Origin of the sequence: Dokdonella fugitiva (assembly GCF_014138265.1) — a bacterium.
GTDB lineage: Bacteria > Pseudomonadota > Gammaproteobacteria > Xanthomonadales > Rhodanobacteraceae > Dokdonella_A > Dokdonella_A fugitiva_A.
The window spans coordinates 278,971-335,837 of the sequence record NZ_JACGXL010000006.1 but is presented as its reverse complement, the minus strand read 5'-3'; the positions used below and the strand labels follow the sequence as shown (position 1 = coordinate 335,837).

Sequence of the window (56,867 nt, the reverse complement as noted above, 5' to 3'; positions counted from 1 at the left end):
CGCATTGCGCTGCAAAATCAACGGGATCCACGGCCCGGGCGGCGGTCGGTGTGCGCGAAGCAGGCGAACCATGCTGGGCGGACCCACACCACGTCGCGATGAATCCGCCGCTTTGCGGGTGATCGCGCGGCGGCCCCCTGCGGCGGCACGCGCCGTGCGCGTACCGCCCTACGCCCTCGCCGCGTAGAACGCCGCGACGAAATCGTCGAGCCGCCCGGCGGCGATCGCCGCGCGCAGGCCGGCCATGAGTTCCTGGTAGTAGTGCAGGTTGTGGATCGTCGCGAGTTGCGGGCCGAGCATCTCGCCGCAGCGGTCGAGATGGCGCAGGTAGGCGCGGCTGAACCCGGAGCGGCAGGTGTAGCACGCGCACGCCTCGTCGAGCGGACGCGCGTCGCGCTCGTACTTCGCGTTGCGGATGCGCAACGTGCCGTGGCGCGTGAACAGGTGCGCGTTGCGCGCGTTGCGCGTCGGCATCACGCAATCGAACATGTCGACGCCGCGCCGCACCGCCTCGACGATGTCCTCGGGCCGGCCCACGCCCATGAGGTAACGCGGCCGGTCGCGCGGCAGCAGCGGCTCGACGCGCTCGAGCGTCGCGTTGCGTTCGTGTTCCGGCTCGCCGACCGCGAGGCCGCCGATCGCATAGCCGTCGAAGCCGATGCCGATCAACGCCTCGGCCGAGCGCCGCCGCAGGTCGGGATAGACACCGCCCTGAACGATGCCGAACAGCGAATTCGGATTGCCGCGATCGTCGAACGCGCGGCGCGAGCGCTCGGCCCAGCGCAGGCTGAGTTCCATCGAATCGCGCGCCTGCTTCTCGGTCGCCGGGTACGGCGTGCACTCGTCGAAGATCATCGCGATGTCGGAATCGAGCGCGTGCTGGATGCGCATCGACTCCTCCGGCGAGAGGAATACCTTCGCACCGTCGACCGGCGAGGCGAACGTGACGCCCTGCTCGGTGATCTTGCGCTTGTGCGCGAGGCTGAATACCTGGAAGCCGCCCGAATCGGTGAGGATCGGCCTGTCCCAGCCGATGAAGCGGTGCAGTCCGCCGAACTCGCCGACGACGTCGAGGCCCGGGCGCAGGAACAGGTGGAACGTGTTGCCGAGGATGATCTCGGCGCCGATGTCGACGAGGTTCTGCGGCGTCATCGCCTTGACCGAACCGTAGGTGCCGACCGGCATGAATGCGGGCGTCTCGATCGTGCCGCGCGGGAACGCGAGGCGACCGCGCCGCGCCGCGCCGTCGCTGCCGAGGAGTTCGAAGCGCATCGCGCTCACGTGGGCGCGCCCGGCGGCAGGATCAGCATCGCGTCACCGTAGGAGAAGAAGCGGTAGCGCCCGGCGACCGCGTGGCGGTACGCGTCGAGCATGAACTCGCGCCCGGCGAACGCCGACACGAGCATGAGCAACGTCGATTCGGGCAGGTGGAAGTTCGTCACGAGCGCATCGATGCTCGTGATGCGGTATCCGGGCACGATGAAGATCTGCGTCTCGCCCGCGAACGGCGCGACCTCGCCGTCCCGGATCGACGATTCGAGCGCACGCACGACGGTCGTGCCGACCGCGACGACGCGGCCGCCGCGTTCGCGCGCGCGGCGGATCTTCTCGACGAGTTCGGCACCGACGTTGAGCCACTCGCGGTGCATCACGTGGTCCTCGAGCCGCTCGCTGCGCACCGGCTGGAAGGTGCCCGCGCCGACGTGCAGGGTCACGTAACCGGACTCGACGCCGCGCGCCTCGAGGCGGCGCAGCAGGTCGGCGTCGAAATGCAGTCCCGCGGTCGGCGCGGCGACCGCGCCGCTGTGGCGCGCGAACACGGTCTGGTAGCGCTCGTCGTCGGCGCTGCCGGCGTCGCGCTCGATGTACGGCGGCAGCGGCATGCGGCCGAGCCGCGACAACACCTTCTCGATCGGCTCGACGGTGTCGAAACGGAGGAGGAAGAACTCGCCGTCGCGTCCGAGCACGCTGATCTCGCTGCCGTCGGCGAGCACGATGCGCCCGCCCGCCTTCGGCTTCTTGCTCACGCCGAGCTGCGCGCGCGCCTCGTGCGTGCCGGTCACGCGCTCCACGAGGATCTCGACGAGGCCACCGCTCGGCTTGCGCCCGAACAGGCGCGCGGGCAGCACGCGCGTGTCGTTGAACACGAGCAGGTCGCCCGGCTGCAACAGCTCGACGAGGTCGGTGAAGGAGCGGTCGGCGAGCGCGTGTGTGCGCGCGTCGGCGACGAGCAGGCGGCTCGCCGAACGTTCGGGCAGCGGCGCCTGCGCGATCAGCTCGGGCGGCAGGTCGAAATGGAAGTCGCTCTTCTTCAAGGGCCAGCGGCGATACGTCGGTGAAGCCGCGTATTGTCGCACGCGCGCGCCGCGGCGCGCCCGATCAAAGCCAACCCTTCTGGCGCGCCAAGCGATACGCCTCGATGCGATTGCCGACGCCGAGCTTGCCGATCGCCTCGGACAGGTAGTTGCGCACGGTGCCCTGCGACAGGTTGAGCCGGTCGGCGATGTCGCCCGCGGACAGTCCCTCGCCGGCGAGGCGCAGCACCTGGCGCTCGCGGTCGTTGAGCGGGTCGGCGTCCGACCACGCCTCCACCGCGAGCTGGGGATCGATCGCGCGGCCACCGCGATGCACCTTGCGCAGCGCTTCGGCAAGCTGTTCGGCGGGTGCGTCCTTGAGCAGGTAGCCGCCGACGCCGGCCTCGAGCGCACGGCGCAGGAAGCCCGGGCGCGCGAAAGTCGTGACGATGACCACCTTGCAAGGCAGCTCGTGCCGTTGCACGCGCTGCGCGAGTTCGAGGCCGGTGAGACCGGGCATCTCGATGTCGGTGACGAGCACGTCGGGCTTGTGCTGCTGCAGCGCGCGCCACGCTTCCTCGCCGTCCGCGGCGCTGCCGACGACGTCGATGTCGGACTCGAGCCGGAGCAGCGCGGACAGCGCGCCGCGCACGAGTGCCTGGTCTTCGGCGAGGAGGACGCGGATCACGGTCGAACGGGTTCCCGATGGGCGCTGCGGACACGGCGCCCGCGGCGGTGCACTCTAGCAGGATGCCGGCGCCGGACCGCCGCGCGTTCCGGCCACGACGCGCGCCTCCGCCTCAGGTCGCCATCGCGGTCGTGGCCGCGCCACGCGGCGCCGGCGGCAACGGCACGATCGCCGCGAGGCGCGTGCCGCGGCCGCGCACCGACTGGATCTCGAGGCGACCGTCGAGCAGCGCGAGGCGTTCGCGCATGCCGCTGAGCCCGTTGCCCGGCAGGATCGTCGCGCCGATGCCGTCGTCGCTGATCGCGAGGCGCGCCTCGCCGCCCTCGACGCCGACCTCGACGCGCGCGCGCGTCGCCTGCGCATGGCGCTGGATGTTCGTGACCGCCTCGCGCACGGTCAGTGCGAGCACCGTCTCGATTTCCGGCGGCAGCAGCGCATCGACGAGTTCGTATTCGAGGCGCACGTCGCTCGACTCGAGCAGCAATCGCGCGGAAGCGAGTTCGGCGGACAGGCCCGCGGTGCGGATGCCGGTCACCGCGCGCCGCACCTGCCCGAGCGCGTCGCGCGCGACGCGCTCGACGTCGGCGATCTCGCGCCGCGCCGCATGCGGGTCGCGTTCGAACAGCTTCACCGCGAGTTCTGACTTCAGCGTGATCAGCGAAAGCGTGTGGCCGAGCAGGTCGTGCAGATCGCGGCCGATGCGCTCGCGCTCGGCAAGCGCGGCGAGGCGGCGCACTTCGTCGTGGCTGAGCTTGAGCTCGGCCTGGCGCAGGCGCTTCTCGTGATGGAAGTGATTCGCCGCGCTGATCGCGAGGCCGACCATCGCGGTGATCGTCACCGACAGCGCGATGTACTGGCCGGGCCAGCCGAGCAGCCACAGTTCCAGCGAATAGACGACGAGCGCGCCGGCGATGATCTCGAACAGCCGGCGCAGGCCGATGCCCGCGGCGCCCGCGCACGCGCCGGCATAGATGAGATAGGTGTTGGCGCCCGTGTTGATCGCGATGAGCGCGTAGCCGATCAGCGCGATCGCGGCGCCGTAGTACAGCCGCCGCCGTCCGCACACCTGCAGCGCGCGGTAGTACAGCGGCAGGAACACGCACACGCTGAGCGCGGTCGGCGGCAGCCAGGTCGAGGCCGGCCGGCCGTTGTAGTTGATGAACAGGAAGCCGAGGTAGAGCAGGCTCCACAGCGGTGCCCAGCCCTGGTCGGCCAGGTCCGGCGGCATGCGCACGCGAATCCGCTCGAACCATGTCCCGCCCTGCGCCATCGTCTTCCCCGCCCATCGCCGGTCGTAGGAAATCATACGCTCCGCCTCAGACATGCGCGCCGAGCACGTCGGCGACGACCAGCAGTGCGTAGAGCACCGTCGTCACGAACAGCCGGGTATAGATCGTGCGCATCGGATCCTCCTCAGCCGCGCGCGAGGCGCCGGCGCGCCAGCGCGACGAACACCAGCGTGAACGCGGCGAGCGCGGCGACGTGCGGCGCGATCGCCTCGCCCGGCGCCTGGCCGACCGCGGCGAGCGCGAGGCGACCGAGGTGCCAGGCCGGCCACAGCGGCGCGATCTTCGCGATGAACGCGGGCATCACGCTGAGCGGCATCCACAGGCCGGACAGGAACGACATCGGCAGGTAGATGAGGTTCGCGATCGCCGGCGCGGCCTGCCCGCTGACGAGGCTGCCGAGCCACAGGCCGAGCGCGCAGAACGGCAGCACGCCGAACAGGTCGGCCGCGTACAGCGAGAGCCATGCCCCGGCAGGCAGGCGCACGCCGCCCAGCGTGGTCGCGAGCAGCGCGAGGATGACGAAGATGATCGTCGCGAACAACGCCGCCATCACCAGCTTGGACGCGAGGTAGGCCCCCGGCGGCATCGGTAACGCGCGCTTGAGCGCGAGCCAGCCGCGTTCGCGGTCGAGCGCGACGGTGACACCGAAGCCGAACAGGCCTGGGCTCATGACGCCGAACACGCCGTAGGTCGCGAGCAGGTACACGTTCGCCTGGAAGCTGCCGCCGCGATTGTTGAACAGCACCGCGAACAGCAGGTAGAACATCGGCGGGAACAGCAGCGTCGGCAGCGCGAACGACGGCGCGCGCAGCAGACGCAGGAACTCGTTGCGCGCCTCGAGCGCGTAGCAGCGCAGCAGCGACACACGCGGCGCGGGCAAGGTGGCGGCGTTCATCAGGCGGCCTCGCGGGTGATTTCGACGAATGCGTCGGCGAGGCCGGCGCGCTGCACTTCGAGCTGGCTGAGCCCGCTGTCCTCGAACAGCAGCTGGCGCACGACCGTTTCGGCGTAGTCGGTCACGATCTCGATGCGCTCGCCGTCGCGGCAGACGCTGCGTACTTCGGGCCAGGCACCGACGCGCGCCGCGTCGAGCGCGCTGACGCAGCGGATGCGCCGCTGCGAGACGCGCGCGCGGATCTGCTGCACGCTGCCGCAGGCGACGATGCGCCCGCCGGCGAGCACGGCGACGCGATCGGCGAGCGCTTCGGCCTCTTCGAGGTAATGCGTGGTCAGCACGACCGCGCAGCCCTCGCCGACCATGCGGCGGATCGTCGCCCACAGCATCGTGCGCGCGTCCAGGTCGAGGCCGGTCGTCGGTTCGTCGAGGAACAGCAGGCGCGGTGCGCCGCAGATCGCGAGCGCGAACTGCACGCGGCGCTGCTGGCCACCCGACAATCGTCCGTAGCGGCGATCCATGAGCCCGTCGAGGCCGGCCATGCCGACGCAGTCGTCGAGCCCGCGCGGCGCAGCGTAGTAGCTGCGCGTGAGCTCGAGCAGCTCGCGCACCTTCAGCGAATCCGGCAGCCCCGCCGACTGCAGCATGACGCCGCAGCCGCGGCGCGCCTCGAGCTCGGCGGGTGCGCGGCCGAACAGCATTACCTCGCCAGCATCGGCGCGCAGCAACCCGAGCGCGAGCGCGATCGCCGTGCTCTTGCCAGCGCCGTTCGGGCCGAGCAGCGCTAGCAGCTCGCCGCCGCGCACCTCGAGATCGATGCCGTCGAGCGCGACGATGCCGCCGTAGCGCTTGCTCGCGCCGCGCCATGCCACCGCCGTACCGGATCGCGCCTGCTGCATGGAACCACTCCCTTGCCCGATGTCCGGAGCCACTTTAGGCCGGGCGCGAAAAACCCCACAGAATCAGGCGTCAGGCGCTGCGGATGACGCTTGTCACGCGGTGTGTCCGGTGGGCCCACGGGGTACCGCGGCCCGGCCCCCTGTGATACAGTGGTTGCTTGGCGTTTTTTCCATTCCAATCAAAGATTAAAGGCGTCGTGCCCGTTTCCCGCGAGGGGCGGGCACGTGTCGTTTTCCGGGAGGGTGCAATGAATCCGATGCTGGCCAAGCTCAAGGAAATGCGCGAATTCGACGGGGCGGTGCGTACCACCGGCCTGCCGGACGCGGTCATCGAGCGCTTCCTGGATGCCGACCCGGAACTGGTCCAGGCGATCGACGAGGCGTATGCCGCGCACCTCGCGCTGCGTTCGTGCATGCCCGACTTCCTGCACCTCGACGAGAACGAGCAGATCCGCCAGGCGCAGGCCGATTTCGTCAACTTCTACCCCGAGGACGGCATCAATCCGTACGTCGCCCTCGCCGCACACGGCGCCTGGCTGGTCACGCTCAAGGGCGCGGTCATCTACGACGCGGGCGGCTACGGCATGCTCGGCTTCGGCCACGCGCCGAAGAACATCCTCAGCGTGCTCGCGCGCCCGCAGGTGATGGCGAACGTGATGACGCCGAACCTGTCGCAACTGAAGTTCGGCAAGGCGCTGCGCAAGGAAATCGGCCAGACGCGCGGCGCCTGCCCGTACGTGAAGTTCATGTGCCTCAACTCGGGCTCCGAGTCGGTGTCGCTCGCGGGTCGCATCGTCGACGTCAACGCGAAACTGATGACCGACCCGGGTGCGCGCCATGCCGGCCGCACGATCAAGCGCGTCGCGGTCAAGGGTGCGTTCCACGGCCGTACCGAACGACCCGCGGTGTACTCCGATTCGTCGCGCAAGGCCTACGAGCAGAACCTCGCGAGCTTCCGCAACGAGAACAGCCTGCTCGCGGTCGAGCCGTACAGCGTCGAGCACCTCAAGCAGCTGTTCGCCGACGCCGACAGGAACGGCTGGTTCATCGAGGCCGTGTTCATCGAGCCCGTGATGGGCGAAGGCGACCCCGGCCGCGGCCTCACGCCGGAGTTCTACAACGCCGCGCGCGAGCTGACCAAGGCGCACGGCAGCCTGTTGCTGATCGACTCGATCCAGGCCGGCCTGCGCGCGCACGGCGTGCTCTCGATCGTCGACTACCCCGGCTTCGAGCAGGTCGAGGCGCCGGATCTCGAGACCTATTCGAAGGCGCTCAACGCTGGCCAGTACCCGCTGTCGGTGCTCGCCACCAACGAGCGCGCCGCCGAGCTCTACAAGAAGGGCATCTACGGCAACACGATGACCGCGAACCCGCGCGCGCTCGACGTCGCCTGCGCGGTGCTGAAGGCGCTCACGCCGGAGCTGCGCGAGAACATCCGCGTGCGCGGCAAGGAGTTCGTCGCCAAGCTCGCCAAGCTCAAGGCCGAGCTGCCGGGCTACATCACCAAGGTGCAGGGCACGGGCCTGCTGTTCTCGTGCGAGCTGGCACCGGAGTTCAAGTGCTACGGCGCGGGCAGCACCGAGGAGTGGATGCGCGAGCGCGGCTACGGCGTGATCCACGGCGGTGCGAATTCGCTGCGCTTCACCCCGCGCTTCGACATCACCGCCGCGGAAGCGGATCTGCTCGTCGAGGGCGTCCGTCGCGCCCTGCTCGAAGGACCGCGCAAGCCGGACACCGCGCGCGCCGCCGCCTGAGCGGGCCCCTGCCGGCGCGACCGATCGAGATCGCGCCGATTTCCTACGCCGTGCCCGCGAGCTTCCACGCCTGAATCGCGGGCAACGCGTTCGTGAAGTTTTTTGGATTGCCTCTTCCGGCGTTCGGCGCCGGGCGTAGACTGCGCCGCACCGTTGCCAGACGGCGGCGGCCCCACTACGGAGAGAGGAGTTCCATCATGCAGCTGAAGACGACGTCATCGCTGGTCCTGGCGCTTGCGCTGGCAATCGGTTCCGGCGCGGCGTTTGCGCAGGATGCGTCGAAGTCCGGCAAGACGCTGACCCCGCAGCAGGAACGCATGGCCCAGTGCAACAAGGACGCGACCGGCAAGACGGGTGACGAACGCAAGACGTTCATGAGCGCCTGCCTCAAGGGCGAATCGGTCGCAGCCGCGCCGAGCGCGAAGGCGACCCAGCAGGAAAAGATGAAGACCTGCAGCGCCGACGCGAAGGCCAAGTCGCTCAAGGGCGACGCGCGCAAGAGCTACATGAGCACCTGCCTCAAGGGCGACGGCGCGACTGCCGCCGCGGCTCCGGCGGCCGCTCCGGCCGCGGCTCCCGCCGCGTCGACCGCGAAGGCGACGCAGCAGGAGAAGATGAAGACCTGCAGCGCCGACGCGAAGGCGAAGTCGCTCAAGGGCGACGCGCGCAAGAGCTACATGAGCACGTGCCTCAAGGGCGACGCGGCCGCGGCGCACTGAGTGCCCGATCGATCGTTTGCCGAACGGGCCCGCCGATGCGGGCCCGTTTCTTTTGGACGAAGCTCCGGTGGTCGCGCCCAATGCCGGCCTCGCCGTCCGCACCGCGGGATCACCGGCAGCAGCCGCGCTCCTGTTGCACGGGCGGGCACGGCGTATCGCCATACGAGCAGAACACGCAGCAGTCGCCGGCCTTCGGTCGCAGCAGGGCACCACAGGCGCCGCATTCGTGGAAATAGATGCAGGCGTCCAATGGCATCGTCTCGCGCGACGTTTCAGCGCAGTTCGGGCAGGTCAGGATGCTCGTCGTTCGCACGTCGGCCATGCCTTCTCCGGAACAATCGTCGCAGCGGCCTGCTCAGCGGAAGCGGTCGGTGGCTTCGACGAGTTCGTGCACGATGCCGGGCTCGAGCGCCGAATGCCCGGCGTCCGAGACGATGCGCAGGCCCGCCTCCGGCCACGCTCGGTGCAGGTCCCAGGCGCTGCGCGCGGGACAGACGACGTCGTAGCGCCCCTGCACGATCACGGCTGGGATCTGGCGCAGGCGATGCGCGTCGCGCAGCAGCTGGTCGTCGGCGTCGAAGAAACCGCCGTTGACGAAGTAGTGGTTCTCGATGCGGGCGAACGCGAGCGCGAACTCGTCCTCGCCGCTCGACGCGATGTGCGCCGCATCCTGGAACAGGAAGCTCGTCGCCCCCTCCCACACCGACCATGCGCGCGCGGCTTCGAGTCGCACCGCCGGATCGGCGCTGGTCAGGCGGCGGTGGTACGCGCTCATGAGGTCGCCGCGCTCGGCCGGCGGGATCGGCGCGAGGTAGTGCTCCCAGACGTCCGGGAAGAGCGCGTCGCAGCCCTTCTGATAGAACCACTCGAGCTCCCACCGACGCAGCATGAAGATGCCGCGCAGCACGAGTTCCGTCACGCGTCGCGCGTGCGTCTGCGCGTACGCGAGTGCGAGTGTCGAACCCCAGGAGCCGCCGAACACCTGCCAGCGCTCGATGCCGAGGTGCTCGCGCAGGCGCTCGATGTCGGCGACGAGATGCCAGGTCGTGTTGTCCACGAGTTCCGCATGCGGCGTCGAGCGCCCGCAGCCGCGCTGGTCGAACAGCACGATCCTGTAGCGCGCCGGGTCGAAGAAGCGCCGCGACTTCGCGTTGCAACCCGCGCCGGGACCACCGTGCAGGAACACGACCGGCTTGCCCGCACGATTGCCGCACTGCTCGTAATAGAGCCGATGCAGCGGCGACACCTGCAGGAAACCGTTGTCGTACGGCTCGATCTCGGGATACAGCGTGCGACGCGTCGCGGGCATGTCGTCCTCGGATTTTCCGCGAGAGCGGCCCCCTGGCGCGGGCTGTTCGTGAAAGGTGCGGCCATGGATGGCCGCCCTGGACTCCACGAACACGCGGGCGGGGTCGCTTGCGTCACCCTGTGGGTGCAGTTCGCACGGACGCGAACAAGATTAATGGTCGGGGCGGCCGGATTCGAACCGACGACCACCAGTCCCCCAGACTGGTGCGCTACCAGGCTGCGCTACGCCCCGACGATGACTCTTGCGGAAAGCCAGCCGCATCACGGCGGCCCCGCTTGGGAGCCGGAGATTCTAGCAGATGCTTCCCGTGCTCAGCGACGCAGGATCTGCAGCACTTCTTCCAGTTCCATGCGCACCTGGCGCACGATCTGGTTGGAAATACTCGACTCGACCCGCGCCTGCGACCCTTCCAGGCGCTGGCGCGCACCAGTGATCGTGAAACCCTGGTCGTACAGCAACGACCGGATCTGCCGGATCATCAGCACGTCGTGTCGCTGGTAGTAACGGCGATTTCCACGCCGTTTGACGGGCTTGAGGTTGGGAAACTCCTGTTCCCAATAGCGCAGCACGTGCGGCTTGACCGCACAGAGCTCGCTGACCTCCCCGATGGTGAAATAGCGTTTTGCCGGGATGACCGGAAGTTCGCTATTGCTGCCCTGATCCAGCATAGGCTTCGACCCGGACCTTCAGTTTCTGTCCCGGACGGAACGTCACCACCCGCCGCGCGGAAATCGGAATTTCCACGCCGGTCTTTGGGTTACGCCCTGGACGCTGATTCTTGAAACGCAGATCGAAGTTGCCGAAACCGGACAGCTTCACCTGCTCCCCTTTTTCAAGCGCATCGCGTACGACTTCGAAGAACGCGTCGACGAATTCCTTGGCTTCGCGTTTGTTGAGACCGACGTCCAGAAACAGACGCTCGGCCATCTCCGCCTTCGTCAACGCCATCCTACCCTCGCAACTTTGCTTTGCAAACTGATTCCAGTGCGGAAACCGCGAGAGCCGTGCAGCGGTCAGCGTCCTGATCCGTAAGGGTGCGGTAACGGTCCTGCAAAATCAAGCCAATAGCGAGACTTTTGACACCGCTGCCGAGGTTTGGACCCGCGTAACGATCGAACAGGACCACCCGCGCCAGCGTTTCGCCAACCGCGTCACGAATCGCAGCCTCGACGGCCCCATACGGCACCGCCTCGGGCAGCTCGAAGGACAGGTCGCGGCGCACCGACGGGTAGCGCGAAACGGCCTCCGCGCGCGGCAGGTCGCGCCGCGAAACCGCCGCCACGTCGAACTCGAACACGAATACGTCGTCGTCGAGGTCGAGTTTCGCGAGCAGGTCCGGGTGCAACGCCCCGATCCAGCCGACCGCGACGCCGTCGCGGCGCACTTCGGCCGCCTGCCCCGGGTGCAGCCAGGCCGGACCGCCGGGCGTGAAACTGAATGCGTCCGCCGCGTTGGTCAGCGCGAACAGCGATTCCGCGTCGCCCCGGACGTCGAAGAAGTCGAGCGCCCGCGCCTCGCTCGCCCAATTCTCGGCGACCGCGCGGCCGCAAGCGACGCCCGCGATCCGCTCGGACTCGACCGGCGACGGATCGACCGGCGTACCGCCCGAGAACACCCGGCCGACTTCGAACAGGCGCACGCGCGCTTGCTGGCGACGGCGATTCGCCGCGAGCGCGGCGACGAGTCCGGGCAGCAGCGAAGGCCGCATTACGGCAAGGTCGGCCGACAACGGATTGCTGAGCATGACGGTGTTGTCGAAGAGCTGCCATTTCAGCAGCAGATCCGTGGACAGGAACGCGTAGCACACCGCCTCGGCGTAGTCGCGCGCGACGAGCTGTGCGCGCAGCCGCGAAATCTCCAGGCGCGCCTCCGGCAGCACCGGTCCGAGCAGTTCGCCGCGCGGCGCGCGCGTCGGCACGCGTTCGTAACCGTGCACGCGCACGACTTCCTCGATGAGGTCTTCCTCGATCTGGATGTCGAAGCGATGGCTCGGCGGCGTCGCGCGCCAGCCGTCCGCGCTCGCCTCGACCTGCATGCCGAGCGCGCGCAGGATGCGCTCGACCTCGGCGTCGGCGACATCGATGCCGAGCAGGCGCGCGAGGCGTGTGCGGCGCAGCGCGACCGGCGCGCGCAGCGGCAGGTCCGCGGCGAGCACGCTCTCGGTGAGCGGCCCCGGCGTGCCGCCGGCGATCGCGAGGATCAGCGCGGTCGCGCGTTCGATCGCGCGGCGCGGCATCTCGGGGTCGACACCGCGCTCGAAACGGTGCGAGGCGTCGGTGTGCAGGCCGAGCTTGCGCGCGCGGCCCATGATCGCGCCCGGCGCGAAGTGCGCGGCTTCGAGGAATACCGTCTTCGTCGCGTCGGTCACGCGCGAATCGTGGCCGCCCATGATGCCGGCGAGGCCGTGCAGGCCCTTGCGGTCGGCGATGACGAGGAATCCGTCATCGAGGATATGTTCGCTGCCGTCGAGCAGTTTCACGACCTCGCGCGCACGCGCGCGGCGCACCGAGATCGGACCGTCGAGCATCGCGTCGTCGTAGGCGTGCATCGGCTGGCCGAGCTCGAGCATCACGTACTGGGTCACGTCGACGAGCGCGCTGACCGGCCGCACGCCGCTGCGACGCAGCCGTTCGGCCATCCACAACGGCGTCTTCGCGCTCGCATCGATACCTTCGATGATGCGCCCGCAATAGCGCGGGCAGTCGGCTCCGGCATCGAGCGTCGCCGCGCGCGTCGCGCCTGCGGCAGCCGCTACGGGCGCGCCGGGCGGATCGTGCAGCGCGGTGCCGAACAGCGCGGACGCGTCGCGCGCGAGACCGAGCACGCTGAGGCAGTCGGGGCGGTTCGGCGTGAGCTTGATCTCGACGCTCGCGTCGGGCAGGCCGAGGTATTGCGCGAGCGACGTGCCGACCGGTGCGTCCGCCGGCAATTCCATCAGGCCCGAGGCGTCGGCGTCGATGCCGAGCTCCTTCGCCGAGCAGAGCATGCCGTTCGACTCGACCCCGCGCAGCGCGGCGCGCTTGATCTCGATCCCGTTCGGCATCGTCGTGCCGATCGTCGCGAGCGGCGCCTTGAGCCCGGTGCGCGCGTTCGGCGCACCGCAGACGATCACGAGCGGCACGGCGGCGCCCGCGGCGACCTCGCACACGCGCAGCTTGTCCGCGTTCGGGTGCGGCGCGCAGGCGACGATCTCGCCGACGACGACGCCCGCGAGCGCGGCGCCGAGTGCTTCGACGCCCTCGACCTCGAGCCCCGCCATCGTCAGGCGGTGCATGAGGGCGTCGCGGTCGACCGGGATGTCGACGAGTTCGCGCAGCCAGTTTTCGCTGAATTTCATGCGTTGCTCACTTCGTTCGTAACGGGGCTGAGGGCTGAGGGCCGAGGGTTGGAATACGACACGGCATGTCGAGCACCGCTCCGCGGCCCTCGGCCCTCAGCCCTTCCTTCTCAGGCAAATTGCCTGAGGAACCTGAGGTCGTTCTCGAAGAACTGGCGCAGGTCGTTGACGCCGTAGCGCAGCATCGCGAAGCGCTCGCCGCCCATGCCGAAGGCGAAGCCGGTGTAGCGCTCCGGATCGATGCCGCAGTTGCGCAACACGTTCGGATGAACCATGCCGCAGCCGAGCACCTCGAGCCACGACTGCGTGCCGTCCTCGCGGTCCCAGCGGATGTCCACTTCCGCGCCCGGTTCGACGAACGGGAAGTAGCTCGGCCGGAAGCGCATTTCGAAATCGCGTTCGAAGAACGCGCGCACGAATTCGGCGAGCGTGCCCTTGAGGTCGGCGAAGCTGACGTCCTCGCCGACGAGCAGGCCTTCGACCTGGTGGAACATCGGCGAGTGGGTCTGGTCCGAATCGCTGCGGTAGACCTTGCCGACCGAGATCACGCGGATCGGCGGCGTGCGCCCCATCGCCGCGCGGATCTGCACCGGCGAGGTGTGCGTGCGCAACAGGCGACCGTCGGGGAACCAGAACGTGTCGTGCATCGTCCGCGCCGGATGATCCGGCGGGAAGTTGAGCGCCTCGAAGTTGTACCAGTCGGTCTCGATCTCGGGGCCGTCGGCGAGTTCGTAGCCGAGCCGCGCGAAGATCTCGACGATGCGGTCGAGCGTGCGCGTGATCGGGTGCAGGCCGCCGCGCGTGCCGCGCCGGCCCGGCAGGGTCACGTCGACGCGCTCGGAAGCGAGCCGGCGCCCGAGCTCGGCCTGTTCGAGGCTCGCCTTGCGCGCGGCGATCGCGTCGGTGATGCGCTCCTTGGCGCGATTCACCTCGGCGCCGCGCGTCTTCTTCTCGTCCGGCGGCAGCGAACCGAGCGCCTTCAGCGCGGCGGTGACCGCGCCGTTCTTGCCGAGCAGCGCGACGCGCTGCGCGTCGAGCGCCTCGAGCGTGTCGGCGGTCGCGATCTGGTCGAGCGATCGCTGGATGTCCTGCAATACGTCCATCGAAATTCCGCAGTGGACCGACAATGTGAACGATGCAGCCAAGATGGCTGCGCATGGATCATCCGAAGCCGCAGCTTCCGCGCCTCGACGACCATTCTGGTCGCCACGATCCTGGATGGATCGCACCGGACAACGAATACGCCGATCGGGATGACTTCGAGGGCGATCCGGGATCGCCCCCAAAAACGCAAACGGGGAGGAGGCCCAGGCCTCCTCCCCGCGTGTGCTTCGACGCTCGTTCCGATCCGCGCGGACTGCTCATGAAGGAAGCGGTCAGGGACCGCTCTTCGCTGCCGCGATCACGGACGATCGCAAAAACTACGCCGCCAGGCTGGCCTTGGCCTTCTCCGCCAACGCACCGAACGCCTTGATGTCGTGCGCGGCGATGTCCGCGAGCACCTTGCGATCGATCGTGATGCCGGCCTTCTTGAGGCCGTTCATCAGGCGGCTGTAGGACAGGCCGAACTGGCGCCCGCCCGCGTTGATGCGGACGATCCACAGCGCACGGAAATTGCGCTTCTTCTGCTTGCGGCCGATGTAGGCGTACTGGTGCGCCTTGGTGACGGCCTGCTTGGCGACGCGGAAAACCTTGCGGCGCGCGTTGTAGTAACCCTTGGCCTTGCCGAGGATCTTCTTGTGACGGCGATGGGCGATTACGCCACGCTTGACTCGTGCCATGGTCGATCCTCCTTATGCGTACGGCAGCATGCGGGAGACGCGACCGGCGTCTTCCTTGCGCACGTGGTTGGTCGCACGAAGGCCGCGCTTGCGCTTGGTGGCCTTCTTCGTGAGGATGTGGCTCTTGAACGCGTGGCCGCACTTGAACTTGCCGGACGCGGTCTTGCGGAACCGCTTCGCAGCGGCCCGATTGGTCTTCATCTTGGGCATGACCCAGCTCCTTCGGTGATTTTCGTTACTGGCGCGAGCGGTGGCATCGCCACGCTTTCCGTCCTGCTCGTTCCGGTTTGTCTGATCCGGATCCCCGGATCGTCTCCTGCACTGCTGCGCCCATCCCGGGCCTGGAACATCGCGGCCGTCCGTGCCGCGCTGAAAATCAGATCTTCTTCTTCGGCGCGACCATCATGACCATGAGGCGCCCTTCCATCCTCGGGTACTGCTCGATCACCGCGTCCTCGGCGATCTCGGCGGCGATCTTCTTGACCATCGCCTCGCCGAGTTCCTGGTGGGTCATCTCGCGGCCGCGGAAGCGGATCGTGATCTTGACCTTGTCACCTTCCTCGAGGAAGCGCCGCAGGTTGCGCATCTTGATCTGGTAGTCGCCGACGTCGGTGACGGGGCGGAACTTCAGTTCCTTGATCTCGACCTGCTTCTGCTTCTTCTTGGCCGCGTGCGCCTTCTTCTGCGCCTCGAACTTGAACTTGCCGAAATCCATGATGCGGCACACCGGCGGATCGCCGTTCGGCTGGATCTCGACCAGATCAAGGCCCGCGTCCTGCGCCATGGCGAGCGCTTCGTCGCGGGACAGGATGCCGACCTGCTCCCCTTCGGGACCAATCACGCGGACTCGCGGAACACGGATTTCGTGGTTCCTGCGGTTCGGCTTGCTTTCGGTGGCGATACGTCAATCCTCCAAGGGAAATCGTTCCCGGGCGCTCCCGTTCAGGGTCGGGCGCACTCGGCCTCAAGACGTTCGACGAAGGCGGAAAGCGGCATGGAACCGAGATCCTCGCCCGTGCGCGTCCGCACGGCGACGGCCCCCGCCTCCCTTTCCCGGTCGCCCGCGACGAGGAGGTAGGGCACCTTGTCCAACGTGTGTTCGCGGATTTTATAGCCGATCTTCTCGTTTCGCAAATCGGCCTCGACCCGGAAACCTTTCGCCACAAGGGCTTGCGCCACTTCGCTGACGTAGGGGCCCTGGGCATCGGTGATGTTCATGACGACCGCCTGGACCGGCGCGAGCCACGGCGGGAACGCGCCGGCATGATTTTCGATGAGAATGCCGATGAAACGCTCCATCGAGCCGACGATCGCGCGGTGCAGCATGACCGGGTGGCGTCGCTGGCTGTGCTCGTCGACGTACTCGGCGCCGAGGCGACCGGGCATCATGAAATCGACCTGCATCGTGCCGAGCTGCCAGGTGCGACCGATCGCGTCCTTGAGGTGGTACTCGATCTTCGGGCCGTAGAAGGCCCCCTCGCCAGGCAGCTCCTGCCACTCGACCCCGGCCGCGCGCAGCGCCGAGCGGAGCGCGTTCTCGGCCTTGTCCCAGGTCGCGTCGTCGCCGAGGCGCGGCTCCGGGCGCAGCGCGATCTTCAGCTGGACGTCGCTGAAATCGAACTCCTCGTAGACCCGCATCGCCTGGCGATGGAACGCGGTCACCTCGGCCTCGATCTGGTCCTCGGTGCAGAAGATGTGGCCGTCGTCCTGGGTGAAGCCGCGCACGCGCAGGATGCCGTGCAGCGCGCCGGACGGCTCGTTGCGGTGGCAGGCGCCGAATTCGCCGTAGCGGATCGGCAGGTCGCGATAGCTGTGCAGGGTCGAGTTGAACACCTGCACGTGGCCCGGACAGTTCATCGGCTTCACCGCGTAGGTCCGCTTCTCGGACTCGGTGAAGAACATGTTGTCCTTGTAGTTGTCCCAGTGGCCGGAGCGCTTCCACAGGGAAACGTCGAGGATCTGCGGGCAGCGCACTTCCTGGTAGCCGCTCTCGCGGTAGACCTTGCGCATGCGCTGTTCGACGACCTGCCAGATCTGCCAGCCCTTCGGGTGCCAGAACACGAGGCCGGGCGCCTCTTCCTGCAGGTGGAACAGGTCGAGCTGCTTGGCGATCTTGCGATGGTCGCGCTTCTCCGCCTCCTCGAGCTGGTGCAGGTAGGCGGCGAGGTCCTTGTCGTTGAGCCAGGCGGTGCCGTAGATGCGCGAGAGCATCTCGTTGTTGGAGTCGCCGCGCCAGTACGCGCCGGCGACCTTCATGAGCTTGAAGCTCTTGAGCCGGCTGGTGTTCGGCACGTGCGGGCCGCGGCACAGGTCGGTGAACTCGCCCTGCGCGTAGAGCGACAGCGGCTCGTTCGCCGGAATGCCCTCGATGATCTGCGCCTTGTACTCCTCGCCCTTGGCGCGGAAGAACGCCACCGCCTCGTCGCGCGGCATCAGCGAGCGCGACACGGGCAACGCTTCCGCGGCGATCTTCTTCATCTCCGCTTCGATCGCGGCGAGGTCGTCGGGCGTGAACTGCCGTTCGAACGCGAAATCGTAGTAGAAGCCGTTGTCGATGACCGGACCGATCGTGACCTGCGCCTTCGGGAACAGGCGCTGCACCGCTTGCGCGAGCAGGTGGGCGGTCGAGTGGCGGATGATCTCGAGCGCTTCCGGGCTCTTCTCGGTGACGATCTCGAGACGCGCGTCGTGATCGACGACGCGGCTCGAATCGACGAGCTGGCCGTCGATCTTGCCGGCGAGCGCGGCCTTGGCGAGGCCGGCGCCGATCGACGCGGCGACGTCCTGCACGCTGGGCGGGTTCTCGAACTGCTTCTGGCTGCCGTCCGGGAGCGTGATGCTGATCATGGGTGTTCTTCCGAATTGCGGGACCGCCGTCGCGGTTCCGGCCATGAAAAAAGGGCGCCAAGGGCGCCCTTCGTTCATTCCAGGGGACCTTGCGCGGATTTCAGTCGAGGATGTCGAAGATTCGCGTCATGGTGATCGTGTTCTTTCGAACTACGGCTCCCGGATATCCCGGCCCGAAAGCCGGCTCGTGCTTCAGTTGAAAAGTCCGGCCATGGATGGCCGGTCCTTCTTCCAGCTTCTGCCATCCGGACGATGGCACAAGTATCTGGTGGGCGGTACAGGGATCGAACCTGTGACCCCTACCATGTCAAGGTAGTGCTCTACCGCTGAGCTAACCGCCCGAATCGCAAGCCGTGACCTGCGAGGGGCGCGCAAGTTAGCACAGCCCCCGCGGCAGGACAACCGGTTTTTCCGCTTCACGCGATGCGCAACATCGCCGCCTCGCGCAGGCGCCGCCATGCCTGCAACAGGCGGCCGGTCGTCGTCGCGACGGGCTCGTGGCGCGGCGCGTCGACCGCGTGCCGCTGCAGCAGGTCCGACTGCGTGCGCAGGTGCGCGTGCCGTTCCAGCGCCGCCGCGAGGCCGCGTCGCAGCAGCTCGCGCGGTGCCGGCTGCAGCAGGAACCGGAACACCTGCCCTTCGTTGATGAGGCCGATCAGCAGGCGGCTGTCGCGCAGCGACGACACGACGATCGCGAGCGTCGCCGGGCGCAGCCGCTTGAGCTGCTTGAGCGCGTCGGCGACGTCGCCGTCCGCGCTCGAGAGGCGCGCGATGACGACCGCGACGTCGTGGTCGGCGAGCAGTTCCAGCGTGCCTTCGAGGTCGGGCGCGTGTTCGACGCGAACCGCCGCCGGCAGCAGCTCGCGCACCTGCGCGGCGAGCGCGCCTTCGTCGTCGAGCACGGCGACGCGCGCGGCGACCGCGGTGTCCACGGGCGATGCCGCGGACGCGGCCGGTCGCGCCGCAGCGAGCGCGAAATCGTGCCGCGCGACGCGTGCGGCCTGCTCGACCGTGTCGACGAGGTACTGCGCCACCCACGGTTTCTCGATGAAGCGATAGATCTCGCCGTCGTTGACCGACGCGGTGACCGCGTCCATGTCGGCGTAGCCGGTCAGCAGGATGCGCATCGTCGCCGGCGAATGCGCCGCGACTTCGCGCAGCACCTCGACGCCGGTCATGCCGGGCATGCGCTGGTCGCTGACGACGACGTGCACGGGCCGCCGGCGCACCCACTCGACCGCCTCGCGGCCGGACGTCGTCGTGAGGATCTCGCAGCGGCCGCGGAACAGCATGCGCAGCGAACGCAGGATGCGCTCCTCGTCGTCGACGAACAGCACGCTCGGCAGCGGCGCGCTCACGGCGCCGCCCCGGCCGCACCGGACACGGGCAGCACGACGAGGAAGCGCGTGCCCGTGCCCGGTTTCGAACTCACGCGGATCGCGCCGCCGTGCTGCTCGACGATCTGGTGCGAGATCGCGAGCCCCATGCCCGTGCCCTGCCCGACCGGCTTGGTCGTGAAGAACGGGTCGAACACGCGCGACAGGTGCTCGGCCTCGATGCCCTTGCCATTGTCCTCGACCACGACGAGCACGCGCCGGTCGAGCGCCTGCGTCGCGACGACGATGCGCCCGCGCTCGTGCTCGATCGCCTGCGCCGCGTTGCTGAGCAGGTTGAGCAGCACCTGGTTGATCTGCGCAGGGGCGCAATCGAGCGGCGGGATCTCGCCGAGCTTGAGCACGACCTCGATGTCGCGCTTGCGCAGCACGTGGGCGACGATGCGCAGCGCGCTCTCGACGAGGCGGTTGATGTCGGCCTTCTGCAGGCCGGCCTGGTCGAGGCGGCTGAAGTCCTTGAGGTTGAGCACGAGCTCGCCGATCTGGCCGACGCCGTGCACGGTGTCGTCGAGCAGCCCGCACAAGTCGTCGAGCGCAGCGGCGTCGACGCGCGTGCGCAGGTGGCCGACCTCGGCGAAGCGCGTGTCGAGGTCGTCGTCGGGCTCCGCCTCGCCGGTGAGCGCGTCGATGACCGCCTGCTGCGCCGACACCAGCCGCGCGGCGTCGCCGAGCGCGGCACGCGTCATCTCGACGTTGTTGCGCACGTAGCCGAGCGGCGTGTTGATCTCGTGCACGAGGCCCGCGACCATCTGGCCGAGCGAGGCCATCTTCTCCGACTGCACGAGCTGCGACTGCGACGCCTTCAGACGCGCGTAGGCGCGCTCGAGTTCGCGCGAGCGCTCGGCGAGGCGGTGCTCGACCGCGTGCAGCACGTCGAGCACGAGGCCGGTGCCGGCGTAGCCGGCGTCGTCGACGAGGACGAAGTCGTCGGTGATCGGGCTCCTCACGTGCGCGGCGATCGTGCGCGCGGCCTCGTCGATCGAGGTCGACAGCGGCAGCACGAGCGGCGCACGGTCCATCAGCGCGGTGATCGGCCGCCGCCCGTACAGCTCGCGGCCGTACGGCTGCAGGAACACGCGCATGAGTTCGTAGCGGCTGATCATGCCGACCGGCCGGCCACCGACCGCGACGACCGGCAGGCTCAAGAGGCCCGCGTGGCGCGAATCGAGGAACTGCTGCGCGACGTCGAGCACGCTCGTCTCCGGGCGCACCGGCTCGGTCGGAAGCAGCAGGCCGGCGAGGCCGGACAACGGCGCGCGATCGCGCGCATCGGCATCGTTGGTCGCGTCGCGCGACGCGACGTCGGAGGCGATCGGAGCAGTCGGGAACGCCTGCAAGGCGGCAGTCATCGCGGCAAGGGATCTTCGGCGGGCGCGCGCTGCGCGCGGTGGCCCGGAACCGGCGCAGCCTAGGTCAGGCGCGCGACAGCCATGTGACGGAGTTCACGCCGCGCGCGGCACTCAGCCGATCAGGCCTTGCTCGCGGATGCGATGAATCTCGTCGCGCAGGCGCGCCGCGTCCTCGAACTCGAGGTCCTGCGCGTGCTTGTACATCTGCGCTTCGAGCTGGCGGATCTTCGCGGCGATCTGTTCCGGCGTCAGCAGGCGGTAGTCCGGCGCGGCATCGGCGACCTTGCGCTGGCCGCCACGGCCGCGACCGCGGCCCTGCTCGGCCTCGCCCTCGGCACGCGCGCCTTCCATGACGTCGGTGACCTTGCGCACGACCGACTTCGGCGTGATGCCGTGCAGCTCGTTGTATTCGACCTGCCGCGCGCGGCGGCGGTCGGTCTCGTCGATCGCGGCCCGCATCGAGCGGGTCACGTTGTCGGCGTAGAGGATCGCCGTGCCGCGCAGGTTGCGCGCGGCGCGGCCGATGGTCTGGATCAGCGATCCGGTCGAACGCAAGAAGCCTTCCTTGTCGGCGTCGAGGATCGCGACCAGCGACACCTCGGGCATGTCGAGGCCTTCTCGCAACAGGTTGATGCCGACCAGCACGTCGAACTTGCCCAGGCGCAGGTCGCGGATGATCTCGACGCGCTCGACCGTCTCGATGTCCGAATGCAGGTAGCGCACGCGGATGCCGTGGTCGCCGAGGTACTCGGTGAGATTTTCGGCCATGCGCTTGGTCAGCGTCGTCACGAGCACGCGGTCGCCGAGCACGATGCGTTCGTGGATCTCCGAGAGCAGGTCGTCGACCTGCGTGCGCGCCGGGCGGATCTCCACGCGCGGATCGACCAATCCGGTCGGTCGCACGACGAGCTCGACCACGTTGCCCTGCGACTTGTCGATCTCGTACGGGCCCGGCGTCGCCGAGACGAACACCGTGCGCGGTTGGCGCTCCTCCCACTCGGCGAACTTGAGCGGCCGGTTGTCGAGCGCGGACGGCAGGCGGAAGCCGAACTCGACCAGCGTCTCCTTGCGCGAGCGGTCGCCCTTGTACATCGCGCCGATCTGCGGGACCGTCACGTGCGATTCGTCCACGACGAGCAGCGCGTCCGGCGGCAGGTAGTCGAACAGCGTCGGCGGCGGTTCGCCCGGCTGGCGCCGCGTGAGGTGGCGCGAGTAGTTCTCGATGCCGTTGCAGTAGCCGACCTCGGCCATCATCTCGACGTCGAAGCGCGTGCGCTGCTCGAGCCGCTGCGCCTCGACCAGCTTGTTCGCCGAGTACAGGTAGGCGAGGCGGTCCTTCAGTTCCGCCTTGATCGTCTCGATCGCGTTGAGCACGCTCTCGCGCGTCGTCGCGTAGTGCGTCTTCGGGTAGACGACGTAGCGCGGCACCTTGCGCAGCAGCGCGCCCGTGAGCGGGTCGAACAGCGACAGGTTCTCGATCTCGCCGTCGAACAGCTCGATGCGCAGCGCCTCGGTCTCCGATTCGGCCGGGAACACGTCGATGACCTCGCCGCGCACGCGGTAGCTGCCGCGGCGCAGCTCCATGTCGCCGCGCGTGTACTGCAGCTCGGTCAGGTGGCGGATCAGCTTGCGCTGGTCGACGTGCTCGCCGCGCGCGAGGATCAGGCGCATCTGCAGGTAGTCCTCGGGATCGCCGAGGCCGTAGATCGCCGACACCGTCGCGACGATGAGCGCGTCCGGGCGCGATAGCAGCGCCTTGGTCGCGGCGAGGCGCATCTGCTCGATGTGCTCGTTGATCGACGCGTCCTTCTCGATGTAGGTGTCGCTCGAGGGGACGTACGCTTCCGGCTGGTAGTAGTCGTAGTAGCTCACGAAGTACTCGACCGCGTTGTGCGGGAAGAACTCCTTGAACTCGCCGTACAGCTGCGCCGCGAGCGTCTTGTTCGGCGCCATCACCAGCGTCGGCTTCTGGATGCGCTCGACCAGGTTGGCGATCGTGAACGTCTTGCCCGAGCCCGTCACGCCGAGCAGCGTCTGTTGCGCGAGGCCGGCCTCGAAGCCCTCGGTGAGGCGCGCGATCGCGTTCGGCTGGTCGCCCGACGGCTTGAACGGGGACACGAGCTGGAAACGTTCGATCATCGCGACCTCCACGCAGGCACGAAAGTATAGGGGGCGCAGGCATCGCGACAATCGCGCCGGGCGGCACGCGGATTTCCTACGGTCGCTACATGAGGGCGGCGATCGTCGAAGCAAGCGCGCGTTCCTAGCATCGCCGGGCCCTTTCGCCATGGAGGCTCGCGATGCAGCACGCCCACCGCCGCCAGCGCGGTTTCACCCTCGTCGAACTCGTCGTCACGCTCGCGATCGTCGCCGTGCTCGCGACGATCGCGCTGCCTGCGTTCGGCAAGCTGATCGGCCGCACGCGCGCCCAGGTCGCGCGCAGCGACCTCGAGTACTCGCTGAACCACGCGCGCCTCGCCGCGGTCAGCCGCGGCCTGCACGTGGTCGCGTGCCCGAGCAGCGATTTCGACGACTGCGCCGCGACCACCCGCTGGCACTCGGGCTGGCTGCTGTTCGCCGATATCGACCACGACGGCCATCGAGGCGCCGACGAACCGGTGATCGCGACCAACCAGGCGCGCGACGCCGGTGTCGGCATCCTCGCGACGGTCGGCCGCCTGCGCATCGACTACCGGCCGGACGGCAGCGCGTCCGGCACGAACGTCACGCTGACCGTCTGCGACCGCGCCGCCGGCGCGACGGACGCATCGACGATCGTGGTCGGCCCGAGCGGGCGCGTGCGCCACGGCCAAGCGACGCCGGAGGCGACGGCGACCTGCATGGCCGCGGCGCAGTGACGTGCGCGAAGGCGTACCGGACGGCGCCGACACGACACGGAGGAGCGGCACCCGGAAAAAAGAAAGGCCTGCATCGCTGCAGGCCTTCGCGTGACTGGCGCCCGAAGTTGGACTCGAACCAACGACCCCCTGATTAACAGTCAAGTGCTCTAACCAGCTGAGCTATTCGGGCGAGCCGCGTATTCTGGGTTCTCCCTCCGCGATCGTCAAGCCTCCGGGTCGCGCGGACGCGCATCCGGGCGGTCGTCGCGCGGCGCGTCGCCGGCCGGCGCGACCGGCAGCCGCCAGCCGCGGCGGATCGCCGCCATGCGCAGGCCGAAGCACAGCAGGGCTCCGCCGCACATCGTCGCCGTGGTCGGCCAGGCGAGCCATTCGCCGGTCACGACGACCAGCGCGCCGGCGAGCGCCGCGACCGCGTACAGCTCCGCGCGCAGCACCAGCGGCACTTCGCGCAGGAGGACGTCGCGGACGATGCCGCCGCCAATGCCCGACAGCATGCCGAGCAACGCGGCCATCGGCGGTTCGAGGCCGTGCTCGAGCGCCTTGTTCGCGCCGACCACGGCGAACATCGCGAGGCCGGCTGCGTCGAACAGGCGCACGGGATTCTTCAGGCGCTCGATCGACGGCGCCCAGCGGAACGTGACGAGGCCGGCGAGCACCGACACGCCGAGGTAGCGCCAGTCGCGGATCGACGCCGGCGGCACCGCGCCGATGAGCACGTCGCGCAGGATGCCGCCCGAGTTCGCCGCGACGAACGCCAGCACGAGCACGCCGAACAGGTCGAGGCGCCGGCGCACCGCGGCGGTCGCGCCGCTCAGCGCGAACACGAACGTGCCGGCGAGATCGAGCAGCAGCACGAGCAGTTTCAGGGTCACGCGGATGCCTCGTGGGGCGACGAACGCACGCACTCTAGCGCGCGGCCGCGCATCGGTGCGCGGCGCGACGCCGCGGCTGCGACGAAGCGACCGCCCGAAAAAGCGTGATGCACGACAGCGGTGTCGTTACAATGCGGCTGTTTTGCCTGCCGGAATCACCCATGCCCGCCGATATCAAGTACAAGCGCATCCTCCTCAAGCTGTCCGGCGAAGCACTGATGGGCGAAGCCGACTACGGCATCGACCCGAAGGTGCTGCAGCGGCTCGCGCGCGAGATCATCGAGGTGCAGCGCGCCGGCGTGCAGGTCGGCGTGGTCATCGGCGGCGGCAACATCTTCCGCGGCGCCGGCCTCGCCGCGAGCGGCATGGACCGCGTCACCGGCGACCACATGGGCATGCTCGCGACCGTGATGAACGCACTCGCGATGCAGGACGCGATCGAGAAGGCGGGCGGCTACGCGCGCACGATGTCGGCGATCAAGATCAACGAAGTCTGCGAGGACTTCATCCGCCGACGCGCGATCCGCCACCTCGAGAAGGGCCGCATCGCGATCTTCGCGGCCGGCACCGGCAACCCGTTCTTCACCACCGACTCCGCCGCCGCGCTGCGCGCGATCGAGATCGGCGCCGACCTGCTGCTGAAGGCGACCAAGGTCGACGGCGTGTACAGCGCCGACCCGGCCAAGGACCCGACCGCGACGCGCTACGAACGCCTTTCCTACGAGGAAGTGATCCAGCGCAACCTGCAGGTGATGGACACCAGTGCGATCGCGCTCTGCCGCGACCACCGCATCCCGCTGCGCATCTACGACATGTCGCGCGAAGGCGACCTCATGCGCATCATGCGCGGCGAGCCGATCGGCACGCTGGTCGGCGGGCGCTGACCCGCGACCGCGGCGCGCGACGCCGATTCGGCTCGGCGCCCGTTTGCGTCGCCGCGGCGCAAAACCAACGTCCGGCACGCAACCTCCCGGCCCTCCCGCCGCATCTTGAAGATGAAGGCGCACGTCGCCTTCGCCGCCCGAACGGACCCGGACATCCCTGTTCCACGGGCCAGCCACGGACCGGCCTGCCTGCGGCAAGCTTTGAGGAGCAAGCCATGAAGACCCTGCATGCCATCGTCGTCGCGACGATCGCCGCGGGCGCGTGCGATAGCGCCCTCGCCGGCAATTCCCAGCGCCAGCTCGAAGCGGTCACCGTGCAGTCGCAACAGGTCGACTGCACGCCGCCCTCGTCGTCCGCGCTGTGTTCCGCCCTGCATGCGCAGATCCGCCTGCATTTCAGCCCTCGCGAGATCGGCATGCTGTTCGGCGCGCGCACGTCGTACCCGGAGACATCGACCACCTACGATCGCGTGAACCTGCGCTACGCCTCGCTGGTGCGCGAGGTCGCGGCGAACTTCCGCGGCGCCGACGCGATTGCCGCCCGCTGAGCATCGCCGGCCCCGTCCCGCGGCGCGGGACGGGGCCGCGCGCGACGACGCAGCTCGAACCACGCGCATCCCGCGTGACGTGCCGATGGTGCACTGCCGCGCGCGGTTCCTGTGCGCGCGCCGCGGCCGCGCGCCGCCCGCTGCTATACTCGCCGGCCACTCGCAACGGAAACGGTGGCCGCGCCATGCTCGACAACATCAAGAAGGACGCGCAGACGCGCATGCAGAAGAGCGTGGACGCGCTCAAGCACGAGCTGCAGCGCCTGCGTACCGGGCGTGCCAGCACCGCGCTCATCGAGCCGCTGAAGGTTTCCTACTACGGTACGGACACGCCGATCACCCAGGTCGCCAACGTCGCGATCGCTGACGCGCGCTCGATCACCATCACGCCGTTCGAGAAGAACATGGTCGGCGCGGTCGAGAAGGCGATCCTCGCCTCCGACCTCGGCCTCACCCCGACCACGGTCGGCCAGGTCATCCGCATCAACCTGCCGCCGCTCACCGAGGAACGCCGCAAGGAACTGTCCAAGCACGTCGCGCACGAGGGCGAGAACGCGAAGGTCGCCGTGCGCAACGTGCGCCGCGACGCGCTGCACCAGGCGAAGGAACTGCTCAAGGACAAGAAGATCAGCGAGGACGACGAGCGCCGCGCCGAGGAAGAGATCCAGAAGTACACGGACAAGTACGTCAAGGACGTCGACGGCGTGGTCAAGGCGAAGGAAGAGGAATTGATGGCCATGTAAGTCGACGTCGTCGCGCTGCGCGCGACGATCGCTCCCCGGGGAGTGGTGGGGCACGGTGCCGCGAAACGCCGCATCGGTGCCGCACGCGACGCGCGGTCACGCACTGCAGCAGCCCGCGGCACGCGCCGCGCCTACAATGTGACGCATGGATTCCGATTCCCGACCGCGCCTGCCGCGCCACATCGCGATCGTCATGGACGGCAACGGCCGCTGGGCCGAGCGCCGCCACCGGCCCCGCAGCTTCGGCCACCGCGAGGGCCAGAAGGCGGTGCGCGCCGCGATCGAGTACTGCCGCCGCAAGGGCGTCGAGGCGCTCACGCTGTTCGCGTTCTCGAGCGAGAACTGGAAGCGTCCCGACGAGGAAGTCGGCGCGCTCATGCAGCTGTTCCTCGACGCGCTCGATCGCGAAGTGGACGAGCTGCACCGCAACGGCGTGCACATAACGTTCGTCGGCGACCTCGGCGCGTTCGCGCCCGAGCTCGCCGCGCGCATGCAGGACGCGATGCGGCGCACCGCGGCGAACACCGCGCTCAGCCTCAACGTCGCGGTCAACTACGGCGGCCGCTGGGACATCGTGCAGGCGGCGCGCACGCTCGCGCAGTCCGCCGCGCGCGGCGAACTCGAGCCGGCCGCGATCGACGAGACGCTGTTCGGGCGGCACGTCTGCCTCGACGGCCAGCCGCCGGTCGATCTGTTCATCCGCACCGGCGGCGAAGTGCGCGTGAGCAACTTCCTGCTCTGGCAGATCGCCTACGCCGAACTGTATTTCACCGAAGCGCTGTGGCCCGACGTCGACGCGGACGTGCTCGACGCGGCACTCGCCGAGTTCGCGCGGCGCGAGCGCCGCTACGGCCTCACCTCCGCGCAGATGCGCGCGGTGAGCTGAGGACGCGCATGCTCAAGCAACGCACGCTGACCGCCCTCGTCCTCGCACCGCTCGCGATCGCGATGATCCTGTTGCTGCCGACCGCGGGCTTCGCGCTCGTGATCGCGGCGATCTCGCTGCAGGCGCTGTGGGAATGGACACGCCTCGCCGGCGTGACCTCGATCGCCGTGCGCGCCGCGGTCATCGCCGCGAACACCGCGTTGCTCGGCCTGCTTTGGCTCCTGCGCGCGACACCGTTCGCGTGGTACGCGATCGGTGCAGGCGTCGCCTGGTGGCTGCTGTCGCTGCTCTGGTTGCGCCATTTCTCCTACGCGGCCGCGCCGACGCGCGAGAACGCGCTGTTGAAGCTGCTCGCGGCGGAACTCGCCGTGCTGCCGGCATGGCTCGGGTTCGTCCAGCTCCACGGCAGCGCCGACCACGGGCGCTACTGGGCGCTGCTCGTCATCATCCTGGTCTGGTCCGCGGACACCGGCGCCTATTTCGCCGGCAAGCGCTGGGGCACGACCAAGCTCGCGCCGCGGATCAGCCCGAACAAGACGCGCGCGGGCGCCTACGGCGCGCTCGTCCTCGCCGGCCTCGTCGCGCTGGCGGGCGGCTGGATGCTCGGCGAACGCGATGCGATGCTGCTCGCCCTGCTCGCGCTCGCGCTGCTGACCGTGCTCGCCTCGATCCTCGGCGACCTCATCGAGAGCCTGCTCAAGCGCCAGGCCAACGTGAAGGATTCGGGCACCCTGTTCCCCGGCCACGGCGGCCTGCTCGACCGCGTCGACAGCGTGTTCTCGGCGGTACCGGTGTTCGTCGCCGGCAAGGCCGTGCTCGACCTCCTGCTCGCCCCATGAAAACGCTCGCGGTGCTCGGCGCGACCGGCTCGATCGGTGCGAGCGCGCTCGACGTCGTCGCGCGCCATCCGGACAAGTACCGCGTCGGCGTGCTCGCAGCGCATCGCAGCGTCGACGCGCTGGCCGATCTCTGCGCGCGCTTCCACCCCGCCCTCGCGGTGATCGCCGATCCCGCCTGCGAGCGCGACCTGCGCGAGCGCCTGCGCGAGCGCGGCGTCGCCAGCCGCGTCGAAGCGGGCGCGCAGGCGCTCGTCGAGGCCGCGGCCGGCGCGCATTGCGACACCGTGGTCGCGGCGATCGTCGGCGCCGCCGGGCTCGAATCGACGCTCGCCGCGGCGCGCGCGGGCAAGCGCCTGCTGCTCGCGAACAAGGAAGCGGTCGTGATGGCCGGCGGCCTGCTGGCGACCGCGTTGCGCGACGGCGGCGGCAGCCTGCTGCCGCTCGACTCCGAGCACAACGCGGTGTTCCAGTGCCTGCCGCGCGAAGACGCCGACCTCGACGCGGTCGGCGTGAAGCGCATCCTGCTGACCGCGTCGGGCGGTCCGTTCCGCGGGCGCAGCGCGGCCGAGCTCGCGGCGATCACGCCGGAGCAGGCCTGCGCGCATCCGAACTGGCGCATGGGACGCAAGATCTCGGTCGATTCGGCCACGCTCATGAACAAGGGCCTCGAGGTGATCGAGGCGCACCACCTGTTCCGCGCGCCGGCCGAGCGCATCGACGTCGTCGTCCATCCGCAGAGCATCGTCCACTCGCTGGTCGAATATGCCGACGGCTCCGTGCTCGCCCAGCTCGGCAATCCCGACATGCGCACCGCGATCGCCTACGCGCTCGCATGGCCGGAGCGCATCGACGCCGGGGTCGGCGCGCTCGACCTCGTGAAGATCGCCCGGCTCGATTTCGAGGCGCCCGACCTCGCCACGTTCCGCTGCCTCGCGCTCGCCTACCGCGCGCTCGCGGCCGGCGGCGCGGCGACGATCGTGCTGAACGCGGCGAACGAGGAGGCGGTCGCCGCGTTCCTCGACGGCCGCCTGCCGTTCCTCGCAATCGCCGAAACGATCGAACGCTGTCTCGCCGACGCCCCCGGCGGGACGCCGGGTGACCTGGCGGCGATCCTTGACGCCGATTTAACTGCGCGTCGGCATGCCCAACGTATGATCGCGGCCCTGTCCGCCTAACCCGCAGAACGTATCCCCATGAGTCATGTCCTCGGTCCGGTGTGGTGGCTGATCGTCACCCTCGGCCTGCTGATCACCTTCCACGAATACGGCCACTTCATCGTCGCGCGCCGCCTTGGCGTGAAGGTGCTGAAGTTCTCGGTCGGCTTCGGCCCGGCGCTGTGGTCGCGCTTCGACCGCCACGGCACCCAGTTCGTGATCGCGGCGATCCCGCTCGGCGGCTACGTGAAGATGCTCGATACGCGCGAGGTCGAGGGCGCCGTCGGCCCGACCGGCCTCGCCGGCGCGTTCGACCGCAAATCGGTCGGCGCGCGCATGGCGATCACGGCGGCAGGGCCGGTGTTCAATCTCGTCTTCACGATCGCCGCGTTCTGGCTCATGTTCGTGATCGGCAAGCCGGACTTCCAGCCGCTGATCGGCACGGTCGACCACGTCGCGGCCGCTTCGGGCTTCCAGGTCGGCGACCGCATGACCGCGATCGGCGAGCGCACGATCGACACCTGGACGGACGCATCGATCGAACTGCTCAAGGCCGGCATCGACCGCCGCGACGTCGCGGTCGACGTCGTCGACGCATCCGGCGCGGCACGCCGGCGCACGCTCGCGTTGTCGAAGCTGCCCGCCGGCGCGGATGAGCGCCAGTTGTCCACCGAGATCGGCCTCGCGCCGCCGACGCAGCCGATCCCGCCGGTGATCGGCGAAGTACCCGCCGACGGCGCGGCCGCCAAGGCCGGCCTTGCTGCCGGCGACCGCATCGTTTCGATCGCCGGCGAGCCGATCAAGGACTGGCGTGACGTGCCGGATGCGATCCAGAAGCATGCGGCGTCCGACCACCAGCTCGACGTCTCGGTCGAGCGCGACGGCCACGCCCGGTCGTTCGCGGTCACGCCGAAGCAGGGCGATCCCGACCCGACAGCCGCCGACGCCAAACCGCGCTGGCTGATCGGTATCGGCGTGCAGCCGGTCGAACCGCATTACGATGCGACCCTGCGCTACGGCCCGCTGGCGGCACTCGGCAAGTCGTTCTCGGAAACCTGGCACCAGACCCGCGACACCCTCGGCCTGCTCGGCCGCATGGTGACCGGTCAGGCGTCGGTCAAGAACCTGGGCGGGGTCATTTCGATCGCCCAGGCGGCCGACAGCTCAGCCAGGGGCGGCCTCGGCTGGTTCCTGAATTTCCTTGCGATCATCTCGCTCAGCCTGGCCATCCTGAACCTCCTGCCGATCCCGATCTTGGACGGCGGCGGCCTGCTGTATTACCTTATCGAATCAATAAAGGGCAGCCCGCTCAGTGACCGCGTGCAGATCGCCGGCCAGTATGTCGGGCTGGTCCTGCTCGTCGGCCTGATGGGTCTGGCGCTGTACAACGATATCCTGCGGAACGTGTCCTGACCCGCGGGCCTGCCCCATAACGAAACCAAGGCCCGCGACTGCGCCCGTCGCGGGCTCGACGACGCCCTGACGGAAGTGACGATGAAGCGTACAGCCGCCCTGCTCCTGCTTGCCTTTTTCGCCGCGAATGCGTCGGCAGCCGACACCTTCACGATCTCCGACATCCGCATCGACGGCCTGTCGCGCATCGCCCCGGGTACGGTGTTCACCTACCTGCCGGTCGAGAAGGGCGACGCGCTGACGCCCGAGCGCGCGAACCAGGCGATCCGCGCGCTGTACAAGACCGGCTTCTTCAACGACGTGCAGCTGTCGCGCCAGGGCGACATCCTCGTCGTCACCGTGAAGGAGCGCCCGCAGATCACCAAGATCGTGATCCGCGGCAACAAGGACATCCAGGAAGCCGACCTGCTCAAGGGCCTGAAGGGCATCGGCCTCGCCGAAGGCGAGGCGTTCGACCCGCTCAAGCTCGCCGAGGTGCAGGACGAGCTGACCCGCCAGTACTACAACCGCGGCAAGTACAACGTCTCGGTCAAGACCTCCAAGGTCAACCTCGACCGCAACCGCGTCGAAGTCGCGATCAACGTCGCCGAAGGCAAGGCAGCCAAGATCAAGCACCTCAACGTGGTCGGCAACACCGTCTTCACCGACAAGCAGATCGAGGACGATTTCGAGTCGAACACGTCCAACTGGACGTCCTGGTACACCAAGGACGACCAGTATTCGCGCGAGAAGCTGTCGGGCGACCTCGAGAAGCTGCAGTCCTACTACATGGACCGCGGCTACGCCGACTTCAGCGTCGAGTCGACCCAGGTCAGCATCAGTCCCGACAAGCGCAAGATGTACGTCACCGCCAACATCAAGGAAGGCGAGGTGTACACGGTCAACGACATCAAGCTGACCGGCGCGCTGATCCTCAAGGAGGAAGACCTGCGCAGGATGCTGCAGATCAAGACCGGCGAAGTGTTCTCGCGCGCGAAGGTCGAACGCTCGGTCGACGCGATCACGTCGGCGCTGTCGAACATCGGCTACGCGTTCGCCGACGTGCAGCCGATCCCGAACATCGACAAGGACAAGCGCGAGGTCGGCCTCAACTTCTTCGTCAACCCGGGCAAGCGCGTCTACGTGCGCCAGGTGGTGTTCAAGGGCAACCAGCACACCGAGGACGAGGTGCTGCGCCGCGAGATGCGCCAGCTCGAAGGCTCGTGGTACTCGCAGGCGGCGATCGACCGCTCGAAGATCCGCCTGCAACGCCTCGGCTTCTTCAGCAAGGTCGAGATCGACACGCCGAAGGTGCCCGGCACCGACGACCAGGTCGACGTCACCGTGACGGTCGAGGAGCAGAACTCCGGCCAGTTCACCTTCGGCCTCGGCTACTCGCAGGTGCAGGGCCTGATCGCCAGCGTCGGCGTCACCCAGAACAACTTCTTCGGCACCGGCGACCGCGTCTCGGTCAACGCGCAGAAGAGCAGCTTCATCGAGCGCTACCAGCTGTCCTACTTCGAGCCGTACCTCACCGACGAGGGCATCGGCATCGGCTACGACATCCAGCACACCAAGCTGGACGCGAGCGAGAACAACCTCGCGAGCTACCTGACCAGCACCGACGCGTTCGACATCTACCTCGGCATTCCGATCAGCGAATCCGACACGATCAACGCGCAGATGGGCCTGAGCAAGACCGGCGTCGACACGCTGACGTTCTACACGCCGCAGGCGATCATCGACTACATCGACAACCTCGGCCACCGCACGTTCCACACCTGGAACATGCAGTGGTCGTGGGCGCACGACACTCGCAACCGCTTCTGGAACCCGACCCGCGGTTCGCTGCAGTCGGTGTCGCTGGAACTGACCCTGCCCGGCTCGACCGTGCAGTACTACAAGTTCAACTACCGCTTCGCGCAGTACCTGCGCATGACCGACAGCCTGACCTTCTTCGGCCATTTCGGCGTGGGCTACGGCGACACGTACAAGGACCCGCAGAGCGTGCTGTCGCCGGACCATCCGCGCTACCGCGCCGACATCTCGGGCTTGCCGTTCTTCGAGAATTTCTACGCCGGCGGCGTCACCGACGTGCGTGGTTTCCGCGACAACACGCTCGGCCCGTTCGCCGTGCTGAGCCCGACGACCTGCCCGCCGACCGACAAGAACTGCCGCCTGCCGCTCGGTGGCGCGCTCAAGTTCGTCGCCTCGGCCGAAATCATCTTCCCGACGCCGTTCGTGAAGGAGAACAGCGACGCGACGCGACTGTCCGCGTTCGTCGACGTCGGCAACGTGTTCCAGAACAAGCTGTGCGCATTGCCGGAATGCCGCGTCTACAAGAGCTGGAGCGCGGACCAGTTGCGCGCTTCGGCCGGCCTGTCGTTCACCTGGCGCGCGCCGGTCGGTCCGATCGTCATCAACATCGCCCGCCCGATCCGCAAGAAGCCCGGCGACGACACCGAGACGATCCAGTTCACCTTCGGCAACACGTTCTGAGATCGCACGGACGGCGTCGACAGCGAGGAGACGCGCGTGAGGCAGCCAGCACAACCAGCGAGACGGATGCTCGCGCTGCTGCTCGTGCCGGTGCTCGCGTTCGCGGGCGCCGCCTCGGCGCAAGCGCCCGTCCCGACCCGCATCGGTTACGTCGACATGAAGCGACTGCTCGACAACGCACCCCAGGTCGTCGCCGGCCGGCGCAAGCTCGAGCGTGAATTCGCCACGCGCGACACCGCGCTCAAGGCGGACGAACAGCGCCTCGCCGAACTGCACCGGAAGCAGGCGACGCTGGCCAAGGACGAGGCGGACGCGTTGCAGCGCGAGATCGACGCGCTCGACCGCTCGATCAAGCGCAATCGCGAAGCGCTGCGTGCCGAGCTGAAGACGCGCAGCGACCAGGAACTCGACCAGAGCTGGCGCGAGATCAACGAAGCCGTGGTCGAGTTCGCGCGCGATCAGGGCTACGACCTCATCGTGCCGAGCCCGGTCGTCTACGCCAGCCCGCGCGTCGACATCACCGACCGCATCCTCGAGCGCCTGCGCCGCGACGGCGGCAAGAGCGCGACGCCGTGACGCGCGCGTTGCACACGCTCGGCGCGATCGCCGAGCGCTTCGGCCTCGAGTTGCGCGGCGATCCCGCGCTCGACGTCGACGGCGTCGACACGCTCGCCCAGGCCGGCCCGACGCGGATCGCCTTCCTCGCCAACCCGCGTTATCGCGCCCAGCTCGCCGGCGCCGGCGCGGCCGCGGTCGTGTTGCGCGCGGCCGACGCGGACGCCTGCCCGCGGGCATGCCTGGTCGCGCCCGACCCGTACGTCGCGTTCGCGAAGATCGCGGCGCTGTTCGAGCGCGGACCGGCGGCGGATCCCGGCGTGCACCCGAGCGCGATCGTCGCATCGACCGCACGCGTCGAGGTCGGCGCGTCGATCGGCCCGTGCTGCGTCGTCGAGGACGGTGCCGTCGTCGAGGCGGGTGCCGTGCTCGGGCCGCATTGCGTGGTCGGGCGCGACTGCCGCGTCGGTGCGCATTCGCGCCTCGTCGCGCGCGTGACGCTCGTGCAGGACGTGCGCCTGGGCAAGCGCGTGCTGGTCCATCCGGGCGCCGTGCTCGGCGCCGACGGCTTCGGCATCGCGTTCGAACACGACCACTGGATCAAGGTGCCCCAGCTCGGTGGCGTCGTCGTCGGCGACGACTGCGAGATCGGCGCCAACACGACCATCGACCGCGGCGCGCTCGGCGACACCGTGCTCGAGGAAGACGTGCGCCTCGACAACCAGATCCAGATCGCCCACAACGTGCGCATCGGCGCGCACAGCGCGCTCGCCGGCTGCGCGGCCGTCGCCGGCAGCGCGACGATCGGCCGTTACTGCCTGATCGGTGGCGGTGCTGGCATACTCGGCCACCTGAGCCTGGCCGACCGCGTCACCGTGACCGCGATGAGCCTGGTCACCCATTCGATCCGCGAGCCCGGCGAATACTCGTCCGGCACGCCGATCCAGCCGAACCGGCAATGGCGCCGCAACGCGGCGCGCTTCAAGCACCTGGACGAAATCGCGCGACGCGTCGGTGCCGCGCACAAGGAACCCGAGTCATGAACATGCCCCCCGCCCCGATCACGCTGCCGCTCGGCGTCGAACAGATCGCCGCGATGCTGCCGCACCGCTATCCGTTCCTGCTGCTCGACCGCGTGCTCGCGTTCGAACACGGCACGCGCGTCACGGCGCTGAAGAACCTCACGTTCAACGAGCCGTTCTTCCAGGGCCACTTCCCCGGCCACCCGGTCATGCCGGGCGTGCTCATCATCGAGGCGATGGCGCAGGCCGCGGGCATGCTGGTCAAGCTGTCGGCGCAGCACAACGTGGACGTGCCGTCGATCTTCTACCTGGTCAAGGTCGACAAGGCGCGCTTCAACCGCACCGTCGTGCCGGGCGACCAGTTGCGCCTCGAAGTCGAGCACAAGCGGCGCATGCGCAACATGAGCCAGTTCTGGGGTCGCGCCCTCGTCGACGACGTGGTCGTCGCCGAAGCCGAGATGCTCTGCGCCGAGGTCGCCGCCGGATGATCCATCCGACCGCGATCGTCGATCCCGCCGCGAGCATCGGCGACGGCGTCGCGATCGGCGCCTACAGCATCGTCGGCGCGGGCGTGGAGATCGGCGACGGCACCTCGGTCGGCCCGCACGTGGTGATCGAAGGCCGCACGCGCATCGGCCGCGACAACCGCATCTTCCAGTTCGCCTCGATCGGCGCCGCGCCGCAGGACAAGAAGTTCGGCGGCGAGGAGTCCGAGCTCGTCATCGGCGACCGCAACCACATCCGCGAGTTCGTCACGATGCACCGCGGCACCGCGGGCGGCGGCGGCGTCACGCGCGTCGGCGACGACAACTGGTTCCTCGCCTACAGCCACGTCGCGCACGACTGCCGCGTCGGCAACCACTGCGTGTTCTCCAACAACGCGACGATCGCAGGCCATGTCGAGGTCGGCGACCACGTCATCGCCAGCGGCTTCGTCGGCGTGCACCAGTTCTGCCGCATCGGCGCGCACGCGTTCATCGGCATGGGCGTGCTGCTCAGCGGCGACGTACCGCCGTTCCTCATGGTCGCCGCCGACGCCGACACTCAAGGCCGACCGCGCGGCATCAACAGCGAAGGCCTCAAGCGCCGCGGCTTCGACGCCGAGCGCATCGCCGCGATCAAGCGCGCCTACCGCACGATCTATGTCGGCGGCGCATCGCTGGCCGAGGCGCGCGGGAAGCTCGCCGAGCAGGCTCGGGACAGCGCCGACGTCGCGCAAATGCTCGCCTTCATCGACGGCAGCGAGCGGGCGCTCGCGCGGTGAGCGGTGCGCCGCGGCGCTTCGTGCTCGTCGCCGGCGAGGCCTCCGGCGACCTGCTCGGCACCGGGCTCATCGAGGCGCTGCGCGAACGCTTCCCCGACGCGCAATTCGCCGGCATCGGCGGCGCGCGCATGATCGCGGCGGGGCTCGAATCGTGGCATCCGCTCGAACGGCTGTCGGTGATGGGCCTGATCGAAGTGCTGCGCCACCTGCCCGGCCTGCTGGCGATCCGCCGCGACGTGCTGCGGCGCACGCTCGCCTGGCGGCCGGACGCGTTCGTCGGCATCGATGCACCCGACTTCAACCTCGGCCTCGAGCGCAAGCTCAAGCGCGCCGGCGTGCGCACCGTGCACTACGTGAGCCCGTCGGTCTGGGCCTGGCGCGAGCAGCGCGCGCAGAAGATCGGCCGCAGCGCCGACCGCGTGCTCTGCCTGTTCCCGATGGAACCGTCGATCTACGCGCGCCACGGCGTCGACGCGCGCTTCGTCGGCCACCCGCTCGCCGACGCGATGCCGCTCGAGCCCGACCGCGGCGCCGCGCGCGCGGCGCTCGGGCTGGCGCCCGATGCGCCCGTGCTCGCGCTGCTGCCGGGCAGCCGTCTCGGCGAGATCGCGCGCCTCGGCCGCGACTTCATCGAGACGGCGCGCCTGCTCGCGCGCGACGTGCCGGGCCTGCAGGTCGTCGCGCCGATGGCGAACCCGGCGTGTCGCGCCGCGTTCGCCGCCCTGCTCGCGCACGCACCTGCCGACGCGGCGGCGCTCGTGCGGACGATCGACGGCCGCGCGCACGACGCCATGGTCGCGGCGGACGCGATCCTGCTCGCCTCGGGCACGGCGACGCTCGAAGCGATGCTCGCCAAGCGGCCGATGGTCGTCGCCTATCGCATCGCGCCGCTCACCTATCGCATCGTCAGGGGCCTCGGCCTGCTCAAGGTCGACCGCTACGCGCTGCCGAACGTGCTCGCCGGGCGCGACATCGCGCCGGAGTTCATGCAGGACGCCTGCACGCCGCCGGCGCTGGCCGGCGCGTTGCGGCCGCACCTCGCACGGCGCACGGACGATCCGACCCTGCTCGACGAATACCGCCGCCTGCACCTCGCGCTGCGCCGCGACGCGAGCCGCAGCGCCGCGGTGGCGATCGCCGAATGCGTTGCGGGCTGACGCGTTGCGCTGCGGATTGACGCCGCTGGCGTGCATGCGCAGGATGCCGCGCATGCCTTTCGCTGCCGCATGACGACCGATCCCCCGCCCCGCCGCACGCGATGGCTGCGCGCGTTCGCGCTCGCCGCGTTCGCCGCGCTCGTCGTGTTCGGCCCGCTCGCCGAGAACACGCTCGACGAGAAGGTGTTCGCGTCCGCGCTGGTCCTGCTCGGACTGCTCGCCGCCGCCTTCGCGAGCGCGCGCGTCGCGTTCGCGCTGCTGCTGGTGTCGCTGCTGTTCGGTGCGGTCGAGGTCGCCGGCCGCCTGAAGTTCCTCTACCTGCAGACGCCCGTGCTCGCGCCGGACCTGCAGTACTTCGTCAACAGCGGCACGATCGAGGTCATCACCCACTATCCGCTGCTGCTCGGCGTCAGCCTCGCAGCGATCGTGCTGATCCCGCTGCTGCTCGTGCTGGCGTTCGCGGGCGAGCGCCCCGCGCTGTTCGTCGCGCGCCCGCGCGCGCAGCGCGCCGCCGCGCGCGTGGCCGGATCGCTCGCCGCGTGCGGGCTGCTCGTCGTCTGCGTCGACCCGCACGGTCCGTTCAACGGCGTGTTCGACAAGCCGATGTGGATCGCGATCAACGACAAGAGCTTCATCACCGATTTCTTCACCTCGTTCAACGACACGGTCATCAACGAGCCGGTCAGCCCGCCCGACGTCGACCGCAGCATCAACTGGAAGCTGACGCGGCCGATGCAGGCGCCGCCGAAGCTGCCCGACGTCGTGCTCATGCTCGAGGAGAGCACGTTCGATCCGCGCATCCTCAAGCTGTGCACGATCCCGCAGTGCCACCGCCGCATGTTCGATCCCGACAAGCTCACGCGCGCGCACGGCCCGATGACCGTGCACACGTTCGGCGGCGGCACGTGGACCAGCGAATTCTCCGCGCTCACCGGGCTCGCCCACACGCTGTTCGGCAACGCCGGCCTGTACGCGCCGTACAACCTCGCGCCGCGCGTGGCCTACACCCTGCCGCACGTGTTCAAGCGCGCCGGCTACCGCGCGATCGCCCTCTACCCGATGAGCGGCGACTTCCTCAACGCGCGCAACGCCTACGACTACTACGGCTTCGACGCGTTCTACGACGGCACGCAGTACGGCCTCGGCTGGACCAGCCACGACGCCGACCTGCTCAAGGTGTTCGAGCGCGTGTACGCCGACGAGAAGCGCGTGCACCCGGACACGCCGCTGTTCGTGTTCATGCTGACCCTGCACCAGCACGGCCCGCACATGACGCCGCTCGCCGAGCTGCCCGCGCCGTACGACAAGCCGCTGTTCCCGGGCAAGTTCAAGCCGAAGGCGCTCGACGACTGGCTCAACATGAACCTCGGCAACTACCTCGAACGCCTCGAGCAGTCCGACGCGATGCTCGCCGACCTCGAGAAGTTCCTGCTCGACGGCGACCACCCGGCAGTGCTCGCGCACTTCGGCGACCACCAGCCTTCGTTCGACGGTGCGATCAACGAGATCCCGAAGAACGTGCCGAAGGAGGCGGGTCCGATCGCGCACTGGGTCACCTACTACATGATCAAGTCGAACTTCCCGGTGCGACAGCGCTACGATTACCCGGTGCTCGACATCTCGTTCCTCGGTTCGCTCGTGCTCGACGTCGCGGGCGTGCCGAAGGACGAGTACTACCAGGCCAACACCTTGCTGCGCGAACGCTGCAAGGGGCGCTACCTCGACTGCAAGGACACGAAGGTGGTCGCGTCGTACCACGACTACATCTTCGCCACGCTCGGCGAGCTGCACGAATGAGCGCGCTGCGAGTCCGGCGCATCGCCGGCGTCGACGAGGCGGGGCGCGGGCCGCTCGCCGGCCCGGTCGTGGTCGCCGCGGTGATCCTCGATCCGCGCCGGCCGATCGACGGGCTCGCCGACTCGAAGGTGCTCAGCGAAGCGCAACGCGACGAACTCGCGCCGCTGATCCGCGCCCATGCGCTCGCCTGGTCGGTCGTCGCGGTGGACATCGACGAGATCGAGCGCTTGAACATCCTCGGCGCCACCCTGATCGGCATGGAGCGCGCGCTGCGCGCCCTGCAGACCGCGCCCGTGCTCGCCCTCATCGACGGCAACCGCCTGCCGAAGAACCTGCCGTGCCGCGCGCGCGCGATCGTCGACGGCGACGCGACCGAACCCGCGATCGGCGCCGCGTCGATCCTCGCCAAGACCGAGCGCGACCGCATCATGCGCGAACTCGACGACGCCCATCCGGGCTACGGCTTCGCGCGCCACAAGGGTTACTCGACCCCCGAGCACCTCGTCGCGCTCGAGCGCCTCGGCCCGTGCGCGATCCATCGGCGCGGCTTCGAGCCAGTACGCCGCCTGCTCGAACCGGAGCTGTTCTGAGCCTGCCGCGGCGCACGCGAAGCTGAACAGCCCCGCCGTCGCGACCACCCGCGAGCGAAAGGAGTATCCTTGTGCACCGACGGGAGAATGCTCCGCATGCCGCGTGGCCGCGGCTGGAAGGGTTAAGAGAATGAAGTCCATCCGTTCGATGGTCCGCTGCTCGATGGTCCGCTGCGTCCTCGGCGCCGCCTGCGGAGTCGGCGTCGCCGCGGGCGAAGCCAGTGCTCAGACGTGCGGCTCGCCGCTGACGATGGCGCCGGACAGCATCGTCGAAACGACCAGCTGCAGCGGGCAGCCGTTCGCCGGCGGCGGCGTTTCCGGTCCCGGCGCGGTGCTCGACTTCACGCTCGACCACCCCAGTTCAGTCACGTTCGGCGTCGCGGCCAACCTGTTCAGTCCGTCGGTCTGCGTCGTCAATGCGGGCGACTGCGCCACCAGTGCCTGCATCGCGTCCGGCGAAGCCGGCGCGCCCGTGGCGCTGGACGCCCTGCCCGAAGGATCGTACTGGGTCATCGTCACCGCTTCGCCGTTCGATGCTCCCGGCGCCTGCGGCGCGTTCGAGCTCATGAACGACACGCAGGCCGCGGACACGATCCTCGCGAACGGCTTCGACTGAGGCGAACCACTGCGCTCCGCCCGAAAGCGGAGCGGCCGCCCCTTCCGAAACCTTTTCGCAGCCGCGGTGTCTACGCGTGCGACGCTACAATTGCGTGAACCGTCCGTTACACGATGGCGGCCGCGAAAAGGATTTCCATGGTGTTCGACAAGACGGCACGACGCGCAATCGCCCGCGTGCTCGGCTTCGGTGCGTTCGCGCTGATCGTCTTTCGCATCTGCGGCAGCGAGGCGGACCTCGCCGCGCGCCTCTACTGCATCTCGCTCATGCTCGCCTTCGCCGCCTTCGTCGCGGTGGCGAGCGGCCGCGTCGCGTTCGGCTTCCTCGTCGCCGCCGCGACCGCCGGCACGATCTGGCTGGTCAGCACGCTCAAGCTCGCCTACCTGCACGAGCCGCTGTTCGCGCCGGACGTGCGCTACCTCGGCCGCACGCTGTTCAGCGAGGTCATCGAGCACTACCCCGCGATGCTGCGCAAGTGCATCGCGGCGCTCGTGCTCGTGCCGCTCGGCGCGCTCGCGTTGTGGCGGCTGGAATCGCCCGGCCTGTGGCACGGCCGGCGCCGGCGTGCACGCAGCCTGTCCGCGTTCGCCGCGCTGTCCGGACTGCTCGCGCTGTCCTGGCCGCAGGGTCCGTTCGCCCGGGTGTACGCGGTACCGGCGTGGGACTTCCTCGAGCAGGGCCGGCGCAACCCGGTCACGACGTTCCTGCGCTCGATCGGTCGCATGCGCGTGACGCTGCCGCCGCAGGACGGCGACGCCACCGCCTACGACTGGGGCGGCGGCGACGCGCAGGCGCCGGTGAAACAGCGACCGGACCTCGTCGCCGTGCTCGAGGAAAGTACGCTCGACCCGCGTTCATGGGCCGACTGCACGAGCCCGCGCTGCCGCTTCGACCTGTTCGGTGCGGACGCCTACACGCGCGCGCACGGACTGCTGCGCGTGCACACCTACGGCGGCGGCACCTGGACCAGCGAATTCGCGTTCCTCGCCGGCCTGCCGCACACGTTGTTCGGCCCGGCCGGGCTGTACGCACCGTACAACCTCGCGCCGCGCCTGCGCGAAAGCCTGCCGCGCCGGCTCAAGGCGCTCGGCTACCGCACCGTCGCGGTATATCCGATGCCACGCCGCTTCGTGCGCGCGGCCGAGGCCTACGCGGAATACGGCTTCGACGAATTCCACGACGCGCACGAACTCGGCATCGAGTGGGAAACGACCGACCTCCAGCTCGTCGACAAGATCGAGGAGATCCACCGGCGCCTGCGCGCCGAGGACGATCGGCCGCTGTTCCTCATGGTGCTCACGATGCGCCAGCACGGCCCGCACGACAAACCGCTCGACGCGTTGCCGCCGCCGTGGAACGAGGCCCCCGCGCCGCGCCTCGACGCGCGCGCGAACCGCAACATCGGCACCTACCTGTACCGCCTGCAGCAGTCCGAGCAGGCGCTCGCGAGGCTGCGCGACTACCTGTTCGCCGCGGGGCGACCGGTCGTGCTCGCCCATTTCGGCGATCACCACCCGTCGTTCGACGGCATCGAGAGTTCGCTCGCGAGCGCACTGCCGCCCGAACTCGCCGACCGCGCCGGCACGCTCACCTACTACCGCATCGACAGCAACGTCGACGGCGTTGCGCCGGTGCAGCCGGGGCAACCGCTCGACATCGCCTATCTCGGCGGCCTCATGCTCGATGCCGCGGGACTGCCGCGCGGCGCGTACTTCGACGCGAACGCGCGCCTGCGCGAGCGCTGCGATGGCCGTTTCCAGGACTGCGCCGACAAGGACGTGCTGTCGTCGTTCTACGCGCGCGTGTTCGGGCGCCTCGGCGCGTTCGAGGAGTAGGCTCGCCGCCACGCCCGCGGCGCCGAACCTGGGGCGTTGTCAACCTTGCCGCGGACCGGGGCAGCGACTAGGCTGACCCGATCCCCGCGTCCGCTCCGCCCATGCCCCCCGGTTTCGTCCACCTGCACGTCCACAGCGAGTATTCGCTGACCGATTCGACGATCCGCGTCGGCGATCTCGTCGCGGCGTGCGCGCAGGCGGACATGCCCGCGGTCGCCCTCACCGACCAGAGCAACCTGTTCGCGCTGGTGAAGTTCTACAAGGCGGCCGAGGCTGCCGGCATCAAGCCGATCGCCGGCAGCGACCTCTGGCTCGCCGACCCCGAGGACCGTGGCCGGCCGCAGCGCGTGACCGTGCTGTGCCAGGACCGCGACGGCTACCTCAACCTGTCGCGCCTCGTCTCGCGCGCCTACGCGGAAAACCGCCACGGCGACCATGCGCTCGTCGAAGCGGGCTGGCTCGCGGAGGCAAATCGCGGATTGATCCTGCTCGCCGGCCAGGATAGCGACGTCGGCCGCCTGCTGCTCGCCGGTCGCGACGAAGCGGCGCGCGCGCGCGCGCACTGGTGGCGCACGCACTTCCCCGACCGCTGCTACCTCGAGGCGACGCGCGTGCAGCGCGCGCACGAGGACGCGTTCCTCGCCGGCGCGCTCGACCTCGCCTTGCGCTTCGACCTGCCGATGGTCGCGAGCAACGACGTGCGCTTCCTCGTGCGCGACGACTTCGAGGCGCACGAGGCGCGCGTGTGCATCCATGCCGGCCGCGTGCTGGCCGACCCGAAACGGCCGCGCGAGTACACGCCCGAGCAGTACCTGAAGTCGCCGCGCGAAATGGCGCACGCATTCGCCGACCTACCGGAGCTGCTCGAGAACACCGTCGAGCTCGCCCGGCGCTGCAACCTCGAACTCACGTTCGGCACCTACTTCCTGCCCGCGTTCCCGGTACCGGCCGAGCACACGCTCGACAGCTACATCCGTTCGCAGTCGCACGAAGGCCTCGAGCGCCGCCTCGCCGCGCAGCCGCAAGCGCCCGGCTTCACTCGCGACGACTACGTGCAGCGGCTCGATCGCGAGCTCGACGTGATCGTGCAGATGGGCTTTCCGGGCTACTTCCTCATCGTCGCCGACTTCATCAACTGGGCGAAGTCGAACGACATCCCGGTCGGCCCGGGGCGCGGCTCCGGCGCCGGCTCGCTGGTCGCCTACGCGCTCGGCATCACCGACCTCGACCCGCTGCGCTACGGCCTCTTGTTCGAGCGGTTCCTCAATCCCGAACGCGTGTCGATGCCGGACTTCGACGTCGACTTCTGCATGGACCGGCGCGACGAGGTGATCGACTACGTCGGCCGCAAGTACGGCCGCGACCGCGTCAGCCAGATCATCACCTACGGCACGATGGCGGCGAAGGCCGTACTGCGCGACACCGGCCGCGTGCTCGGCATGCCGTACGGCCAGGTCGACCGCATCGCCAAGCTGATCCCGAAGATGCCGCTCGACCTCACGCTCGAGGACGCGCTCGGCCGCTCGGAGAAGTCGCGCAAGGAACCCGACCGCGTCGTGTCGGAATTCCGCGGCCTGTACGAGACCGACGAGGACGCGCGCGAACTGGTCGACCTCGCGCTCAAGCTCGAGGACCTCACGCGCAACGCGGGCAAGCACGCCGGCGGCGTCGTCATCGCGCCGGGTCCGCTGCACGAATACGCGCCACTCTATTCCGAAGGCGGCGACGGCGTCGTCACGCAGTACGACAAGGACGACGTCGAAGCCGTCGGCCTCGTCAAGTTCGACTTCCTCGGCCTGCGCACGCTCACGATCATCGATTGGGCGATGAAGGCGATCAACGCACGGCGCGCGAGCGCGGGCGAGGCGCCGCTCGACATCGCGACGATCCCGCTCGACGACCCGGCCGTGTTCGCACTGCTGAGGAAGGCGCAGACGGTCGCGATCTTCCAGTTCGAATCACGCGGCATGCAGGGCGCGCTGAAGGACGCCAAACCCGACCGCTTCGAGGACATCATCGCGCTCGGCGCGCTGTACCGCCCGGGCCCGATGGACCTGATCCCGAGCTACTGCGCGCGCAAGCTCGGCCGCGAGCCGATCGAGTATCCCGATCCGCGCGTCGAGCCGGTCCTGAAAGAGACCTACGGCATCATGGTCTACCAGGAACAGGTCATGCAGATGGCGCAGATCGTCGGAGGCTATACCTTCGGCGGCGCTGACCTGTTGCGCCGCGCGATGGGCAAGAAGAAGGCCGAGGAGATGGCCAAGCACCGCGCGATCTTCCGCGAAGGCGCGGCCGCGAACGGCGTCGCCGAATCGAAGGCGGACGCCGTGTTCGACCTGATGGAGAAGTTCGCCGGCTACGGCTTCAACAAGTCGCACGCGGCCGCGTACGCGCTCGTGTCGTACCAGACCGCGTGGCTGAAGGCGCACTACCCGGCCGAGTTCATGGCCGCGGTGCTGTCGTCGGACATGGACAACACCGACAAGGTCGTCAATTTCCTCGGCGAGGCGCGCGCGCTCGGGCTCGAAGTGCTGCCGCCGGCGATCAACGCGTCGAACTACATGTTCGAGGCGACCGACGCGAAGACGATCCGCTACGGCCTCGGTGCGGTCAAGGGCGTCGGTCGCGGCGCGGTCGAGAACGTCGTCGACGCACGCCGCCGCGGCGCGTACGCGGACATCGCCGACCTCTGCGCGCGCGTCGATCCGGCCCGGCTCAACAAGCGCGTCTACGAAGCGCTGATCCTGTCGGGCTCGCTCGACGCGCTGGCGAAGAACCGCGCCAGCCTCGCCGCGCAACTGCCCGAGGCGATGCGCGCGGCCGAGCAGCAGGCGCGCAATGCCGAAGCAGGCCAGTTCGACATCTTCGGCGCGGCGACGACGGCGCAAGGCCCGACGCGGATCGCGCTCGTCGAAGTCGACGAATGGCCGGTCGCGCAGCGCCTCGCCGGCGAACGCGACACGCTCGGCCACTACCTCTCGGGTCATCCGACCGACGCCTGGCGCGAGCTGCTCGGTGCGGTCACGACCTGCGCGATCGGCGAGATCGACAAGCACCACAAACCGCCCGCGCGCGAAGGCCGCAGCCGCTTCGCCGACATGCAGGCGTTCACCCTCGCCGGCTCGGTCGTGTCGCTGCGCAAGCAGGGCGACAACCGCGCGTTCGTCACGGTCGAGGACGGCTCGGGCAAGTTCGAGGCGGTGCTCTACCGCGAAACGTGGATCGAGTTCGGCCCGCTGCTCACGCGCGACGCGATCCTCGTGTTCGAAGGCGGCCTGAGCATCGACGACTTTTCCGGCGGCTACCAGTTGCGCGTGCAGAACGTCGCCACGCTCGAGGCGGCGTGCGAGCGTCGCGCGCGCGTGCTGCGCCTGCGCCTCAACGGCGTCGACGGCGCGTTCGTCGCGCGCCTGCACGGCGCGCTCGCCGGCCATCGCGGCGGCCACACGCTCGTGCGCGTGAGCTACCGCAATGCGGCGGGCCAGGCCGAGATCGAACTCGGCAACGAATGGCGCGTGCGCGCGAACCCCGCACTGGCCGACGCGCTGCAGGCGCTCGACGGCGTGATCGCTGCGGAGATCGTGTTCGGCTGACGCGTCACGACCGGCCCGCTACGCCCAACGACGCATATCGAATGGGCCTTTGCGCCGATTCGCAGCCCAGCCTGCCTTCCTAGACTCGACCGGCGCCTCGTCACCCGACGAAGCCGATCTCTGGGGGATCGACATGTTGCAGAACCTGCCACGCAGCGCCTTCGCTGCCGCCTTGGGCATTGCCGCTTGCACGACCGTGCCCGCGCTCGCGGAAGACGCCCGCGATGCGCTCGCCGAGGGCGACGACGCCGAAGACCGCGACGATGCGCGTCGCAAGCGCCGACGCGACGCGACGGACGCATGGCACGGCGACACCGTCCGCGTCACCGCGAAAGGCACGGCCGCCGACGTACCCGACGCGCTCGCCACCGACGTCGTGCGCTGGGACGAGGCGATCGCGGCTCCGTCCGACGTGCAGGACCTCGTCACGCGCGTACCCGGCGTCGGCGCGACCGGGCAGAACGGCCTGTTCGAAACGTTCTCGATCCGCGGCAGCGGCGCGAACGGCATCCTGATCCTGCTCGGCGGCATGCCGCTGAGCGCGCAGCGCCGCGCCGGCGTGCCGATCGCCTTCGTCGAACCGGCCCTGCTCGGCGACATCCGCGTCACGCGTGGACCCGCGGTCGTCCACTACGGACCCGGCGCACTCGGTGGCGCGATCTCGATCGAACCGCGCTGGTTCGATGCCTCGTTCGTCGAAGCGGGCTACGCCAGCGCCGGCGACGAGGCGAACCTCGTCGCCGGGCTCGGCGCCGACGCGTTCTCGCTCGGCGTCGCGCGCCACCAGTCGGGCGACAGCCGATCGCCCGGCGACGTGCCGTTGAACACGAGTTACCGGCGTGAGAGCGCGAGCCTGCAGGTCCGCGGGCGCTTCGGCGCGTTCGACGTCGACGCGCTGCTGTTGCCGTCGCGCACGGAAGACATCGGCAAGTCGAACAGCCGCTATCCGACGCGCGATTCGACCTATCCCGAAGACAGCCACACGCTCGGCCGCGTGCGCGTGCGCCACGACGACGGCTTCGAGGCGAGCGCCTACGCGCACGACCAGTACCTCGGCACCTGGAACCGCCGCCCCGGCTCGCCCGACACGTTCGCCGGCGTCCGCAGCGTCGACGCCGGCACGACCGTGCAACAGACGTTCGAGGCCGGTGCATTCAGCCACGACGTCGGCATCGAATACTTGGGTCGCCGCGCCGTCACCGCGTACGACGCGTCGGGCTCGCTGCTCGAGCGGCGCTACAGCCTGCGCAACGCGAAGGAAGACGCCTGGTCGCTGTTCGCGTCGAGCGACTGGCGCGTGTCGGACGCGCTCGCGCTCGAATTCGGTGCGCGCCGCACGTCGATCGAACAGGAGCAACGCGGCGCGAGCGTCGACGATGCCGACCATGCCTTCACTGCGGGTGCGGCCTGGACGGTCGGCGGCGGCCACCGCATCACGTTCAACGCGTCGAGCGGCTACCGCTTCCCGACGCTCGAGGAGCGCTACTACAGCGGCGTCACCGCGCAGGGCGCGATCGTCGGCAATCCCGACCTCGTTTCGGAACGATCGCGCGGACTCGATCTCGGCTACGCCTGGCACGACGACGCCTGGAGCGTCGAGGCCCATGCGTGGCGCAACGTCGTCGACGGGTTGATCCAGCTCACCGACCTCGCGCCGGACGTGAACGGCTACGGCAACGTCGGCGAAGGCACCCTGCACGGCGCCGAGCTCGCGCTCGGCTGGATCGCGCCGGCGCCCGGGCTCGAGCTGCGCGCTTCGGCCGCGGTCGTGCGCGGCCACGACGAGACGGGCCGACCGCTGTACGGCATCCCGCCGGTCACCGCCGAACTGGAGGCGCGTTACGCGCGCGGCGACTGGAGCCTCGGCGCACGCTACGGCCATCGCTGGAAGATGGACCGTCCCGGCTTCGAGGAAGTCGCGCGCGACGCGGTCGACGTCGTCGACGCCGACCTGCGCTGGCGCCCGCGCGACGGACTCGCCCTGCAGTTCTACCTGCGCAACGCGTTCGACGAGGACTACTACGCGACCGCCGACGAACTGTCGACGTTCGCGCAGGAACGCTCGTTCGGCGTGAACGTCGTGTGGGCGCTGCACTGACGGCGCAGAATCGGCGCGACAGCGCCTCGCGGCACGCGCCGCTCGAGTCTAGTGTTCGACCGCGGGGACGACCGGCGCTTCGTCCTGCCGGATCGACAGCGATGCCGGCAGGCCGAACGCTTCCGGCACGAGGTAGTGACCGCGATCCCCCGGCGCCTTCATCTGCTCGACCGGCGCGGGATAGCGCCGCGCGTATGCGTCCTGGCGGATGCCGGTGACCTGCCACGACACTTCGCCGCCGGGTACGCCGCCGCCGATGCGGAAGCGGTTGTCGCGCACCTTCGCGCTCACGTAGAGGTTCGGCGCAGGTGCGCCGATCGAGGTCAGCTGGTAGCGGTAGTCGCGATTGAGCGCCTCGAACCATTCCGGCAATTCGACCGTGGCTTCGCCGCTCGCGTCGAGCCGCGCGACTCCGTCGTAGACATTCTTCATGTCCGGCGACTCGACGCTCGTGTGATAGAGATATTTGTTGGCCGGGTCGAGCGGATGGTCGATGATGAAGTTCTTCATCGTCGCAGCGAAGTTGCCGACGACCTGCAATGCGTTCGTCGTGTTGCAGGTCGCCGCGGAGCAGCTGACCTGTACCGGCCCGCTGAAGACGCCGGCGTAGCTGCCGGCCGTCGGGCTCGTCGTGCGCGCGAACAGCGCGTCGGCGGTCGTGCTCGAATTGACCTCGGCATCGATCGCCTGGCCCGTGCCGGCGGTGCGCGCGTAGATCGCCGCGCGCGGATTGGTGACCTTGATGATCTCGAGCTCCGCGGCATAGCGGTCGTTGCCGTAGTTGTAGCCGGTGATCGCCGAGCCCGTGCCGGACGAACTCGTGTCGGCACGCAAGGCACCGCCGCTGCCGACGTTGGCGGCGTACAGCGACACGAACGACGAGCCCGAGGAGAACGCCGCCGCCTGGCCGTCACCGCCGTTGGCGACATCGAGCAGGGTGCCGTTGCTGATCGCGGTGTCCGCGTACGGCAGCTGCAGCGCATTGGCGATCGGTGCACGCGTGACGTGCTGGCGCGGCGAAAGCACGGTGTAACTCGGGCCGCCGGCGGGCTTCGCCGAGATCTCGACGTACTGTTCCCCGCCGCCGCTGAACGCCGCGCCGAAATCGACGACGACGGTGAACACGCCCGCGGAGACCGGCACCGCGTTCTGCGTGACGATGCTGCCGAGCTGGCTGCCGCCAACGTCGGCGTCGTAGAGCACGAAGCGGAAGTCGTAGTTCGCGGTGACCGGCGTGCCGGCGTTGCGCAATTCGCCCTGGTAGGTGATCGCGGTGCTCGCGTGCAGCGCCGGTGCGCCCATCAACGCGAATGCGAGCAGCATCCTTTCGACATGGCGCATCGTGCGAGCTCCTATTCGAAACCGTTGGCGAAGATGGCGTCGCCGACGGTGCGCGGCGCACCCCAGAATCCGCCGCGCAGCGACAGCGTCCCGTTGCTCGAAAACTCGGCGTCGTGCTGCCCGAACGTGCCGACGACGTGCAGCGAACCCGCCGCGGCATCGCCGCCGCCGCCGTCGATCGTGCTCTTGCGGATCTCGAGGCTGCCGCCGGACTGCGCGGCGCCGTGGCCCGTCGCAGCCAGCGCAAGGGCGCCTACGAGCAGTCGTCGCTTCCACCCCATTGCCGGCTCCCCAGTCGCATGCCGTGTACAACAGATCGGATGCTTCCAGCCCGGGCGTCGAACGCGGCGCGGACCAGGCAGCGCCAGCATGGACCTCACCCGTCCACCTTTCAAGACGACGGTAACGAGCGGCGATCCACGCACCCGATGCGGCCGCCTGCCTTGCCGAAGGGCGAGGCGCGTGCGAGCCTGCGTCGCGTCGTGCTTGTCGCAGGTGCGCCCATGGCTTTGTTCCGTTCGACCCCGGGCGTGCGAGCGACACTCGCCGCGATCGCGCTCGCCGGCGCGCACGCCGGCGCCGCACAGCCGCCCGTGCCTGCGATCGAGGCGCTCGCGCGCCAGTTCGATCGCCATCCGCTGCTGCTGTTCGGCGAGGTGCATCGCAGCGCGGAGCAGCACGGGTTCTTCGCCGAACTCATGCGCGATCCGCGCTTCATCTGCCGCGTCGACGACATCGTGGTCGAGTTCGGCAATGCGCGGCTGCAGGCCGTCGTCGACGCGTACGTCGCTGGCGAGGACATCGACGAGGCGCGACTGCAGGCGGCGTGGCGCGAGACGGCGGTGCCGTTCGCGTGGAATTCGCCGGTCTACGCGGCGTTCTACGCCGCCGCGCGCGACGTGAACCTGAACCACCGCTGCGCGCACCCCGTACGCGTCGTGCTCGGCGACCCGCCGCTCGACTGGTCGCGGATCGATTCGGCGCTGGCGTTGTCCGCATCCGCCGACCGCGACGGCTGGTTCGCGGCGACGATCGAGCGCGAGGTGCTCGCGAAACGGCACACGGGCTGGCTCGTCGCGGGGCAGCTGCACGCGGTGCGCGCACAGCCCGCAAGTGCAGGCGACGACGCGGACGCGACCGTCGCGCAGCTGATCGGGCGGCGCCATCCCGGCCTGCTCGCCAGCGTCGCGCCGGTGCCGTCGGCGGCCGCGGCCGCGCGGCTCGGGCTCGGCGCCGCGCCGGTGTTCGCGGACGTGCACGCGGGCGACGATGCGCTCGCGCGCGCGGACTTCGGACTCGTCGCGCCGGGCTGGAAGGCCGAACTCGTGCAGCGCGACGGACATCCCGCGTGGGACGTGCAGGCGGCGCCCGACTGGCCCGCGATCGGCGCCGTCACCGACGGCCTGCTCTACCTCGGCGACGATCCAGCCTACGCATTCCCTTCGCCGTCGGTCTATCTCGATCCGTACTACCAGCGGGAACTGCGCCGGCGCATCACGATCATCCAGGCGTGGAACGGCCAGGACTTCATGCCGGTGCTCGACGACCTGCTGCGCACGGCGCGGAACGACCCGCACATGCCTTGAACGCGTCCGCGCGCGTCGCGCGCGACGCGTGCGCGTTGCTACCATCGCGCGCCTGCGCACGGCCACGTGCCGGCGCGATCCGTCCAGCCGAGGTTGCCGTCCCGTGAAAGCCCTGTTCGCCCTGTTGTTGCCGTTCGTCCTGTGCGTGCCCGCGCGCGCGCAGGACTGTCCCGACCTCGCCCCGTACGCGAAGGCGCGCGAGGTGATCCGCGACCTCGACCGCATCGTCGCGCCGGGCGGCGTGCAGGAAGCGTACGCGACGAAGATCGGCGGCATCGACCAGTGGCTCGACGTGCGCGGCCAGGACCGGCACAACCCGATGATCCTGTTCGTGCACGGCGGCCCTGCTTCGCCGGTGACGCCGACGCTGTGGCAGTTCGAGCGGCCGCTCGAGGAATACTTCACGATCGTCAACTGGGACCAGCGCGGCGCCGGCAAGACCTACACGACGGTCGCGCCGGAGGCGATCGCCGACACGATCCACATCCAGCGCTACGTCGACGACGCGATCGAAGTGGCCGAGTACGTGCGCAAGCGCTACCACCAGGACAAGCTGATCCTGATGGCGCACAGCTGGGGCACGGTCGTCGCGACGAAGGCGGCGCTCGCGCGGCCGGACCTGTTCCACGCCTACGTCGGCATCGGCCAGGTGGTCAACACGCGCGACAACGAACGCCTCAGCTTCGACTACGGCCTCGAACAAGCGAAGGCGCACGGCGACGCCGCCGCGGTGAAGGAACTCGAGTCGATCGCGCCGTACCCGGGCGACCGCCCGATCACGCGCGAGCGCATCGTCATCGCGCGCAAGTGGGCGCAGTACTACGGCGGACTCAGCGCGTTCCGCGACGACTCGAAGTACTACTTCGACGGGTCGCTGCTGTCGCCGGACTACGACGCGCGCGACGTCTGCGCGATCGACCGCGGCAACATGTTCACGCTCGGCCGCATCCTGCCGGAGTTCCTCGCCGTGGATTTCACCGGCGTGCGGCGTTTCCCGATCCCGATCGTGATGTTCATGGGCCGCCACGACTACACGACGCCGTCGGCGCCGACCGCGGCCTGGCTCGACCGCCTCGAGGCACCGTCCAAGCAAGGCGTGTGGTTCGAACGCTCCGCGCACATGATGCCGTGGGAAGAGCCGGGCAAGACGCTCGCCAGCCTGCTTACCTACGTGCGCCCGCTCGCCGAACGCAAGCGCGATGCGCACTGAAGCGGCCGCCGCGCGCCGCTAGAATGGCGCCCCCCGTCGCCGTCCAGCTACCGGAGTCCCGATGAATCGCGCCGCCGTCACTCTCGCCTTGCTGCTCGCCTGCTCGGTCGCCGTCGCCGGGCCGGTCGGCAAGGCCGTGCTCTCCGACGCCGACGCGGCGAAGCTCCGCCACGCCGTCGGCCTGCTCGACGCCTATCGCGGCGACGACGCCGGACCGCTCGAGGCCGCGCGCACCGAACTCGACGAGGTGGTCAAGGCGAATCCGCGCCATGCGCCCGCGTGGCGCGAGCTGGCGCGCTACCGGATGATGAGCGGCCACGCGAACGGCGCCGATTTCGCGCCGGGATCGCTCGAGAGCGCCGACGACGCGCTCGCCAAGGCGGTCGAGAGCGATCCCGGCTACGCCGCCGCGTACGTGTTGCGTGGACAGCTGTATCGCCTGATGAAGCGTCCCGACGACGCGGTCGCGGCGCTGAAGAAGGCCGAAAGCCTCGGCAGCGACGATCCCTGGTTGCACAACAACTGGGCCGACCTGCTGCTCGACGAAGGCAAGTTCATCGAGGCGAGCGAGCATTACCGCAAGGTCGCCGACAACACCGCAGCACCCGTGAAGGCTCGCCTCGCCGCGACGGAAGGGCTGATCGAGTTCTACGTCAGCGGCGGCGACCTCGCCCACGCGGACGCGATGTTCCGTCGCCTGGTCGCGCTCGAGCCCGGTTCCGCGCGCGGGTACACGGCTTACGCGCAGTTCCTGCTGTGCCAGCGCGACGACGATGAAGGCGCGGTCGCGCGCGCGCGCGAGGGCTTGCGCGTGGAGAACCAGGAAGCGGCGCGCTACTGGCTCGCCGCGGCGCTGTACCGGCGCTGGGCGCAGGCGGTCGTCGTCGATGAAAAGCCCGAGGCGGGCAAGGCACCGTTCGCCGAGGCGCAAGCGATCTTCCCCGGTGTCGACGAAGTCGCCGCGAACGCGGCGACCTGTCCCGGCCTCGACGTCGTCGCGCAAGCCATGTCGAAGCAACAGGCCGAGGAAGGCACGTCGGCGCCGAAGGACCACTGATACCGTGCGCCGTCGCGCATCCTCGTCATCGCTTCCATCCGACCCGGAGCACTCCATGCATAGCGGCAGTTGCCTGTGCGGTACCGTGCGCTACGAGATCCGCGGCGATCTCGGCGCGGCGTTCTTCTGCCACTGCTCGCTCTGCCGCAAGGCGAGCGGCTCGGCGTTCGCGGCCAATGTCGTCGTCGAAGGCGAGGACTTCGCGATCGTCGCCGGTGACGAAGCGATCGGCCGGCACCGTTCGAGCGCCACGCTCGTGCGCGAATTCTGCACGCGCTGCGGCTCGCCGCTCGTCAGTCGCCGCGATGGCATCACGCAGGTGCGCGTGCGCATGGGCACGCTCGACACGCCGCACGCGCACGGCCCCGGCGCACACATCTTCGTCGCCTCGAAGGCGGACTGGTTCGAGATCCACGATACGCTGCCGCAACACACCGACCGACCCGCGCCGTGAGCGCGGAGGCGACGGCGAGCCGCCCGGAGATGCGCGCATGAAATCGCTGCTGATGCAATTCGCGATCACCTTCGTCGCGATCGTCGCCGCGCTCGTCGCCTACGACGCCTGGCATTCCTGGCGCGAGCAGGTGCAGCGTCCGGCGCTGGTCGAGCAGGCCAAGCGCGAGGCGAACGCGATCGTGTCCGAGTCGACCGCCCAGGCGCTCGAACAGGGGCGCCGGCAGGCGGCCGAGATCGCCCAGCAGAGCCGCAAGGCGATCGAGGAGAACAACGCGCGCAGCGAAGCATTCGCCGCGCAGCAGCAGGCGCGCGCGATCCTCGCCGGCGACATCGGCGCGACCGCGGGCGTGCGCGTCGCGCTGGTCGAGTGCTACCAGACCGAAGGCCGCTGGCCCGACGATCCGGCACGCTGCGGCATCGACCCGAGCGCCTACAAGGGTCACCTGCTCGACCGCGTGCGCGTCGAAGCGGGCGGCCGCTACGTTGCAGTCCTCCACGCCGGCTACGGCCTGCCGGCCGGCGAGATCCGCTTCACGCCGACGGCGACGGGCGCCGTGGTCCAGTGGAACTGCAGCACGCCGAGCTATCCGGAGATCGAGCGCGTGCTGCCGACCTGCCGCTACGAACCCCGTGCAGCCGCGACCGTGGCGACGCCCACCGGCACCGGCTCCTGACCGGACCCGCCCGAGCGGCTATACTTCGCCCTTTGCGCCTCCACCGTGGCGCGAACTGCAGCGAATGAATCCGAACTTCCTCGATTTCGAACAGCCGATCGCAGAACTGGACGCGAAGATCCAGGAACTGCGCCATGCCAGCCGTGGCCAGTCGTTCAACATCGAGGACGAAATCGCGACGCTGCAGGACAAGCTGAAGACGAAGACCGCCGAGATCTTCCGCAACCTCACGCCGTGGCAGGTCGCGCAGCTGTCGCGCCACCCGGCGCGCCCGTACACGCTCGACTACGTCGGCGTGATCTGCGAGGAGTTCCACGAACTCGCCGGCGACCGCGCCTATGCGGACGACGCGGCGATCGTCGGCGGCCTCGGTCGCATCGCCGGGCGCAGCGTGATGATCATCGGCCACCAGAAGGGCCGCGACACCAAGTCGAAGATCCGCCGCAACTTCGGCATGCCGCGCCCGGAAGGCTACCGCAAGGCGCTGCGCCTCATGCAGATGGCCGAACGCTTCCGCCTGCCGATCCTCACCTTCATCGACACGCCGGGCGCATATCCGGGCGTCGGCGCGGAGGAACGCGGCCAGAGCGAAGCGATCGCGCGCAACCTGCTCGAGATGGCGCGGCTCGAGGTGCCGATCGTCTGCACCGTGGTCGGCGAGGGCGGCTCCGGCGGCGCGCTCGCGATCGGTGTCGGCGATCGCACCAACATGCTCGAATACAGCACCTATTCGGTGATCACGCCGGAAGGCTGCGCATCGATCCTGTGGAAGACCGCCGAGCGTGCGAAGGATGCCGCGGAAGCGCTCGGCATGACTGCGCCGCGCCTGCTCGAACTCGGCCTCGTCGACAAGGTGGTGCGCGAGCCGTTCGGCGGCGCGCACCGCAACCCGCGCGGCATGGCGGTGCGCCTCAAGGCGGTGCTGCTGAACCAGCTCGACGAACTGGGAACGCTGCAGATCCCCGCCCTGCTCGACAAGCGCTACCAGCGCCTGCGCAGCTACGGCGCCTTCAGCGGCGGCTGACCGCGTCAGCGGACCGCGCGAGCCGTGCATCCGCGCATCAGCGACGAATCCCGGGCGACCCGCGCATGAACGCGATGCGGTTTCGTGCGTGCGCGCTCGGCGCGGTGTTCGGCCTCGCGCCGATCATTGGCGCAGCGACGAGCGAAGCCGAGGAGGAGCCGGTCGTCGACGCGGCCGGCCTCGTGCAGCCCGCACTGCTGTCGGGTCCCGGCTTCAGCGTCGATCCGCACGTCGAGCTACGCGGTTACATGGCGCGCTTCACGCTCGACACGCCGTACGGCCCGCTGCAGGCCGACAGCGTCGAGATCCTCGCCGAGCGCGAGGCGGAGCTGCCCGCGCTCGAAGCGCTCGACAACGTCACGCGTTCCGACGCGTTCCTGCGCGCGGCCGGCAACCGCATCGGCGCGACCGCGAAGGCGCTTGCCCAGGTCGTGCTGCATCCGGTCGACACCGTGCTCGGCATTCCCGCCGGCGTCGCGCGCTATTTCGGCCAGCGCCTCGCCAAGATCGGCACGCAGGCGCAGACCGCGTCCGACCGCGCCGCGCGCACGTTCGGCAACGAAGGCAACCCGTATCCGGCCGACGAAGGGCCGATGAGCGACGGCCGCGACGACGATGGCGGCGCGCCGAAGAAGAGCAAGCACTGGTATTCCTCGATCGCGCGCGAAGCCGGGCGCGAGTTCAAGCGCCAGGTCAAGTACAGCCAGGTCAAGCGCGAACTCGCACAGCGCCTCGGCATCGATCCGTACACGAGCAATCCGTACGCGCAGGAGCGCCTGTCCGCGCTCGCCTGGGTCGGCAGCGCGGGCGACTTCGGCGCGGGCAGCGCGCTCGGCACGATCGGCGGCGTCGGTGCGGGCGTGCTCGCGCAAGGCGGTCGCATCAACGACGTCGTCTGGAAACTCGCGCCCGACGACCTGCGCGCGCGCAATCGCGAACGCCTGCAAGGCCACTGTCGCGACGAACTGCTGATCCGCCAGTTCCTGCGTCGCGGCGCGTTCTCGCCGACGCTGCAGACCGCGTTCGCCGACGCGCTCGACGCGTTGCAACCCGCGCAAGGCTGCGACGCCGTGCTCGAGCTCGGCATGACCGCGAGTTCGGAACTCGAGGCGCGGTTCCTCGTCAACGCGTTGCGCCTCGTCGACGCGCACCTCGGCGCGCGCGCGAAGCAGGGCGCGCTCGAACGCGTCGGCGCGGGCCTCGCCTACGCGGCCGCCGACGGCGAGCTCGTGCTGCCGCTGCCGGTCGACCGGCTCAGCGCGACCGCCGAAGTCGAACGCTTCCTCGACCGGCCGGAATTCCGTGCGAAGAACAAGACCGCGCTGATCGGCGGCGACGCGAGCCTCGCCGCGCGCCGCGCCCTCACCGAACGTGGCTGGAGCATCTTCCTCGGCGCACGACGCGCAGGCGCGCCGCCATATGCACGCAGCGGCGAACCGGCGCCCATCGACGTCGAGTAGCGCACACGCGACCGTCGCCGGTCACGCCGGGATGGGATGGCGGCGTTGCACCGCCATCCCGCACGGCCGTCTACTCGACCTCGATCTCGAGTCCGCCGACCATGCCCGCGACGAGATTGTAGATCGCGGCGCCGATCACGCCGGCGAGGAAGCCCATGACCCCGTACATGATCGGCAGGAAGATCACCATGCCGATGCCGCCGAGCATGCCCATCGCGCCGACCGCCGCGCTGCCGTTCGAGCCGCCGCCCGTGAGTCCGGCGAGCATCGTGCCGAACATCAGGAAGCACAGGCCG

At 69.4% G+C, this 56,867-nt stretch carries 52 protein-coding genes and 3 tRNA genes (1 of these 55 running past the window's edge); 29 read left to right on the top strand and 26 right to left on the bottom strand.

Going from position 1 to position 56,867, the window contains the following annotated elements; translation table 11 throughout:
• Positions 1-168: 168 nt before the first annotated feature.
• From tgt to FHW12_RS18060, 6 genes are all read right to left on the bottom strand, one after another.
• The gene (gene tgt / locus FHW12_RS18085) at positions 169-1,272 is read right to left on the bottom strand and encodes a tRNA guanosine(34) transglycosylase Tgt (RefSeq protein ID WP_220484525.1); all 1,104 of its coding nucleotides are present in this window, start codon (positions 1,270-1,272) and stop codon (positions 169-171) included.
• A 5-nt stretch (positions 1,273-1,277) separates the two neighbouring features.
• Complete coding sequence (gene queA, locus FHW12_RS18080) at positions 1,278-2,315, bottom strand: tRNA preQ1(34) S-adenosylmethionine ribosyltransferase-isomerase QueA (protein WP_182532440.1); 1,038 nt, start codon at positions 2,313-2,315, stop codon at positions 1,278-1,280.
• A gap of 64 nt (positions 2,316-2,379) precedes the next feature.
• Positions 2,380-2,982, bottom strand: coding sequence for a response regulator transcription factor (locus FHW12_RS18075; RefSeq protein WP_182532439.1), 603 nt, complete (start codon positions 2,980-2,982; stop codon positions 2,380-2,382).
• 112 nt (positions 2,983-3,094) lie between these two features.
• The gene (locus FHW12_RS18070; protein WP_182532438.1) at positions 3,095-4,210 is read right to left on the bottom strand and encodes a sensor histidine kinase; all 1,116 of its coding nucleotides are present in this window, start codon (positions 4,208-4,210) and stop codon (positions 3,095-3,097) included.
• 185 nt (positions 4,211-4,395) lie between these two features.
• Entirely contained in the window at positions 4,396-5,166 is a 771-nt protein-coding gene (locus tag FHW12_RS18065) for an ABC transporter permease (RefSeq protein WP_182532437.1), read from the bottom strand.
• On the bottom strand, positions 5,166-6,065 hold the full coding sequence (locus FHW12_RS18060) for an ABC transporter ATP-binding protein (RefSeq protein ID WP_182532436.1): 900 nt from the start codon (positions 6,063-6,065) through the stop codon (positions 5,166-5,168). The genes FHW12_RS18065 and FHW12_RS18060 overlap by 1 nt, the downstream gene beginning before the upstream one ends.
• 257 nt (positions 6,066-6,322) lie before the next feature.
• Between FHW12_RS18060 and FHW12_RS18055 the strand changes: the two genes are divergently transcribed.
• Together FHW12_RS18055 and FHW12_RS21725 are read left to right on the top strand one after the other, a co-directional pair.
• Entirely contained in the window at positions 6,323-7,819 is a 1,497-nt protein-coding gene (locus FHW12_RS18055; RefSeq protein ID WP_182532480.1) for an aminotransferase class III-fold pyridoxal phosphate-dependent enzyme, read from the top strand.
• A 197-nt stretch (positions 7,820-8,016) separates the two neighbouring features.
• On the top strand, positions 8,017-8,538 hold the full coding sequence (locus FHW12_RS21725) for a PsiF family protein (protein WP_182532435.1): 522 nt from the start codon (positions 8,017-8,019) through the stop codon (positions 8,536-8,538).
• Positions 8,539-8,647: 109 nt separating this feature from the next.
• Here FHW12_RS21725 and FHW12_RS18045 read toward each other — a convergent pair whose 3' ends face one another.
• From FHW12_RS18045 to uvrB, 15 genes are all read right to left on the bottom strand, one after another.
• Positions 8,648-8,860, bottom strand: a complete 213-nt coding sequence (locus FHW12_RS18045) for a GDCCVxC domain-containing (seleno)protein (RefSeq protein ID WP_182532434.1) — start codon at positions 8,858-8,860, stop codon at positions 8,648-8,650.
• A gap of 33 nt (positions 8,861-8,893) precedes the next feature.
• The gene (pip, locus tag FHW12_RS18040; protein WP_182532433.1) at positions 8,894-9,847 is read right to left on the bottom strand and encodes a prolyl aminopeptidase; all 954 of its coding nucleotides are present in this window, start codon (positions 9,845-9,847) and stop codon (positions 8,894-8,896) included.
• Positions 9,848-10,001: 154 nt separating this feature from the next.
• Positions 10,002-10,078 (bottom strand) — tRNA-Pro (locus FHW12_RS18035).
• An 80-nt stretch (positions 10,079-10,158) separates the two neighbouring features.
• Positions 10,159-10,515 carry a MerR family transcriptional regulator gene (locus FHW12_RS18030; protein ID WP_131998828.1) on the bottom strand — a complete coding sequence of 119 codons (357 nt, stop codon included), beginning with the start codon at positions 10,513-10,515 and terminating at the stop codon, positions 10,159-10,161.
• A complete protein-coding gene (gene ihfA, locus FHW12_RS18025) occupies positions 10,493-10,795 on the bottom strand; it encodes an integration host factor subunit alpha (RefSeq protein WP_131998830.1) in 303 nt (100 codons plus the stop codon). The genes FHW12_RS18030 and ihfA overlap by 23 nt, the downstream gene beginning before the upstream one ends.
• 1 nt (position 10,796) lies before the next feature.
• Positions 10,797-13,184: a phenylalanine--tRNA ligase subunit beta gene (pheT, locus tag FHW12_RS18020; RefSeq protein ID WP_182532432.1), complete on the bottom strand. Its 2,388-nt coding sequence runs from the start codon at positions 13,182-13,184 to the stop codon at positions 10,797-10,799.
• 110 nt (positions 13,185-13,294) lie between these two features.
• Positions 13,295-14,287 carry a phenylalanine--tRNA ligase subunit alpha gene (gene pheS / locus FHW12_RS18015; RefSeq protein ID WP_182532431.1) on the bottom strand — a complete coding sequence of 331 codons (993 nt, stop codon included), beginning with the start codon at positions 14,285-14,287 and terminating at the stop codon, positions 13,295-13,297.
• A 318-nt stretch (positions 14,288-14,605) separates the two neighbouring features.
• The gene (rplT, locus tag FHW12_RS18010) at positions 14,606-14,965 is read right to left on the bottom strand and encodes a 50S ribosomal protein L20 (protein ID WP_182532430.1); all 360 of its coding nucleotides are present in this window, start codon (positions 14,963-14,965) and stop codon (positions 14,606-14,608) included.
• A 12-nt stretch (positions 14,966-14,977) separates the two neighbouring features.
• Positions 14,978-15,175, bottom strand: coding sequence for a 50S ribosomal protein L35 (rpmI, locus tag FHW12_RS18005; RefSeq protein WP_182532429.1), 198 nt, complete (start codon positions 15,173-15,175; stop codon positions 14,978-14,980).
• Positions 15,176-15,341: 166 nt separating this feature from the next.
• Entirely contained in the window at positions 15,342-15,866 is a 525-nt protein-coding gene (gene infC / locus FHW12_RS18000) for a translation initiation factor IF-3 (protein WP_182532479.1), read from the bottom strand.
• A 41-nt stretch (positions 15,867-15,907) separates the two neighbouring features.
• Positions 15,908-17,812: a threonine--tRNA ligase gene (gene thrS, locus FHW12_RS17995; RefSeq protein ID WP_182532428.1), complete on the bottom strand. Its 1,905-nt coding sequence runs from the start codon at positions 17,810-17,812 to the stop codon at positions 15,908-15,910.
• A 266-nt stretch (positions 17,813-18,078) separates the two neighbouring features.
• Positions 18,079-18,153 (bottom strand) — tRNA-Val (locus tag FHW12_RS17990).
• A 75-nt stretch (positions 18,154-18,228) separates the two neighbouring features.
• Positions 18,229-19,170 (bottom strand): response regulator, encoded by a 942-nt coding sequence (locus FHW12_RS17985; protein WP_182532427.1) that lies wholly within the window; start codon positions 19,168-19,170, stop codon positions 18,229-18,231.
• Positions 19,167-20,555: an ATP-binding protein gene (locus FHW12_RS17980; protein WP_182532426.1), complete on the bottom strand. Its 1,389-nt coding sequence runs from the start codon at positions 20,553-20,555 to the stop codon at positions 19,167-19,169. Before FHW12_RS17980 ends, FHW12_RS17985 begins: the two co-directional genes overlap by 4 nt.
• Positions 20,556-20,666: 111 nt before the next feature.
• Positions 20,667-22,694 carry an excinuclease ABC subunit UvrB gene (gene uvrB / locus FHW12_RS17975; RefSeq protein WP_182532425.1) on the bottom strand — a complete coding sequence of 676 codons (2,028 nt, stop codon included), beginning with the start codon at positions 22,692-22,694 and terminating at the stop codon, positions 20,667-20,669.
• 161 nt (positions 22,695-22,855) lie between these two features.
• On the opposite strand from uvrB, the gene FHW12_RS17970 reads away from it, so the two are divergent.
• On the top strand, positions 22,856-23,413 hold the full coding sequence (locus FHW12_RS17970) for a GspH/FimT family pseudopilin (protein ID WP_182532478.1): 558 nt from the start codon (positions 22,856-22,858) through the stop codon (positions 23,411-23,413).
• A gap of 95 nt (positions 23,414-23,508) precedes the next feature.
• Here the strand turns inward: FHW12_RS17970 and FHW12_RS17965 are convergent.
• Positions 23,509-23,585 (bottom strand) — tRNA-Asn (locus tag FHW12_RS17965).
• Between the two features lie 34 nt (positions 23,586-23,619).
• Entirely contained in the window at positions 23,620-24,282 is a 663-nt protein-coding gene (locus tag FHW12_RS17960) for a trimeric intracellular cation channel family protein (protein WP_182532477.1), read from the bottom strand.
• A 167-nt stretch (positions 24,283-24,449) separates the two neighbouring features.
• Here FHW12_RS17960 and pyrH point away from each other — a divergent pair, with 167 nt between their 5' ends.
• The 19 genes from pyrH to FHW12_RS17865 all read left to right on the top strand — a co-directional run bounded on the left by pyrH (position 24,450) and on the right by FHW12_RS17865 (position 47,763).
• A complete protein-coding gene (pyrH, locus tag FHW12_RS17955) occupies positions 24,450-25,172 on the top strand; it encodes a UMP kinase (RefSeq protein WP_182532424.1) in 723 nt (240 codons plus the stop codon).
• Between the two features lie 215 nt (positions 25,173-25,387).
• Positions 25,388-25,720 (top strand): hypothetical protein, encoded by a 333-nt coding sequence (locus FHW12_RS17950; RefSeq protein ID WP_182532423.1) that lies wholly within the window; start codon positions 25,388-25,390, stop codon positions 25,718-25,720.
• 185 nt (positions 25,721-25,905) lie between these two features.
• Positions 25,906-26,463, top strand: a complete 558-nt coding sequence (frr, locus tag FHW12_RS17945) for a ribosome recycling factor (protein WP_182532422.1) — start codon at positions 25,906-25,908, stop codon at positions 26,461-26,463.
• 145 nt (positions 26,464-26,608) lie between these two features.
• Positions 26,609-27,349, top strand: a complete 741-nt coding sequence (uppS, locus tag FHW12_RS17940) for a polyprenyl diphosphate synthase (RefSeq protein WP_182532421.1) — start codon at positions 26,609-26,611, stop codon at positions 27,347-27,349.
• 8 nt (positions 27,350-27,357) lie between these two features.
• Positions 27,358-28,188, top strand: a complete 831-nt coding sequence (locus FHW12_RS17935) for a phosphatidate cytidylyltransferase (protein ID WP_182532420.1) — start codon at positions 27,358-27,360, stop codon at positions 28,186-28,188.
• Complete coding sequence (locus FHW12_RS17930) at positions 28,185-29,363, top strand: 1-deoxy-D-xylulose-5-phosphate reductoisomerase (RefSeq protein WP_182532419.1); 1,179 nt, start codon at positions 28,185-28,187, stop codon at positions 29,361-29,363. The genes FHW12_RS17935 and FHW12_RS17930 overlap by 4 nt, the downstream gene beginning before the upstream one ends.
• A gap of 18 nt (positions 29,364-29,381) precedes the next feature.
• Complete coding sequence (gene rseP, locus FHW12_RS17925) at positions 29,382-30,755, top strand: RIP metalloprotease RseP (RefSeq protein WP_182532418.1); 1,374 nt, start codon at positions 29,382-29,384, stop codon at positions 30,753-30,755.
• An 81-nt stretch (positions 30,756-30,836) separates the two neighbouring features.
• On the top strand, positions 30,837-33,233 hold the full coding sequence (bamA, locus tag FHW12_RS17920; RefSeq protein ID WP_182532417.1) for an outer membrane protein assembly factor BamA: 2,397 nt from the start codon (positions 30,837-30,839) through the stop codon (positions 33,231-33,233).
• A 66-nt stretch (positions 33,234-33,299) separates the two neighbouring features.
• Positions 33,300-33,809: an OmpH family outer membrane protein gene (locus FHW12_RS17915; RefSeq protein ID WP_182532416.1), complete on the top strand. Its 510-nt coding sequence runs from the start codon at positions 33,300-33,302 to the stop codon at positions 33,807-33,809.
• A complete protein-coding gene (lpxD, locus tag FHW12_RS17910; RefSeq protein WP_182532415.1) occupies positions 33,806-34,831 on the top strand; it encodes a UDP-3-O-(3-hydroxymyristoyl)glucosamine N-acyltransferase in 1,026 nt (341 codons plus the stop codon). The genes FHW12_RS17915 and lpxD overlap by 4 nt, the downstream gene beginning before the upstream one ends.
• The gene (fabZ, locus tag FHW12_RS17905; protein WP_182532414.1) at positions 34,828-35,298 is read left to right on the top strand and encodes a 3-hydroxyacyl-ACP dehydratase FabZ; all 471 of its coding nucleotides are present in this window, start codon (positions 34,828-34,830) and stop codon (positions 35,296-35,298) included. Before lpxD ends, fabZ begins: the two co-directional genes overlap by 4 nt.
• Positions 35,295-36,074 carry an acyl-ACP--UDP-N-acetylglucosamine O-acyltransferase gene (lpxA, locus tag FHW12_RS17900; RefSeq protein ID WP_182532413.1) on the top strand — a complete coding sequence of 260 codons (780 nt, stop codon included), beginning with the start codon at positions 35,295-35,297 and terminating at the stop codon, positions 36,072-36,074. Before fabZ ends, lpxA begins: the two co-directional genes overlap by 4 nt.
• Positions 36,071-37,231, top strand: a complete 1,161-nt coding sequence (gene lpxB, locus FHW12_RS17895) for a lipid-A-disaccharide synthase (RefSeq protein WP_182532412.1) — start codon at positions 36,071-36,073, stop codon at positions 37,229-37,231. The genes lpxA and lpxB overlap by 4 nt, the downstream gene beginning before the upstream one ends.
• A 69-nt stretch (positions 37,232-37,300) precedes the next feature.
• Positions 37,301-39,028: a sulfatase-like hydrolase/transferase gene (locus tag FHW12_RS17890; RefSeq protein WP_182532411.1), complete on the top strand. Its 1,728-nt coding sequence runs from the start codon at positions 37,301-37,303 to the stop codon at positions 39,026-39,028.
• Positions 39,025-39,618, top strand: a complete 594-nt coding sequence (locus FHW12_RS17885; protein WP_182532410.1) for a ribonuclease HII — start codon at positions 39,025-39,027, stop codon at positions 39,616-39,618. The genes FHW12_RS17890 and FHW12_RS17885 overlap by 4 nt, the downstream gene beginning before the upstream one ends.
• A gap of 130 nt (positions 39,619-39,748) precedes the next feature.
• Entirely contained in the window at positions 39,749-40,234 is a 486-nt protein-coding gene (locus FHW12_RS17880; protein WP_182532409.1) for a hypothetical protein, read from the top strand.
• Positions 40,235-40,371: 137 nt separating this feature from the next.
• Complete coding sequence (locus tag FHW12_RS17875) at positions 40,372-42,069, top strand: sulfatase-like hydrolase/transferase (protein WP_182532408.1); 1,698 nt, start codon at positions 40,372-40,374, stop codon at positions 42,067-42,069.
• 101 nt (positions 42,070-42,170) lie between these two features.
• Positions 42,171-45,665 (top strand): DNA polymerase III subunit alpha, encoded by a 3,495-nt coding sequence (gene dnaE, locus FHW12_RS17870; protein ID WP_182532407.1) that lies wholly within the window; start codon positions 42,171-42,173, stop codon positions 45,663-45,665.
• 133 nt (positions 45,666-45,798) lie between these two features.
• Positions 45,799-47,763, top strand: a complete 1,965-nt coding sequence (locus tag FHW12_RS17865) for a TonB-dependent receptor (protein ID WP_182532406.1) — start codon at positions 45,799-45,801, stop codon at positions 47,761-47,763.
• Positions 47,764-47,811: 48 nt separating this feature from the next.
• On the opposite strand, the gene FHW12_RS17860 is transcribed toward FHW12_RS17865, so the two are convergent.
• Positions 47,812-49,104, bottom strand: a complete 1,293-nt coding sequence (locus FHW12_RS17860; RefSeq protein WP_182532405.1) for a hypothetical protein — start codon at positions 49,102-49,104, stop codon at positions 47,812-47,814.
• Between the two features lie 11 nt (positions 49,105-49,115).
• A complete protein-coding gene (locus FHW12_RS17855) occupies positions 49,116-49,385 on the bottom strand; it encodes a hypothetical protein (RefSeq protein WP_182532404.1) in 270 nt (89 codons plus the stop codon).
• A 222-nt stretch (positions 49,386-49,607) separates the two neighbouring features.
• Here FHW12_RS17855 and FHW12_RS21430 point away from each other — a divergent pair, with 222 nt between their 5' ends.
• The 7 genes from FHW12_RS21430 (at position 49,608) to FHW12_RS17825 (ending at position 56,571) form a co-directional block, all read left to right on the top strand.
• On the top strand, positions 49,608-50,690 hold the full coding sequence (locus FHW12_RS21430; protein ID WP_259393134.1) for a ChaN family lipoprotein: 1,083 nt from the start codon (positions 49,608-49,610) through the stop codon (positions 50,688-50,690).
• Between the two features lie 103 nt (positions 50,691-50,793).
• Positions 50,794-51,900 carry an alpha/beta fold hydrolase gene (locus FHW12_RS17850; protein WP_310735279.1) on the top strand — a complete coding sequence of 369 codons (1,107 nt, stop codon included), beginning with the start codon at positions 50,794-50,796 and terminating at the stop codon, positions 51,898-51,900.
• Between the two features lie 61 nt (positions 51,901-51,961).
• Positions 51,962-52,957 carry a tetratricopeptide repeat protein gene (locus tag FHW12_RS17845; RefSeq protein WP_182532402.1) on the top strand — a complete coding sequence of 332 codons (996 nt, stop codon included), beginning with the start codon at positions 51,962-51,964 and terminating at the stop codon, positions 52,955-52,957.
• A gap of 55 nt (positions 52,958-53,012) precedes the next feature.
• Complete coding sequence (locus FHW12_RS17840) at positions 53,013-53,411, top strand: GFA family protein (RefSeq protein ID WP_182532401.1); 399 nt, start codon at positions 53,013-53,015, stop codon at positions 53,409-53,411.
• Positions 53,412-53,448: 37 nt separating this feature from the next.
• Positions 53,449-54,087, top strand: coding sequence for a pilin (locus tag FHW12_RS17835; protein WP_182532400.1), 639 nt, complete (start codon positions 53,449-53,451; stop codon positions 54,085-54,087).
• Between the two features lie 64 nt (positions 54,088-54,151).
• The gene (locus FHW12_RS17830) at positions 54,152-55,111 is read left to right on the top strand and encodes an acetyl-CoA carboxylase carboxyltransferase subunit alpha (RefSeq protein WP_182532399.1); all 960 of its coding nucleotides are present in this window, start codon (positions 54,152-54,154) and stop codon (positions 55,109-55,111) included.
• Between the two features lie 65 nt (positions 55,112-55,176).
• Positions 55,177-56,571, top strand: coding sequence for a hypothetical protein (locus FHW12_RS17825; RefSeq protein WP_182532398.1), 1,395 nt, complete (start codon positions 55,177-55,179; stop codon positions 56,569-56,571).
• Positions 56,572-56,641: 70 nt separating this feature from the next.
• Here the strand turns inward: FHW12_RS17825 and FHW12_RS17820 are convergent, their stop codons facing one another.
• Positions 56,642-56,867, bottom strand: the 3' portion of a protein-coding gene (locus FHW12_RS17820) for a hypothetical protein (RefSeq protein ID WP_182532397.1). 77 nt of this gene lie beyond the right edge of the window; 226 of the gene's 303 nt are visible here — the last part of the coding sequence; the start codon falls outside the window, past its right edge; its stop codon occupies positions 56,642-56,644.

Coding starts and splice junctions, on each gene's coding strand:
- FHW12_RS17840 (WP_182532401.1), top strand. CDS start 53,013: ATGCATAGCGGCAGTTGCCTGTGCGGTACCGTGCGCTACGAGATCCGC.
- thrS (WP_182532428.1), bottom strand. CDS start 17,812: ATGATCAGCATCACGCTCCCGGACGGCAGCCAGAAGCAGTTCGAGAAC.
- ihfA (WP_131998830.1), bottom strand. CDS start 10,795: ATGGCGTTGACGAAGGCGGAGATGGCCGAGCGTCTGTTTCTGGACGTC.
- FHW12_RS18045 (WP_182532434.1), bottom strand. CDS start 8,860: ATGGCCGACGTGCGAACGACGAGCATCCTGACCTGCCCGAACTGCGCT.
- FHW12_RS17970 (WP_182532478.1), top strand. CDS start 22,856: ATGCAGCACGCCCACCGCCGCCAGCGCGGTTTCACCCTCGTCGAACTC.
- lpxA (WP_182532413.1), top strand. CDS start 35,295: ATGATCCATCCGACCGCGATCGTCGATCCCGCCGCGAGCATCGGCGAC.
- pyrH (WP_182532424.1), top strand. CDS start 24,450: ATGCCCGCCGATATCAAGTACAAGCGCATCCTCCTCAAGCTGTCCGGC.
- FHW12_RS17860 (WP_182532405.1), bottom strand. CDS start 49,104: ATGCGCCATGTCGAAAGGATGCTGCTCGCATTCGCGTTGATGGGCGCA.
- FHW12_RS17890 (WP_182532411.1), top strand. CDS start 37,301: ATGACGACCGATCCCCCGCCCCGCCGCACGCGATGGCTGCGCGCGTTC.
- FHW12_RS17875 (WP_182532408.1), top strand. CDS start 40,372: ATGGTGTTCGACAAGACGGCACGACGCGCAATCGCCCGCGTGCTCGGC.
- FHW12_RS17880 (WP_182532409.1), top strand. CDS start 39,749: ATGAAGTCCATCCGTTCGATGGTCCGCTGCTCGATGGTCCGCTGCGTC.
- FHW12_RS17915 (WP_182532416.1), top strand. CDS start 33,300: ATGCTCGCGCTGCTGCTCGTGCCGGTGCTCGCGTTCGCGGGCGCCGCC.
- FHW12_RS18060 (WP_182532436.1), bottom strand. CDS start 6,065: ATGCAGCAGGCGCGATCCGGTACGGCGGTGGCATGGCGCGGCGCGAGC.
- tgt (WP_220484525.1), bottom strand. CDS start 1,272: ATGCGCTTCGAACTCCTCGGCAGCGACGGCGCGGCGCGGCGCGGTCGC.
- FHW12_RS18055 (WP_182532480.1), top strand. CDS start 6,323: ATGCTGGCCAAGCTCAAGGAAATGCGCGAATTCGACGGGGCGGTGCGT.
- FHW12_RS17865 (WP_182532406.1), top strand. CDS start 45,799: ATGTTGCAGAACCTGCCACGCAGCGCCTTCGCTGCCGCCTTGGGCATT.
- FHW12_RS18030 (WP_131998828.1), bottom strand. CDS start 10,515: ATGCTGGATCAGGGCAGCAATAGCGAACTTCCGGTCATCCCGGCAAAA.
- rplT (WP_182532430.1), bottom strand. CDS start 14,965: ATGGCACGAGTCAAGCGTGGCGTAATCGCCCATCGCCGTCACAAGAAG.
- rseP (WP_182532418.1), top strand. CDS start 29,382: ATGAGTCATGTCCTCGGTCCGGTGTGGTGGCTGATCGTCACCCTCGGC.
- rpmI (WP_182532429.1), bottom strand. CDS start 15,175: ATGCCCAAGATGAAGACCAATCGGGCCGCTGCGAAGCGGTTCCGCAAG.
- uvrB (WP_182532425.1), bottom strand. CDS start 22,694: ATGATCGAACGTTTCCAGCTCGTGTCCCCGTTCAAGCCGTCGGGCGAC.
- pheT (WP_182532432.1), bottom strand. CDS start 13,184: ATGAAATTCAGCGAAAACTGGCTGCGCGAACTCGTCGACATCCCGGTC.
- dnaE (WP_182532407.1), top strand. CDS start 42,171: ATGCCCCCCGGTTTCGTCCACCTGCACGTCCACAGCGAGTATTCGCTG.
- frr (WP_182532422.1), top strand. CDS start 25,906: ATGCTCGACAACATCAAGAAGGACGCGCAGACGCGCATGCAGAAGAGC.
- FHW12_RS17825 (WP_182532398.1), top strand. CDS start 55,177: ATGAACGCGATGCGGTTTCGTGCGTGCGCGCTCGGCGCGGTGTTCGGC.
- FHW12_RS18065 (WP_182532437.1), bottom strand. CDS start 5,166: ATGAACGCCGCCACCTTGCCCGCGCCGCGTGTGTCGCTGCTGCGCTGC.
- FHW12_RS17885 (WP_182532410.1), top strand. CDS start 39,025: ATGAGCGCGCTGCGAGTCCGGCGCATCGCCGGCGTCGACGAGGCGGGG.
- FHW12_RS17845 (WP_182532402.1), top strand. CDS start 51,962: ATGAATCGCGCCGCCGTCACTCTCGCCTTGCTGCTCGCCTGCTCGGTC.
- fabZ (WP_182532414.1), top strand. CDS start 34,828: ATGAACATGCCCCCCGCCCCGATCACGCTGCCGCTCGGCGTCGAACAG.
- FHW12_RS17950 (WP_182532423.1), top strand. CDS start 25,388: ATGAAGACCCTGCATGCCATCGTCGTCGCGACGATCGCCGCGGGCGCG.
- FHW12_RS17980 (WP_182532426.1), bottom strand. CDS start 20,555: ATGACTGCCGCCTTGCAGGCGTTCCCGACTGCTCCGATCGCCTCCGAC.
- FHW12_RS18070 (WP_182532438.1), bottom strand. CDS start 4,210: ATGCCGCCGGACCTGGCCGACCAGGGCTGGGCACCGCTGTGGAGCCTG.
- uppS (WP_182532421.1), top strand. CDS start 26,609: ATGGATTCCGATTCCCGACCGCGCCTGCCGCGCCACATCGCGATCGTC.
- FHW12_RS21430 (WP_259393134.1), top strand. CDS start 49,608: ATGGCTTTGTTCCGTTCGACCCCGGGCGTGCGAGCGACACTCGCCGCG.
- FHW12_RS21725 (WP_182532435.1), top strand. CDS start 8,017: ATGCAGCTGAAGACGACGTCATCGCTGGTCCTGGCGCTTGCGCTGGCA.
- FHW12_RS17830 (WP_182532399.1), top strand. CDS start 54,152: ATGAATCCGAACTTCCTCGATTTCGAACAGCCGATCGCAGAACTGGAC.
- FHW12_RS17835 (WP_182532400.1), top strand. CDS start 53,449: ATGAAATCGCTGCTGATGCAATTCGCGATCACCTTCGTCGCGATCGTC.
- FHW12_RS17855 (WP_182532404.1), bottom strand. CDS start 49,385: ATGGGGTGGAAGCGACGACTGCTCGTAGGCGCCCTTGCGCTGGCTGCG.
- pip (WP_182532433.1), bottom strand. CDS start 9,847: ATGCCCGCGACGCGTCGCACGCTGTATCCCGAGATCGAGCCGTACGAC.
- FHW12_RS17930 (WP_182532419.1), top strand. CDS start 28,185: ATGAAAACGCTCGCGGTGCTCGGCGCGACCGGCTCGATCGGTGCGAGC.
- pheS (WP_182532431.1), bottom strand. CDS start 14,287: ATGGACGTATTGCAGGACATCCAGCGATCGCTCGACCAGATCGCGACC.
- FHW12_RS17935 (WP_182532420.1), top strand. CDS start 27,358: ATGCTCAAGCAACGCACGCTGACCGCCCTCGTCCTCGCACCGCTCGCG.
- bamA (WP_182532417.1), top strand. CDS start 30,837: ATGAAGCGTACAGCCGCCCTGCTCCTGCTTGCCTTTTTCGCCGCGAAT.